We start from the raw sequence: 56,435 nt of genomic DNA, 5'->3' as shown, positions 1-56,435 counted from the left end.
GCATGCGAACTACCCATATACTTCGCATGCAAACTAAATTTCAGGAGAGCACCATGAGCGCGGAAATTCACGTCGATCGAGCCGCCGGGATTTTGACGATTACGCTTGCCCGACCGGACAAGAAGAATGCATTGACGAACGAGATGTATGGCACGCTGGCTGACATCATCGAGAACGCGGAGCACAACAGCGATGTTCGCGTATTGCTGGTGCAAGGGGACGGAGACATGTTCACCGCGGGCAACGATGTGGGCGAGTTCGCAGCCATTGCATCGGGTAAAGGGCCGAGTGAGCGACATGTGCATCGCTTTTTGCATGCCCTGGCGAAGTCGAGTGTGCCCATCATCGCGGCGGTTCAGGGCAAGGCGGTCGGTATTGGCACCACGCTTCTACTGCACTGCGACTACGTTCTGCTGGCGCCAGACGCAGAACTGATCACTCCGTTTGTCAATCTCGCGCTTGTCCCTGAAGCGGCGTCCAGCTACCTGCTTCCGCTGCGCGTCGGCCACGTGCGGGCCTTCGAGATGTTTGCGCTGGGCGAGCCGCTCGACGCGCAAACCGCTGTCGCGTGGGGCCTTGCCAACAAGGTGTGCGCAAAGGATCAACTACGCGACGATGCACGCAGGACGGCCGAACGAATCGCCGCCAAGCCGGCCGGTTCACTGAGCGCGATGAAAAAGCTGATGCGCGAAGCCGAGACGCTGGTTGCGCAAATGGACAGCGAGAGCGCCAAGTTTCAGGAGCGGCTGACGAGCGCCGAGGCGAGGGAGGCATTCGCGGCCTTTGCCGAGAAGCGCAAGCCGGACTTCGCGAGGGTTGCCCAACACTAGCCAGTGCCTTGGTGACCGGCCTCGGTCGAGCTTACGCGTCGCCGTCTTCGGCGAGCGGAAACCTGGTCTGCAGGCTGGTCAGCCACCGCGCCACGACGTCGATCTCCGCTTGCGTAAATCCTTCGGTCAGTCTGGCGTTCAAGTCCTTCATGCGAAGCTTCGATTTTTGGCGCGCGATACGCCCTGCCTCGGTCAACCACAGGCGCGACACCCGACCATCGGTCTCGTCAGCCCGACGTTCGATCAACCCCGCCTTTTCTGTCCGGTCAGCGAGACCGCTCATGCCTGGTGCGCCCAGATCCAGCGCAGCAGCGGCTTCGCTCATGAGTGCGCCGTTGCGATCACCCAAAAAAAAGAGCAGCCCCGCCTGGGCCGCAGTGACGCCGCCGCCGGCTGCGCGTGTTTGCGACCACCGTTGTAGCCGGCGCTGTCCGACATTCAATAGATAGACGAGGCGATGTTTCATTTCCGCGCAGAAAAAAATGTGCGATTTAGTTCGCGTGCGAATTATATCATGCGGTGATCCGCGCTTTCGAAAGAGCGCATTGATGTTCAGGCGCTTCCGGTTAAAGGAACGGCGAAATGTTGTCGATCGCGCGGGTCAAGTAGGTCTCCTTCTCTCCCACTGGCGCTACATGGTGAATCACGCTGCGCGCAGCCTCTGCGCCGGCGAGGCGCGCGATCATCCAGGCCGCGAGATAGTGCGATGCGAGACACCCGCCCGCCGTCGCGACATTCCCACTAGCCACGAATGGCTGATTGAGAGCGGGTACACCCGCCTCTTCGACCCATGGCGTGGTGGTCAGGTCCGTGCATGCAGGAACGCCCTGCAGCAGGCCCAGCTTCGCGAGTATCAGCGTACCGGAGCACTGCGCGCCAAGCAGCTGGCGCGTTGGGTCGAGCGTGAGTTGCGACATCAGCGCGGCATCGGCGGCGACGTCGCGCGTGCGTACTCCACTGCCGATCAATACCGCGTCGGCTTCGCATGCTTCGTTTAGCGAAACTTGCGCCTCCAGGACGAGGCCATTCATTGAACGCACCGTGGACGCCGGACTGGCAATCGAAACCCGCCAGTCGGGTTGGCGGACCCGGTTGAGGAGGTTGAATGCGATCAGCGAGTCGAGTTCGTTGAAGCCTTCGAAGGTCAGAATGGCGATGTGCATGGCGCCCTCATACGGTGGAAGAGGTTGTGTCGAGCCATGGTAGGGCCGATAATCAATACAATCAAATTATTGTCATGGATACATTGGGCCATGCCGGAACCCCGCTACAAACCGCTGGTCGATCGGCTCGCCGCCGAAATCCGTGCGGGACGTCTGCGTCCGGGCACGCGTCTGCCCACGCACCGCGAGCTGGCTGCGCGCGAGGGCCTGGCGCTGGTCACGGCAACGCGTGTCTATGCGGAGCTGCGGGCGATGGGGCTCGTCAGTGGCGAGACCGGGCGCGGCACATTCGTCAAGGAGCCTCTGCCCAGCGGACAAGGCGTCGATCTGCATGCGTGGAGCGCGGACGCCGTGGACCTGAGCTTCAACTATCCGTCGTCGCCCGATCAGACCGATTTGCTCAGGGCAGCGCTGCGCCAGCTCGCGGCGGCAGGTGAGCTGGAGTCGCTGCTCCGCTACCAACCCCACGGCGGGCGCGAACACGAGAGGGCGACGGCGGCGCGGCATCTGGCCCGTCGCGGTCTGGAAGCCAGCGCCGAAACCACGCTGTTCGTGAGCGGCGCGCAGCATGGACTGACGACGACGGCGATGGCGCTATTGGAACCCGGCGACGTGGTGGCGGTGGACGCGCTGACCTACCCGGGGTTCAAGCTGGCCGCCGAAGCCTGCCGACTGGAACTCGCGCCGGTTCCGGCCGCTGGACGCGGCCTGGATCTGGACGCATTGGCGGCCTTGTGCAAGCGACGAAAAGTGCGCGCCGTCTACACGATGCCGACCCTGCACAATCCGCTCGGCTGGGTGATGAGCGCGACGCGGCGCCGCGAGCTCGCCGCCATCGCACGACGACACGGGCTGATTCTGATCGAGGACGCCGCCTATGCGTTTCTGGCAGACGATGCGCCGCCGCCATTGGCATCGCTCGCGCCGGAGACAACGGTCTATGTGTCGAGCTTGTCGAAGAGTGTTGCGACGGGTCTGCGCATCGGTTTCGTCCACGTACCGCGCGATTGGGTGCCGAGGCTCGAGCGGGCAATCCGGGCGACGACGTGGAACACGCCGGCGACTATGACGGCCATCGCCTGCGGCTGGATGGAAGACGGCACCGCGGCGAGGCTCGAAGACGAGAAGCGGCGTGACGCCGCGATACGTCAGCGCCTCGCCGCAGAGGTTCTGGGTCCGCTCAAGAGAATAGGGCACCCAGCGTCGTACTTCATCTGGATGCCGCTCGAACCCGAAGTCCGCGCCGACGCGATCGCGATGGCGTTGATGCGCGAACGCATTTCCGTGACGACCGCGCTGCCGTTTTCGACTTCGCCTCACGTGCCTCACGCCATTCGCCTCGCCATCGGTTCCGTCGAACTGGCCACGCTCGAGCGGTCGCTGGAGACGGTGGCTCGTGTGGTTGCCGAACATACGTATTGAACGGGGCTGGGATGGCGGTATGTCGAGCGAATTTGGGCGAAAGGGCAGGCCGTGCGAACTTGCGGGGTCGTGTGAGTCACCGGCAGCGTAATCCGCCTTACATCGTCAGATCTGCTTCAGTCAGCTCGGTCGCGGTTGGCACCCTATCGCCGTCATCGAGCGTTTGCGCAATGAAGTCTTTCAGAAAATCGACCCAGCTTCTGATCTTCGCATCCAGATACTCGCGAGACACATAAAGAACGCGGATGTGTGTCTCGTTCATCCGATGTGTCGGTAATACACGTAGCAGCGTGCCGTTGCGCAGCCACGGCATCGCAGTCCATAGCGGCAGCGCGCCAATGCCCCGGCCATCGCGTAATGCGAGCGCCATGGCTTCCGCTACGTTGACCTGAAAGGGCGACGGAGAAAGCTCAAAGGTTTCCGTGCCATGAGGACCATCCAGATTCCATCGGCTTTGCGGGAATACCGGACTATTGGTGCGCATGCAGGTATGAGCGGCGAGGTCGGCCACCGTGGCAGGGGTGCCATGCCGGCTGAGATAGGAAGGCGACGCGCACAAGATGTTAAAGGTCCTCGCGACCGGGACCGACACGAGACCGGAGTCCGGCAACGCAATTGCGCCCAGTTGAACCGACACGTCGTAGCCTTCCTCGATCAGATCGGGAACGTGCTGTGAAAGCGTCAATTCGACGGAGACCTGCGGAAACAGCGCCTGGTAGCGCAGGACGGCGGGCATCACATAATGCTGACCGAAACTGGCGGTGGCATGCACGCGCAGGCGACCCGACGGCTGCAAGTGTGCATTCGATGCCTCCGCCTCGGCTTGATCCACAAAAGCCAGAATCCGGTAGCAATGCCCCAGGTAGCGCTGGCCTGCGTCCGTTACTCCAACGTGGCGAGTCGAACGGTTTAGCAGGCGCGTCTGCAAATGTGCCTCCAGTTCAGTGACGGCCCGCGAAACCTGACCGGTCGATTTATCCACGGAATTGGCTGCCGCGGTGAAGCTGCCAGCCTCAACTACGCGCACGAACATTCTCATGTTGCTTAGCGTGTCCATCGTATTTCCTTTATTGCGCCGCATGGCACAGTGCGGGATGGGTGGCGGCAACGCCACTCATACTGGATTGGCATGCCCGCTCGATGCGTCCATATACTCTTTTGCCGAAACAGCGATCGTTTGCAGAAGTGCCGCGCCAGCCAGAAGTTCGGGTGCTGCGCGATCGGCACGCATTGAGGCCTGCCGCAGCAATCGGACTGCGAGTGTGTCGCAAGCCGTTGCGAGGCGCGTGAAATCCAGCTTGCGTAGTCGTCCCCGAATGACCGTCATCGAGCGGCGCAAGCCGGGATGCGACGCGGCGCTCTTTTGCAGCGCGAGCACGCTGTCACCAATCGTCCACGCCGCGAGTAGTTCGCGCAGGCCGGTTTGTGCACCTGATGCCGGCTTCACGATGGCGGCTTCCGTGGCGAAACGGCGGCCGAGGCGATCGGCGGTGCAGCTAAGCCAGGCATCTCGCCGCCAACGTTGCGGGTTGCTGGCCAGGTCGGAGAGATCCCGCCGGACCGCGCGTTGCAGTCGCGCGATACTCGACGCACGGTCCGCCGGAAACAAAACCGAAAACGCGAGCGTGGCCCAGGCGATGGCCAGCAGGGTGGACAGAGCGTCGTTCAGGAACGCGGCATCGTTGATACGCATAACGTTGCTGGGTGAAGTGAAGTTCCAGAAAAACAGCGCAAATCCGCTGCCAATCGATGCCGTGCGGGGATTGCGCATGGCGAGACCGGCAGCCACCGTGAAGAAGCCAGCAATACACGCCAGCGCAATGAAGTCCGTCACTGCCGGTAGCAAAACAAAATTACAAAGGATACCTACCAGCGCCGCAAAGAATGCGCCCTTGAACCATCCCATCGCGGCGGCTATGGAATTGGGTCGCGTGGCGAAGAGTGCGCTCACCACCCCAACTGTGGCGACGAAACCCGCGCCCGACGGCCACGCGCTACACAGCCAGAACATCGACGCGGCGACCACGGCGAAGAATGCCCGCATGCCGTTGTGCCATGCAAGCACGTGGTCATGGTGGAAGGCAAATTTCACGAACGATCGCGAGGGATTTACCTGATCCAGACAGGATTTTTGTGCGATAACCTGCTCCCATGCTGTGAGAAGCAAGGTTAGCCGGTCAAGAATGACCAGCCTGCCACTCTGCGAACCGCGCTGGCCGGATACTTCTAAAGCAAGAGCGTGTCTGATTCTTGACTTCAGAGAGGCGATTCTGGACCTGGCAGTGCAGGAATCGGTGTGATCGCCTGCCAGCAGTGTTGCCGTTTCTTCGACGATGTCAATCTGAAGATCGGGGTAGCGAGTCAGTTGCGCTCGCAGGGCGTGTATTGCGCTCAACTGCGTCAGTACCGCGACGATTGCGGCGCGCAGATGCCCAATGGCGAGACGGACTTCCGCGGATGCAGCGGCAGCATATTCGGCCGCGGTGTCCAGTTCGAGGGCGCCCGCAAACAGCTTGTGTATGGCGATTTCATCCGCCTCGTGGCGAAGCGCGCGTGCGCCGAACCGCGAAGCCTTGTCCGCGTAGCCATGAAATTGCTCGCGCACCTCTCGTAACGGCGCGTCAGGGGCGAGGATCGCAGTGAGGGCTGCTTCGACCAGAATGCCGACGACAACGTAGACAAAGCGCGCGAGCGCGATATCGAACGCGTGAAGGGGCGCGGAAGCGGCATCCAGCCCAATGATCGCTGCCGTATAGCCTGCCAGTACCGCTGCGTATGCGCGAAAATTCCGCAGTGCCGTCGCCAACCCGGTGCATAGTCCAATCCAGCCAGCGAGTCCCAACAGGAACAATTCTGGCGTCTGCGCAAACAGGGCGACGAGCACGAGTGCGGCGACTGCACCCAGCGCAGTTCCGAGGATCCGGTACTGGCTCTTCGACACGCTCATGCCGCGACTATTCTGGGCGACGACCCACACGGTGATTGCGGCCCATTTCGGGTCGTCGAGGTTCATGCAAAACGCGATGTACAGCGCCATCAGCGACGCACCTGCGGTCCGGACGGCGTACGCCAGCCCCTCCCACGTAAAGCTCGGGATGGGCGGGGGAGAGGGTTTATTGAAGTCCACTAGATCCGGAATCCTAATTTATGGATGGCCGGTTTTTGTACGCCAGCAGGGCCGCACGTCATTCGGTCGGAGCGCGCCGTTCAGGCCAGTATTGCGCGATCGATCTCGCGAATCGCTACCGTGCCGAGCATCGCCATGTTTCGGTCGACTTCGTCCCTGAGAAGGCCGATCGCATGTCGTACGCCCGGCACGCCGCCAACCGCGGCGGCGTACATGAACGGGCGCCCGGCGAATACGAACTGCGCACCGAGCGCGAGCGCCTTCAGAACATCTCCCCCTCGCCGGATTCCGCTGTCCATCATTACGACGGTCTTGTCTCCAACCGCTTCGCAAATCTGCGGCAACACGGATAGCGGTTCGACTGCCCCGTCCAGCTGGCGCCCTCCGTGGTTCGACACGATGATCCCGTCCGCGCCAATCGCGACTGCACGGCGCGCGTCGTCCGCCTGAAGGATGCCTTTGATGACCAGATTGCCACTCCAACGTTGACGGATGCTTGCGATGTCCGACCATGACAGATGGTCGCGTCCGGTGGTGTCGCGTAGCGCCGAAGCGGACAGCATCGGCGCCCCTCGTGTCGCGAACGAGTTTTCGAAGTGGGGCATGCCGTGATTGATCAGCGTCCGGGCGAACGTGCCTAGCAGCCAGCGTGGGTGGGAAATGCCGTCAATCGCGAGACGCAGCGACGGACGCAACGGCAGCGAGAAACCCGTGCGTACGTTGTTTTCGCGGTTCGCCCAGACGGGAATGTCGACTGTGAGGACGAGCGTCGCAAAGCCAGCGGCCTTGACACGCTCGATCAGGGCGTCGCGGCGCAAGGCGTCGCCGGGCAGATAAGCCTGGAACCAGGTCCCTGGCGCTGCCGCCTGCACCGTCTCCATGGGAATGAGCGAAGAGCCGCTCATGATCGCAGGGATATTTTCATTCATCGCGGCCGTGACCAACGCAATGTCGCCGCGATATGCGGAGATGGCGCTGATTCCGACCGGAGCGATTCCGAACGCGGACGAGTACGTGTGGTTGAAGATCGTTGTTTGCTGCGATCGGTGAGACACGTCGACAAGCACTTTCGTGCGGAACTTCAAGCGTTCGAACGCAGCGCGATTCGCCGCGATCGACATGCCGTCCTCCGCTGCGCCGCAAATGTAGCCGAACAGCGGGCGCGGCAGAACGCGCCTTGCCGCTTCCTCGAAGTCCGCCAGCGAGAGGATCTTGCGCAGCCGCCGGGGGAGATGTCGCTTGACCCCGTAAGCCGCTTGTTCAATTCGCCCAACGGGCGTTGTCCCCTGCACAGTCACGTGCTCTGCGTAGTCGTTCATTTCACCGTCCCACTGGGTTACATCGAAAGCGCTGCGTCGGCCCTTGGCGGTCGGTGTGCCCGACAGTGCCAGAAAGCCGGTGATATCAATACGCAAACGAGCCGCGTTGGCGCATCAGCTCGCGGAACAGCGATTCGTTCGGCTGGAATGGCGCCCGGCCGTGGAGGTAGAAATAGTTGTTCAACACCACCAGCCCGCCGACCGGCAACGACACTTCCTTCGTGCCGGCCGATGCTTCCATCGACCGGGACAGTGCGCGCAGAAATGCCGCCTCCTCGCGGTTGGACGGCTGAACGAACTGGTCGATGAACGAGATGGACAGACCGAATTCGCTTTGAAAGAACAGCGGCCGCTCGATCTGCTCGTTGACGTTCTTGGACCCGGATCCCCTGTAGAAGAACGGCTTGGTTCCGAGCTTGTGATTGACGAAGCGATCGCGCTCTTCCCAGTCGTCGAGGTGCAGAAACCGCGATTCGCCGCCGACTGCGTTTTGTTCCGCGAATTTCATCATCAACAGCCAGTCCGTTGCGTCGCTCACGTACGTACCGTCGGTGTGCATCGTGAACAGCCGGTATGCCTGACGAAGATACGAGTCGCTGTTATCGGTGTGCTTCACTACGAAGCGGGCGTAATACGATCCCGACATTGCATCGTGATTGCTCGGGCCGAGAATATGGCCGATGGCCGTACCGAATTTCACGAAGTCGGAAGGGTCTTGCGAAAGGTCCTGGAGACCGATGGTGAAACCGCCGTGCCGACGGTCCGTGACCAGTTCGGCGAGCATGTCGGCAAAGTCGTCGCCGAGACGCTCGACCAGCAGATCGGCAAGGTGATGGCGCATGAATGGGACATATTCGAGATTCTGGACGTCGATATCCCGTACGTCCGCCAGGAATCCGGCCAGCGCGTTGGGGTCAACCGTCACGTTCATGATGCGGTGATGGGTGGAATGCGCCGACAAGCAAAAAAGCGGCTGCCGGCGTGTGATGGAACCAGGGTTGGTGAGCAGTGCGTCCATGTTGTCCTCCTGTTGTTTCAGGGCTCTATTTGATGCCTCTTCTTTGATATCATCCAGACGCAATACGCGAATGTTTGTTCGCACCTGGAGATTAAATGATCGATGCCCGTCAACTGCGATACTTCGTTGCCGTGGTGGAGGATCTGCACTTTGCCAAGGCAGCGGATCGCCTGAATGTCGCGCAATCGGCGCTCAGCGCCCAGATTCAACGCCTTGAACAGGAGATCGGCGTTCGTCTCCTGAACCGCAACAAGCGACAGCCCGTTACGCTGACCGATGCGGGTCGTTTGTTCCATGCCGAAGCGGTTGCAGCACTACGTCATATCGAGCGCGCGGATCAGGTCGGCCGGTTGGCGGCCAGAGGTCTCGCCGGTGTGGTGCGGATCGGATCGGTGGCATCCGGCGTGAGCAGCGGCGTGCTCTCCAGGACGCTGCATCAGTTTCGGATAACGCACGGCGACGTGCGCATCGAGGTCGTGGCCATGGAGACCCCGCGTCAGTTCGAGGCGCTCGTCAGTGGCGAGATCGATGTGGGCATCGTGAGACCATGGCGGCAGCATCCGGCGGGGATCGTGGCCACGATTGTGCAGACTGAATGCCTTTTGGTCGCGATGGCCGAGGACCATTCATTGGCGGCGCGCGGCCACGTGTCGGTCAGCGATCTGAAAGATCAGCGTTTTATTTCCCCTCACTTCGACGACGACGGGGGATTCAGCGAGGTGCTTACGGCGCTGGGCGCAGCGGGAGGCTTCGTTCCTTTTCTGGAACATCGTGTTCATGACTTCATCGCCGCGATCAGTCTCGCATCGGCCGGTTACGGCGTGGTCGTCGTCCCGGAATCGATGCGCAACTTCACACAGCCAGGCATTTGCTATCGGCCGATCGCGGATTTCGAGTATCCGTGTCATCTCGCAATGGCCAGCAGGCGGCGGGAGCTTTCTCCCGCCGTTCGCGCATTCGTTAAGGAATCCCTCGAGCTCTTCACCGGCCGCGCCCCATCAGCCTCAGCTTGAATTGAACTCGCAGGGCTGTCTGTGACTGTCCACAGATAGTCAATCAGGATGACTCTGTAATTATTTAGTCGAGCTTGACCTCGAAGCCGCGTCGTACCGCGGGGCGCTCGAACATTGCCTCATACCATCGCTTGACGTTTGGGTAGACCGCAAGATCGACCTTGTGCCGCTCGTGCCGCCACGCCCAGCCAACGATGGCAAAGTCGGCGATCGAAAGTTCGCCGGCCACGTATTCATGGGCGGCGAGCCTTTTGGTCAGCACTGAATAAAGCCGCCTTGTTTCGTCTGAGAAGCGCTTGAGACCGTAGCGTCTATCGTCTTCTGAAGCGAGGGCGGCGAAGTGATGTACCTGTCCGGGCATAGGCCCGAACCCGCCCATCTGCCACATCAGCCATTCGAGCACGGGCACCCGCTCGCGTAGATCGCGTGGCAGAAATCGGCCAGTCTTTTCTCCAAGATAGAGGAGGATCGCGCCCGACTCGAACACGCTGATGGGCTGTCCGTCGGGGCCGTCTGGATCGACGATGGCTGGAATCTTGTTGTTCGGGCTGACGGAAAGAAACGACGCCTCGAACTGCTCGCGGTTGCCAATATTCACTGGCTGAACGATATACGGCAACGCCATTTCCTCGAGCGCGACGCTGGCCTTGCGGCCATTTGGCGTGTTCCACGCATAGAGCGTGATCGGTTCGGTCTTCATGGATTCAGCTCAATTGGACATCGACATGCTTCCTGAAACCCGGACGCGTGGTGAGCGATGCGTACCAGCGTTGGAGACTGGGCATTCGAGCACGTTCTATGCCCGGTATTCCAAACCAGCGCTTCGCGAACGCACCGAGCACGATATCAGCGATCGTGAACGACGCGCCTTCGATGAAGTCACGACCCTTCAAGTGTGCGTCGAGCACGCTCCAGACTTTCGCGACCTTGACGACATCGGCGCTGATTTTCTCGAGGTCCCGCTCGGCCTCGGGTGTACGCACGATTCCCCAGAACACGGGCCGTTCGGCCGGTTGCAAAGTCGACAGCGACCAGTCGAGCCAGCGGTCGATGCTGGCCCGCGCCTTTGCATCGGCAGGATACAGTGCGCTGGGTCCACCATACTGCATCACGATATAGCGCAGGATCGAATTCGATTCCCAAAGCACGAAATCGCCGTCGACAAGGGTGGGGACCTTGCCCGTCGGATTCATCGCGAGGTATTCAGATTCGGTGTTGTGTCCGAACTGCAGGCCGGCGTCTATCCGGTTATAGCTTAGAGATATCTCCTCACAAAGCCACAGGACCTTCTGGACGTTGACTGAATTGGCACGTCCCCAGATGGTAATCATGCGTGAGTCCTTTAGGGGTTGTTGTTTGTGGATTGATCGCATGGGTCCGACATCGTCGGCATAACGCTTACGCCGGCAGTGCTGTCAGCAATTCGGCCGTCGTGACGATCGAATGAGCAAACGTGGGTCCGTTTAGTTCGTGAGCGGCTCGCATCATTTCCGGCGAGAAGGCTGCGGTCGCGTCGCGCACGAGCGTCACGTGATAGCCGAGTTCCATCGCGAATCGCGCGGTCGATTCGATGCAGGTGTTCGCGAGCAGGCCAACGGCAATGACGTGCGAAATTTTGTGCTGCTTGAGCTGGAAATCGAGGTCCGTGTTGGCGAAGCCGCTTTGCGCCCAATGCTCGTGTATGACGATGTCGTTTTGCTGGGGAACAAAATCGGGATGCCATTCGCCGCCCCACGTCCCCTTTGCGAAGGACTGACGCTTTTGCACGATCAGTTGTGTCGGATTCGGATGGTCCCAGTCTTCGTAGTCGCCAGGCTGCCAGCGACGATGCGGAACGTAGAACAGCTGGATGCCAGCTTTGCGTGCGGCGCCCACCGCTGCGCGCAAATTGTCGAGAAGCCGAACGTCGTTGGCGACTGCCTCGATCATCGGAAAGATCTTGCCGCCATGTGACAGGAAGTCGTTGTACGGGTCGACCAGCAAAAGACCGGTGTGTTCGGTGTGATACACGGGGTCCGACATGATGTTCTCCGGAAAGCGATACGGGATGGGGCACGGCACAACAGACACCCGTCGCGCGGATCTTCTGCGCCACGTCGAGCACTTCGATGCCTCACCAACAGAGTATATATATGAAATTCATAGTGTAAACTGGAACATAAATACCATAATCCTATTGAGGGTATCCAATGCACGGTTCGCTCAGACACGGATGCCATCGCGGCGTCGAAATCCGTGCTACTATGAAAATAGTAGTTACTAGGGAGGCAAAATGAAGCGCAGAGAGAAGCGGATGGCTACGGTGTGCCCGGTGGCGCGATCGACGGAAGTTGTCGGTGACAAGTGGACGACGCTTGTGCTGCGCGAGCTGTACATGGGCGCGACCCGATTTGAGGAAATCCAGATTCAGACGGAAGCGACGCCCCAAATGCTGGCGACGCGGCTGAAGTCACTCGAAGCGGACGGCATGGTCGAGCGCCATCCGTATCAGGAAAGGCCGTTGCGCTACGAGTACCGTCTCACGGAGAAAGGCCGGGCGTACTATCCGGTGATCCAGGCGCTGCGCACTTGGGGCGAGACCTGGTGCAAGAGCAAAGGCGAGGAAGTCGCTGTGCATTTCACGCATCGTGTGTGCGGGCACGAAGTTGGCCTCGACTATATTTGCCCGTCGTGCGGAGAATACGTGGAGCGTCGCGACCTCGATGCAACCTTGAGTGCTTCGTTTGCCAAAGAGCGCGAGAAGAGGCGCGAGACATATCGGGCAGCGAGGGCATGATCCGGGTAGTTCAGTCAGCGCGCGGCGGGCTATCGCCCGGTCTGCTCCATGCGCCGCACGTGCAACAGCAAGTACGCGACGAAGGCTAGCGCGAGTGCGCCCGCGCCGCAAAGGAATGCGAGCGCGTAGTCGTGAACTGACGAGCACCCTGATCGCGCGACCGGAAAAGCCCGACAGCAAACGCCAGAAAAAATACATCTACGCGTTGACGTCTACGACTGTGCGACCCTGAATCTTGCCTTCCAGAATCTGGCCGGCGACAGCAGGAATGTCGGCGAGTCCGATGACCTTCGTCGCGCGGCCGAGTTTGCTCAAATCGAGGTCGCGCGCAAGCCGCGCCCAGGCTTCGATGCGCACCGACTGCGGAGCATTGACAGAATCGATGCCCGCGAGAGTCACGTTGCGCCGGATGAAAGGCATCACCGAACCGGGGAGATCCGATCCCTGTGCGAGGCCGCAGGCGGCGACCACGCCCCGGTACTGCGTCTGGGCCAACACGTTAGCCAGCGTGTGATGTCCGACGCAATCCACGGCGCCCGCCCAACGTTCGCGGGCGAGCGGCAGACCTGGTTCCGAGAGCGTTCGCCGGTCGATCACTTCCGCGGCGCCGAGGCTGTGCAGATAGTCGGCTTGCGCGGGGCGTCCGGTTGATGCGACGACGCGATACCCGAGGCCAGACAGGATTGCAATGGCGATCGAGCCAACGCCTCCATTGGCGCCTGTGACGAGGACGTCGCCGCTTTGTGGCGAGAGGCCGCCATGTTCGAGCGCCAACACGGCAAGCATGGCCGTATATCCGGCTGTGCCGATAGCCATCGCGTCGTGCGTGGAAAAGACCTCTGGAAGCTTGACGAGCCACTCGCCCCTCACGCGTGCCTTTTGCGCGAATCCGCCGTGATGGTTCTGACTGAGCTCCCAACCGTTGAGGACGACACGGTCGCCGGCGGCGATGCCGGAATACGTGGATGCCTCGACGGTCCCTGCCAGATCGATGCCCGCCACCAACGGAAATTCACGGATGATCTCCGCGCGTCCGGAGATGGCGAGTGCGTCCTTGAAGTTCACAGTCGAATATTCGACCGCAACGTTCACGTCTCCGGGCATGAGGTCTTGCTCGCGCATATTGACGTTGCGAGTCGAGATCACGTCGCGCGGTTTCGTCGCGAGCAGTGCTTTGAAGGTCATGCGATTCTCCTGAGCAAATGGTCTCCCAACGGCTCGCGCTATCGATCGGTTGCCAAGCTGAGAGTGGTTTTTCGGGTGTTTGGGTCATGCACGCCCGTCAGCAACGGCTGAACGGGATCGTCCGTATGCGAGCGTATTGACGACAACGGCCGCGAGCGAGAGCAAGGCGCCGATCGCGGCGAGGCCGAGCCAGGCAGCGTGCAGCGCCCCCGCACCGCCGAGTGCCGCACCGAATGCGCCACCAAGAAAGTACGAAACCATGAAAACCGTATTCAGACGGCTGCGGGCTTCGGGCCGCAACGCATAGATCCGCGCCTGGTTGGCAATGAAGCTGGCGCGATTGCCGAGATCCAGCAATACCATCCCGACGATCAACCACGCCAGGCTGCGTCCGCCCGCTGCGACAAACGCGAACGCGACGGCGACTGTGAGTGCGCCCGCGGTCGCAACATGGCGCGCGCCGACGCGGTCGACGATCGCGCCAACTTGTGGTGATACCGAAAGTCCCACAAGGCCGATCAGTCCAAATGCCCCGATAGTGGCAGGGCCGTAATGGTAGGGCGATCGAGCGAGTAGTACCGCGAGTGTTGCCCAGAGTGCGCTGAAGGCGGCGAACACAAGAAACCCCATCGTTGCCGAGAGGCGTAATAGCTGTTCCCTGCGGACGAGGCCAGCGAGCGAATGCATCAACTCGCGATAGCGGATCGCCGTAAGTGAACTCGACACGGGCAGTTCTCTGATGACAAACAGAAGGCCAATGTCGATGGCGGAAGCGATCACGAATATCGAACGCCAGCCCCAAAGCGCTCCGACGATGCCACTCAACGTGCGTGCGAGCAGGACGCCGGAGGAAAGTCCACCCAGCAGGGAACCGACTACGCGTCCGCGCGTCTCGGGCGTAGCCATGCCCGAGATCGCCGGGATGATGATTTGCGCGGAGATCGATGTCATCCCGACGAGGAAGCTGCATAGCGCCAGCGCGAAGAAGGAGGGCGCCGCTGCGCAGGCCAGCAGCGCCACCGCGTTCGCGATGATCGCTCGCGAAGCCAGTTTGCGTGGTTGGACACCGTCGGCGAGCGGGACAAAGAGCAGCAGTCCCATCGCGTAGCCAAGCTGCGTGAGGGTAGCGATCAGGCTCCCATGCGCCGAAGGCACAACAAACGTCGATGCGATTTGCGGCAACAGCGGCTGGTGGTAGTAGATGGGCGAGACCGCTAGTGCGCAGCAAAGTGCCATCAGAAAGACCTGGCGCGGGGAGATCATGGGTGCCTTCGCTAAGGTAGGGGCAGAATTGCACGGAATTCGCGGTCCCGCCGGAGTTCAGACGGGCTAGCTGGCATGGAGGAGGGCGATACCCACCACGCGGACGGACGCCTTACAGGGCAAGGCGTGACCGGGCTTTGGGCAATGCGTCGAGGAACTCGCGGGTGCCCACGATACTGTGCGCATACGTCGGCCCGTTCAACTCATGCGCTGCGTGCATCGATTCCCGCTTGAGAGCGGCCGTTGCGTCCTTCACAAGCGTCACGTGGTAACCAAGCTCCGTTGCATATCGCGCCGTAGCCTCTATGCAGGTGTTGGCCAGCAGGCCGACGATCACCACGTGCGTGATGCGATGCTGCTTAAGCTGGAAGTCGAGATCCGTATTGGCAAATCCACTGGAGCCCCAGTGTTCGAGCGCCACAATGTCACCTCGTTGCGGCGTGAAATCGGGGTGCCACGCGCCGCCCCACTCCCCTTTGGCGAAGTGATGGCCGTCCATGATCTTGCGCTGGCTCGGGCTCGGATGACACCAGCACTGATAATCGCCCGGCTGCCACCGGCGGTGCGGCACGTAGACGACCTGGATACCGGCATCGCGGACGGCTCCGTTGATGAGTCGCAGATTGTCGAGCAGTCCGACTTCCTCAGCGACGTCTTTGACGAAGGGCCAGACTTTCCCCCCTTCCGAAAGGAAGTCGTTATAGGGGTCGACAAACAGCAGCGCGGTTGATCTGATCTCGTAGACGAAGCGGTTCATTGCATTTCTCCGGAAGTGGCTCACACCATAACGCTGACTTAGACACGGCTCGCCCCTTGTCCGGCCACGCTTGCGACTCGCGACGGCGGTACTGCTAAGGTTCTCTCTGTACGGCATTGTAGATATGAAAAACATAGTGTCAAGTTAGGAATGAATCCAACAAAGCTAGTGTGGAAATGTTCGACTGGATTTTGTGGAATAAGACGGTTTACATCCACCACAAAATCTTGCTACTATGAAAAACATAGGTAATACAGCTTAGGCAATGAACCCGGTATTGTTCGTATTGTTCGGACGAAACCACCCATCTGATCGCGTGCCATATCCAGGAGAGCAACATGCAATACCTCGTTATGATTTCCCGTTCCGGGAACGCATCTTCAATGTCGCTTCATAAGGAAGAAGTCGAGGCGGAGGCTGAGTTTGTCCGCCGGCTCTACGCCTCCGGCATAGTGCGGCAGATCTGGCTGAGGGCAGAGGGAGGCGCCTGCATGATTTCGGAAGCAGATGACGAAGACGACCTGAGGCAACTGCTGGACGAACTCCCGCTAGTCAAGACTGGCTACCTTGCGCAACCCCAGATCAGTCAATTGCGTTCGTATCCGGGGTTTGGTCCGCGTAGTCTCTGAGCCACTGGAACCCTTACGCCGGTACGGGCCGGCCAATCGGGGAGATGGCGACTGTCACCTCATCTCGTCACGTCGACTAACCATGCCGGAACAAACAATATGACAGGCTGGAATCTTTTTGGTGTGCTAACCGTAATCGTCACGCTGTTTGCTCTGACGGCCTTTGCAATAGCCCCGAATGAGGTGGAATCGCTGCAATACGCGATTCGAGCAACGGCTCGCACGTCTTTTATCCTGTTTCTGACTGTGTTCCTTGCGACTTCCTTTGCGAGACTTGTTCCGTCGGCGCTAACTCGCGCCCTGGTCAGGGAGCGGCGCTACATCGGATTGTCGTTCGCCGCTTCGCAATTTCTGCACGCGGTAGCGCTCATCATTTACATCAGGACAGCGCCAGACTCGTTCTGGGTGGGGCGTACGCCCGCGACAAACATACCGGGCTCCATCGGCTATCTGATGATTCTGTTGCTTACGGTCACATCGTTCGCAATGCCGGCGCGCCTGGTCGGTCCGGCTAACTGGAGAAGGCTGCACCTCGCAGGCGTATGGATATTCGCCGTCATTTTCGCGGCTTCCTTCCTCACCCGCGTCCATCAACATGCCGGGTATCTCGTTCCCGGCATGATTATGGTTGTCGCTATGTTGCTACGCATGGCTGAGCGCTTCGAAGGGTGAGGTCAGAGATTCGCCACATATCGAGGACGCCCGCGCAATTCGGTTGCCGTGTCCCATCTCATGATGCGGCGCAGTTTTCGCAAGCCGCCGCTCCCTGGCGAGCACAGCGATGCCAGGATTCAAGTTCCGGATGAGCACGATATCAGTCCGCTGACGCCATCGTTTTGAACTGTGGGGCGCGAGGCCGCCCGCATCAATGCGGGCCGAAGTACCACCGCTCCAATCAGCGTAGACACAAGCGACAGCGCGAGCAACGCACTCAGAGTAGACGTGCCGGGACGATGTGAGAACCACACGCTACCGAACGCGGCACCGCAACGGCACAACCGTTCCAAGTCGACCCGGCGGTTCCACTTATCGTGCGCGAGTCTTGCGGCAGCGCAATCAGGCAGGCGTAGCCGCTGACGTGGATTTTACTCGCGACACCTGGACTGGGATTCAGACGACCTATCGATCTTGAAATGGAAAGTAATGTTTCTCACTGCCTCGCGCAAACTAATTCGACACCCAATGTTGTATTCGTCGTCCGATGTGGCATAGTGGAAAAAATTAACTTATCAAAGGGAATCCACGAATGGCTACGCTCCAATCGATTCAGGCCAGAATCGCAAAGCTGCAGGCTCAAGCAGAATCGTTGGCGACAACGAAATCGTCGGCGGTACTCGAGAAGATTCGCGGTCTGATGGACAAGCATGCCGTGACGGTAGCTGACATTGAGGCATTTGTCGGGAAGCGCCGCGGCCGCAAGCCGGGAAAGACCGTTGCAGCGAAGCAGGGTTCGTCGGCAGCAAAGTATCGCGATCCCAAAACCGGCGCGACCTGGACCGGCCATGGTCGCGCTCCCGCGTGGATTGCAGATGCAAAGGACCGCAGCAAATTCCTGAGTGCAGGCGCGGCGCCGAAGTCGGCCGCTACTGTGAAAGCGCCTAAGGTGGGTAACTACGTGCGCGGACCGCAGCCGCCGAAATATCGTGACCCGAAAACCGGCGCGACGTGGTCTGGTCGTGGCATCGCACCTGCATGGCTTGCCGGCGCGAGGGACCGGTCGAAGTTTTTGATTGAAAAGGCTGAGCCGGCAGCGAAGACGGCCAAGGCGCCCGCAGCGAAGAAGGCCGCTGGAAAGAAGAATGCTGCAACGAAAAAGGCTGCTGCAACGAAAAAGGCTGCTGCAACGAAAAAGGCTGCTGTCAAGAAGGTAGCTGTGAAGGCGGTAGCATCGCCGGCGCGCAAAGCTGCACCGAAGAACGGCGCGGCGGCGAACTCGCCTGTTGTCCGAAAAGCCCGTGCGCCGAAGCTTGCGGTGAAATCACCGGCGCCCGTCGAAGTTGCCGCGCCTGTGGCTGCCACTGAAGCTGTGAGCACGGCCGCTGCGGCTTGAGTGGCCCACACCGGGCTCCGGAAGCCTGCTTCGAGCCCGGTTCAGCGCTTGAAAATCGTGGCGCAGACCGCTGCTTGTACTCACGGACGGTTGCTGGCATCGACGTGGGCGGTGACAAGAGGGCTACCATCTTGTCATTCTGGAAGGCAGTCGAGCTTTCCGGCCTGTTCGAAAACCCCGCAGGAGATGCAAGCGTGCCTCGAGTACGGCTTCCGCGCCGTTGGGATCGACGCCTTGCAATGGGGTGTGGAAGGCGAAGGGCGGCGTGCGCAACGGGAGCTTGCTCGGCAACGCATCTCTTCCTTCGCCACACCCACCCGAAAGCGGACCGATGCGAATCCGGGTCGCTTTGAAGCCATTACCACGTCTTTTCTTCCGGCTATCCGCTGCTGTCATCTCGCGGTTTCAGGGGTGAGCGTATTTGCTTCAAACGTTTCCCCATGCCGTGACCTGATTCAGCCCGAAGCGAGACGAAGCTTCGGGCTTACTTGTCGACTTGACTGCTTGCGACGACGTTTGACAGTGAATTGATATTGGGTCGGGCAGGCCACTGCACGCCGATACTGGTAGCCGGCTGTATTAAGGTTGCATTCAGTGGGACTTTAGATATTCTTAAATATCGACTGAATTCTGCGTCCTCATCCCTTTCCGAGCGGCGGCCGATGTGAGAATCCCGCCATATTGCTCAACTGGGCCAGTTCGTTGGCCGCCTCGCGTAGCAGTCCAGAGTACTCGTGAATCTTCTCGGTCGTTAGCCGTACCCGTGGACCGGCCAGGCTGATGACGCCGACGCAGCGTGAGCCGCTCACCACGGGCGTCGCCACTGCCGACATGCGCGGGGCAAACACCTCGTCGATCATCGCGTAGCCCCGCACGCGCGCCGCATGCACGAAACCCAGCAGCGCTTTTAGCGTCGTCGGCGCATTGGGTCCGAACTCATTCGGCTGTCCGAAGCCTTGCTTCAAGACTAGCGAGGCCGCCTGTTCATCGGACATCGTCATGAGCCATGCGTGTCCGGTCGACGTGCAGGAAAGTCGTGCTGCTTGACCCATATCGGGATCGTAACGGAAGCCGGTGCGCTGTCCGTCCGCCTTTCCGACCCAGATGATCGCTTCGCCATCCACCAGCGAAAGGCGCGCGAGTTCGCCAGTCTGGGCAGCGACGCGTTCGATGATCGGCTGGGCGATATCTGCAATGCCCGTGAGGCTCAGGAATTCGAGTCCGTTCGACGTCATGCGCATCGTCAGGATGTAGCGGCTGTGATCGAGCAGTTGCCGGACATACCCGCTTTCAATGAGTTCGGCGAGCAGGCGGTGACACGTGCTGCGCGGCAGCGACAAGGCGTCGGCAATGGCCACGAGGCCTGCACCTTCCCCTTGCGACGCCAGCAGATCGAGAATTCTCAGGCCGTTTCGAAGCGACATCTTGCACCAGGTTCCATATTATGAGATGCAGTTCCGGTGCGGAACTCACCACCTGTACAGCGCAAACAATAGCACCTGTTCGTCGCTAGAAACGAACGGTTCGATATATCGAGAATCCAGGAGACAACATGTCATTTTTTGCTGATTCGGACCTCGCCGCGGACAGACGGTCTGCGCAGGCTCACTTGATGGCGCGACGGGCGGTAGCAGGGGCAACTGTCGGCACAGCGCTCGAGTGGTTTGACTTCGCGCTCTATGGCGTCGTCGCGGCGACGATCTTTCCCAAGCTGTTTTTCCCGTCGCTCGACCCGACCGCTTCGCTGCTCGCGTCGCTGGCAAGTTTCTGGGCAGGGTTGGCCGCACGCCCGCTCGGCGCGGTGATCTGCGGAATGCTCGGTGACCGTTGGGGACGCCGCAAACTGATGCTGGTCACCGTGTCGGTGATGGGCGCGTCGTCGTTCCTGATGGGCTTGCTGCCAACTTACCACCAGGTCGGCATCCTGGCGCCGACGTTGCTGGTGTCGCTTCGCATCATTCAGGGTTTCGCGCTTGGCGGCGAATCGACGGGCGCGCAACTCATGGCGGTGGAGCATGCATCGGCTAACCGCCGTGGCTGGTATTCAGGTCTGCTTGGCATTTGTTCGCCGCTCAGCCAGATCCTCGCCAATTTTTCGCTCTTTACGCTGGCCGCGTTGCTTTCGTCGGACGACTTCGATAGCTGGGGCTGGCGAATCCCGTTTCTCGCGAGCTTTGTTCTGGTGCTGCTGGGCATTTATATCCGCAGGAAGGTGAACGAGACGCCGGCGTTCGAGGCGCTCAAGAGGACTGGCGCATCCACACGCGCCGCCAATCCGCTCAGCACCGTCTTCAAATATCACTGGCGCACCGCGCTGCGCCTGACGCTCTTTTTCTGCGGCCCGGCCGCGCTGTTTTATCTGATCGTGGTCTTTTCGCTCAGCTACCTGACGAAACACCTCGGCGTACCTAAGCAGACCGGTTTCATGCTGCTGATGGTGGCGAATGTGTGCGCCATCTTCGGCGCGCTGGCGGGCGGCTATCTGAGCGATCGGATCGGACGCAGACGTGCGCTGATGATCGGTTCGGCCTGCACGCTGATCTGCTGCCTGATTTATTTTCCGATCCTCAACCACAACTCGATCGCCATGACGATGGCAGTCATGGGCGCCTTCCTCGGCTTCACACAGTTCCAGAGCGGCATCCAGCCGGTCTGGTTCGCCGAGTCATTCCCGACCGAGGCGCGCTACACGGGGTCCGCGCTGTCGTATTCGGGAGCCAACCTGCTCACCGGCGGCCCGATGCCCATCGTCGCCGTGGCTCTGCTCAATGCCTTTCACGGCTCCCCGTGGGCCATCGTAGCGGTTTGCGGCTCGCTGAACCTGATCTCCTTCGTGATGGTCGCAATATCCCGCGAAACCAGAGACACGGCCCTGGAACGCTCTTTTACACATTGACACCATGACTCGCAAACTCTACATCCTCAATGGTTCCAACCTGAACATGCTGGGCGCGAGGGAGCCCCATCTTTATGGCAGCACTACACTGAAGGACATCGAACAGAATTGCCTCACGCTGGCCGACGCGCTCAAGTTCGACTGCGTATTTCGTCAAACGAACAGCGAAAGCGCGTTGATCGACTGGATTCAGGAAGCGTTCCTGCAGGACGCTGCACTGATCATCAATCCGGCCGGCTTTTCGTTTGGCCGGATTCCGGTCCTCGACGCAGTCAAGCTCATCCGCCGGCCGGTGGTGGAATTGCATATCACCAATATCCATCAACGCTCGGAGGAATATCGTCACTCGACGATTTCGGTGGCGGCCACTGCGGTCATTTGCGGAGCGGGGGCGCACGGATACTTGTTGGCCATCCGTGCAATCGACGATCTGTGGGGCAAGCAGAGTTGAGTTGGCTGCTCGATTTATGAAGCACGCGGGCTCCTCGATAGAGCCCGCGTCGATCGGTCTGCGCTAGATCATCTGTCCCGACTTGCAACATCCGGCAACGCCAGTGGTAACATTTGTTGTCATCCACTGCCCGAGCGACGCATGCCAGACAGTTTCGACCAGCTCGCCGCGTTGATCCGCGCGCGTTTCTCCGACTTGAGCCCGCAATTCCAGACCGGCGCTGCTTTCCTGCTCGACCATCCCGACGAAGTGGCCGTCTCGTCCATGCGCAAAGTGGCAGAGCGCGCCCGCGTGCAGCCGGCTTCGCTCGTGCGGCTTTCCCAGCAACTGGGCTTCCCGGGCTGGAACGAGTTGCGGGACCTTTTCGTCGCGCGCGTGCGCACACGACCGGAGCCGCTTTCCTCGCGGGCCCGCTCACTCGTGGCGGGCAATGCGAAGGACGGCCTTGCGCGCGACCTGCTCGTGGCGCAACAGCACAATCTGGAGGCGAGCGCGGCGCACAACACCCGCTCGATGGTCGAGGCGGCGCGCGTATTGCGCCGCGCGAAGCATGTGCACGTGGCGGGCTTTCGCTCGTGCTATGCGGTGGCGTTCGGGCTCGTCTACGGTTACCGGCTGTTCCGGCCTTCGGTGTCCTTGCTGGGCGGCGAGGCGGGCACGCTTGAGATGCAATTGCTCGGCATCGAGCGCGACAGCGCAACGATTGTTGTCAGCTTCGCACCGTATTCGGTCGAGGCGGTGCGCGTTGCCGAGGCCGCGCTCGCCAAAGGCAGCCGCCTGATCGCGATTACCGACAGCGCCGTCTCGCCCATTGCGCTGAACGCCGACAAGGCGCTGATCTTCACGCACGAAAGCCCGTCGTTTTTCCCTTCACTCGTCGCTGCGACGGCCTTGGCCGAGTCGCTCGTCGCCCATCTGCTGGCGCTCGAAGGCTCGGGCGCAATCGCGCAACTCGAACAGGCCGAACGTTCCCTGAACGCACGCGGCGCTTACGTGCCCTGAGCGCCGCCCCGGCATTTCCACGCCATTTCACGCCTGTTTTCCCGCAGCCGGATGCCGTTGTCAAACGGCGTCCGGTTTTTGCATCATCCATATTCTTTTCATTTGTTGCAATCGATATAAAAATTGACAACAGATGTTGTTGTGGCGTATAAAGCGCATTACAGGAAGAGGTAGACCCATACCGGTAGTGAAGCGAGAAAACTGATGCAGGAACTCAAAACTATCCGCGCAGCCGGCTCGCCGGAGGCGATCGGCCGGCAGCTAGGCGCACACGTGAAGCCGATCTTTGCCGATTACATGGCGCAAAGCAGCGCCTGGCAGGCGGTGAGCCGCTGGCGCGGCAGTGCGTTCGCGCAGCAGTTACGCGCCGCAGCCGCACACCGTTTCCCGGCTTATGTTGCGGAAATCGACGCAATGGCGCAGGCGCTCGACTGGCCAGCAGACGACCTGTTCCTCTGGAATTGCCGTGGCGAACTGATCCACAACGCGCCGGACGGCTGCACGACGCTTGCGGTGCGCACCCCGAGCGTGGGCCTCATCGCGCACAACGAAGACGGCGACCCCTGGCTCCATGGCCGCTGCAGCGTGGTCGAGGTCGATCCCGAAGGAAAGCCCGGTTTCGTGAGCTTCTACTACCCGGGCTCGCTGCCGGGGCATACCTTCGCGGCCACGCGCGCGGGACTTGCCCAAGCGATCAACAACGTGCGTATTCGCGAGCCGCGGGTGGGTGTGCCTCGCATGATTCTGGCGCGCGCCATGCTCGATTGCGCGACGTTGGAAGAAGCGCTCGCGCTGCTGCGCGACACGCCGCGCGCGAGCGGCTTTCACCACACGATCGGCGGCACCGACGAGGCGGCCGAGGTGCGTGTGGTTAGCGTCGAAGCGACGGCGCAGCGTTCTTCGGTCCGGGAGGTGAGCACGCCATCGGGACACGCGAATCACCTCATCCACGCGGGCTGCGAGCGTGAGGCGCAGATCGTCACCGATTCGTCGCGCGATCGCCAAACCCGTCTTGCTCAACTGTTGCCCGCGCTCGGCACGCAGCCCGACGGCGCGGCCTTCGTGCAGGTGCTGCAGGATCGCGCGGGCGCCGGCTTGCCAATCTACCGCGAAGACCCGCACGACCCCGACGACGAGAACACGCTCGCCACCGCCTGCATGCGCGTCGAGCTGCGCGGCGTGGCGTTCGACGTCTGGCAGGGCGGCGAGCGTGTGCTCGGCCGCTTTATCGATTCGAAAGCGCGCCACGTGGACGGCGCAACCCGTTAATCATTCACGGACTTCATCGAGGACACATATGACCAAGGTGTTTCACCGGATGCCGAAGCAAACCTTGCCCGTCGCGGTGGCGGGCGAAGGCATCGAAATCATCGATTCCACCGGCAAGCGCTACATCGACGCGAGCGGCGGCGCCGCGGTTTCATGCCTCGGACACAGCAATCAGCGCGTGATCGACGCGATCAAGCGTCAGGCGCAACAGTTGCCGTACGCGCACACCTCGTTTTTCACGACCGAGGCTTCGGAGCAACTGGCCGATCACCTCATCGCCGCGGCGCCCAAGGGGCTCGACCACGTGTACTTCGTGTCGGGTGGTTCGGAGGCAATCGAGGCCGCACTCAAGCTCGCGCGTCAGTACTTCGTGGAGAAGGGCGAGCTTGCGCGCCGCCACTTCATCGCGCGCCGCCAGAGCTATCACGGCAACACGCTGGGGGCGCTTGCGATCGGCGGCAATGCGTGGCGCCGCGAGCCGTTCCTGCCCATCCTGATCGAATCGCATCACGTGAGCCCTTGCTTTGCATACCGCGAGCGCAACGAGCGCGAAACCGACGAGGCCTACGCGCAGCGCCTCGCCGATGAACTCGAGCAGAAGATCCTCGAACTCGGTCCCGATACGGTTGCGGCTTTTGTCGCCGAGACCGTGGTGGGTGCAACGGCCGGCGCGGTGCCGCCCGTGCGCGACTACTTTCGCAAGATCCGCGCGGTGTGCGATCGCTACGGCGTGCTGCTGATCCTCGACGAGATCATGTCGGGCATGGGCCGCACGGGGTATCTGTTCGCCTGCGAGGAGGACGGCGTTACGCCGGATCTGCTGACGATCGCGAAAGGCCTGGGCGCAGGCTACCAGCCGATCGGCGCGACGCTCGTGAGCCAGCGCATCTACGAGACGATCGTGGGCGGCAGCGGCTACTTCCAGCACGGCCACACCTATATCGGCCACGCCACGGCCTGTGCGGCGGCGCTCGAAGTGCAGCGCGTGATCGCCGAAGAGAAACTGCTCGACAACGTGCTCGCGCGCGGCGAACAACTGCGCGCGCGACTGCGCGAGCGTTATGCGGACCATCCGTACGTGGGCGATGTGCGCGGCCGCGGCCTGTTCGTGGGCGTCGAACTGGTGAAGGACCGCGCCGCCAAAGCGACTTTCGACCCGGCGCTCAAGCTGCACGCGGCGATCAAGCGCGAGGCGTTCGCGCGTGGCCTGATGGTCTATCCGATGGGCGGCACCGTGGACGGCCGCAACGGCGATCATGTGCTGCTCGCGCCGCCTTTCATCTGCACGGAGCAGAACATCGACAGGATCGTCGAGCGGCTTGCCGCGGCCGTCGACGGTGCGCTCGACGCAACGGGTGTGGCGCGTCCGGCGTAAGCTTCGCTGTACAGGATTGAAGTGCAACTAACTGTCCGCCACTAGCGCCGGCCGGAATCGCGGCGACCGTGAACGGTCGCGCGACCGGCCATGACCTCCAACGGAGTCCATCGATGAACCAAAACCCGGCCTCGCGGCTTCCCGCATTCGACGCTGCCCAGGCTTCGCCGGAACAGAAGGCGGTGCTGGACGAGATTCTTTCCGGTCCGCGCGGCAACCTCAACGGCCCGTTCCTCGGCTGGATCCACAGCCCGGAACTGGCGCAGCATGCGCAGCGCCTTGGGGTGTTCTGCCGTTACCACACAGGCTTGTCGCTGCGCCTCTCAGAACTGGCGATTCTCGTCACGGCCGCGCGCTGGCAGGCGCAGGCCGAGTGGTATATCCACTATCCCATCGCGCTGAAGGCGGGCGTGCCGGAGGCGCTGGCCGAGCAGATCCGCACGGGCGCCATGCCCCAGTTCGACGAGCCCGACGACGCGCTGATCTACGCGTTCGCGACCGAGTTGTACGACACGAAACGAGTATCCGACACGACCTACGCACGCGCCGTCGAGCGCTTTGGCCACGAAACCACGATCAACCTGGTCGGACTGCTCGGCTACTACGCGCTAGTCGCGATGACGCTCAACGTCTTCGCCATGCGCGCGGAAGGCCAGACGACCTTGCCGTTTACCGAATAAGGGTAGACTGACCGCGCCTTGCGCGCGCAGCCCCATCCGGTTTTGCCGGATGGGCCTTTTTTGCACCGCACTGCGATTCCATTTAAGTGACAGCCGTATTTCAACCGGAAAATTTTTTGGAGCCGCCGCTAAAATATGAGGGTTCGCACTCCGCTTATGCGGTTCGAGTACGACTGGGGTGAATTTATCGAACGTGGGGTTTAGCCGCGCAGAAAACGTTTCCACGCGCGTCGTTCGGGCTTTCATATTCCGGAAGAAGTGATCGTCACCTCACTGGCTTTGCCATATTTATTGAGGCTGCAACGCGTCATTTTCTGGCATTAGGCGGGAAATAATATGACTGTTTGACCGGGAAACCTTGCCCGGTAGCTTTTTCCAGCCCTGTACGGCTTTCCGCGTAAATTGTGCAGGAGGGCATTAACCGGTTTTTGGGCGTGTGTCGAATAACAGGGTTTTCAGCAGGTTTAATGGAAACCGCTTGCGCGCATTAATTCGAGTTGTTAGTCTTGCCAAACTTATTAATGGCCGCCCCATTCGCATTATCGAAAGGGCGGGAGGGAGCCGGGGGTGCTAACCCGCCCGGGTTTTTCTCTGTGCGACTTTTTTAACGGGGAACATCATGCTTGATACGACCATCGACGTAGCCGAAAAGCCGCTCGCTGCCATGGCCGGAATTGGCGACGTTGTCACCCTGAAATCGGGCGGTCCGCGCATGACCGTCATGTATGCCGGCCCGGTTGGCTTTGCCAGCGGCCACTGGCTGATCTGCCAGTGGTTCGACGAACACGGCGAACTGCGCCAGGACATGTTCGCTCAGGACATGGTGCAGATCGAACCGCGCTCGATTCCCGCGGCGTTCGTCAAGATGCGCAGCCCGACTGGCGGAAGGGCCATCGGCGGGTTCTGACGCGCAGACCTGCCCACGCGGGTCGCGGGCGCGCCAGACAAGGACGAAGACGTACGAACAACGGCCGGGCCAGATGCGCCCGGCCGTTTGCTTTAGCGCTGACCTTCGGCGGCGATACGCACGGCGAGTCCGGCCAGCACCGTACCCATGAGCCAGCGCTGAAGCTTGAGCCAGCCCGGCCGGTCGCCGAGAAACGTGGCAATCGTACCCGCTGTCATCGCAACGGCGGCATTCACGCTGATAGAAAGCGCGATCTGCACGCTGCCGAGCACGATGGACTGCGCGAGCACGCTGCCGTGATGCGGGTCGATGAACTGCGGCAGTAGCGACAAATACAGAATGGCGATTTTCGGATTCAGCAGGTTCGTGACGAAGCCCATCAGAAAGAGCTTGCGCGGGCGGTCGGCGGGCAGCTCGCGCACCTGGAACGGCGAGCGGCCGCCGGGCTTGAGCGCCTGCCACGCGAGCCAGAACAGGTAGAGCGCGCCGCCCAGGCGCAGCGCGTCGTAGGCGAACGGCACGGCCATGAGCAACGCGGTAATGCCGAGGGCGGCGCACAGCATGTAGAACACGAAGCCGAGTGCGACCCCGCCCAGCGAAATCAGTCCCGCCTTGCGACCCTGGCAGATCGAGCGCGAGATCAGATAGATCATGTTGGGTCCGGGCGTGAGCGCCATGCCCAGTGCGACGGCGGCAAAGGCGAGCAGCGGGGCGGCATGTGGCATGACGAGCTCCGTGTTGAGGTTTGTTGTTAGGTCTGAGGGTGACTTGAGCAGTGGGCACAAGGCTGTGCGCTTCAGCCTGATAAAACGCGCGGGCCACCTTGCGGACTCCTGGTGATTATTTCATGCGACGGCGGCGCTTGCGCGCCAGGGCCTGCAACATTGGCCAAACGGATAAGCCGCGAGGGCCTCAATGCGGCGAGCGCTTGCTCTCGGCGGCGCGGGTTTCACGCGCCTGGACCCGGTCGTCGAGCCGGCGCGAGAAAAGCAGCATGCCTAGCCGGCGGCTGCGAGCCTTGGTCTGGCCGCCGAGATCCTTCGGCGGATTCGGCTGCAGCGCCCAGAAGAGCGCCAACAGCCAGCCGAGCAGCGTCCAGCCGAGCACGGCATTGAAGACCGCGATGACGAGCAGATCGTGACGCTGACGCCTGTCGGCGATCAGCGCTGGGAGAAAGTAGAGCGCGACCACCGCCGCGAGAACGACGATCTCGAAGACGGAACGGCTCACCATATTTCCATTCTCCAGAAAAAAATCGCGGAATATGCACGAGTCATCATTGTCGCGCGGATTGGCCCTGAGCGCACGCCATGCCCTGGCCGAACGGCCGGCACCGGGCGCAACGGGTGTCGGCCGGTGGGGGTTCGGGTCTATCATCGGGTTTTTCATCGCTGGGAACCCACACCATGATCTCCGACCCGTCCGAGGCCACCCGTCAACTCGACCACGACGAATTGCGCGCCTTCGTCGAACGCAAATGGCACGACGAGATCGTGCCCGCGTTGACCGACTACATCGCGGTGCCCGCCAAGAGTCCGGCATTCGACCCGCAGTGGGCGCAGCACGGCTATCTCGAACGCGTCGTGCAGGAGGCCGCGAAGTGGGCGGAACAGCAGCCGGTGCGCGGCCTGAAGCTGGAGATCGTGCGGCTGCCCAATCGCACGCCGGTGATCTTCTTCGAGGCGCCCGCCACGCGTTCGGGAAGCAGCGAGACGGTCGTGCTCTACGGCCATCTCGACAAGCAGCCGGAATTCGCGGGCTGGCGCAACGACCTCGGCCCCTGGACGCCGAAGCTCGAAGACGGCCGCCTCTACGGTCGTGGCGGCGCTGACGACGGCTACGCGATCTACGCGAGCGTCACGGCGCTCGCCGCGCTCGACGCGCAAGGCATCGAGCGTCCGCGCTGCGTGGGTCTCATCGAAACCTGCGAGGAGTCGGGAAGCTACGACCTGCTGCCTTATGTCGACGCGCTGCGCGAGCGGCTCGGCAACGTCGGTCTCGTCGTGTGTCTCGATTCGGGCGCGGGCAACTATGACCAGCTTTGGCTCACCACGTCGCTGCGCGGTCTCGTGGCGGGCGACCTCGAAGTCGAAGTGCTCGAGGAGGGCATTCACTCGGGCTCTTACGGCGGCATTGCGCCGTCCAGCTTCCGCGTAATGCGGCAACTCTTCGAGCGTCTCGAAGACGCCGCGAGCGGCACGCTCCTGCCTAAGGGTTTCCATTGCGCGATTCCCTCGCAGCGCTTGAGCGAGGCGGAGGCCACGGCGAAGATCCTTGGCGAAAGCGTCTGGAAGACCATGCCTTGGGCGTGCGGCCAGGACGGCCGGCGCGTGCTGCCCACCACCACGGACCCGCAGCAGGCGCTGCTCGACTCCACGTGGCGGCCTTCGCTTTCGGTCACGGGCGCGGCGGGCCTGCCCGCACTCGCCGATGCCGGCAACGTGCTGCGGCCGCGCACGGCGTTCAAGCTCTCGCTGCGTTTGCCGCCGCTAGTCGAGGCTTCGAAGGCCGTAGCCGAACTGAAGGCGCTGCTCGAGTTCGATCCGCCGTACAACGCCAAAGTCACCTTCAGGCCGGACGCGGGCGCGGCCAACGGCTGGAGCGCGCCGGCACTCGCTCCGTGGCTCACGCAAGCGCTCAACGCCGCCTCGCGCACGCATTTCGGCGCGGATTGCGCTTACCTCGGCCAGGGCGGCACGATCCCACTCATGAACGTGCTTCAGGCAGGGTTTCCCAAGTCGCAGTTCATGGTGTGCGGCGTGCTCGGCCCGAAGTCCAACGCGCACGGGCCGAACGAGTTCCTGCATGTCCCCTATGCGAAGAAGCTCACGGCCACGGTGGCCGAAGTGATCGCCGCCGCGCCTTGAGTCGCGCTTGAGTGGCTAGCGGCTAGTGGCGTTGAGGGGCGGGCGCGCCGTCTGTAGGTGGCGCGTCCTGCGCAGCATGCCCGTCGCCATGGCATGAGCAGTTTTCGTCGTCGATGGGCTGCTCGAGACTCTTCATGATCCCGCACTCCGCGCTGCTGCTCTGGTGGGCATGGCAGCTCTCGCGCAGCGTGCGTAATTGCTGCTCGAGTACGCGCATCGCTTCGATCTGCTGATGAATGCGCTCGATCTGGCTGTCGATCAACTCGTTGACTTCGTCGCAGGGCTGGCTCGGGTCGGCCTGGAATCGGCGCAGCATGCGGATGTCCGAAAGACCGATGCCGAGCGACCGGCAATGGCGGATGAAATTCAGTTGCGCTCCGTGGACGGCCGTGTAGCTGCGGTAACCGTTCGTTTCGCGCGCGGGCTCGTCCAGCAAGCCTTCGCGTTCGTAAAAGCGCACCGTTTCGACATCGCAGTTCGCGCAGCGCGCCAATTCACCAATTCGCATGGTCGCGGCTCTCCCAAATGACTTGACCCTGTAGTGGCTACAGGCTGTTCAATGATTGTGTCACTTTTGGGAGAAACCGGCTATGAACCAGAGCTACGTGTCGCGGCTCGGCATTGCGCAGCGCCTGCGCGCGCGTGATGAGGAACGGACGGTGGGCGGCGCTCACGGGTCTGGCGGCGTGGGCGGCGCGTGCGGCGGCCACGGGCATAAGCACGACCAGGATCAGGGGCACGAGCATGATCAAGCCCATGGTCATGAGCACGCCCACGACCAAGGCCATGCGCACGGCCACGACAACGAGCACGACCGCGGTCACGGCCACAACCATGACCACGACCACGACCACCACGACCACGGACAAACCGAGCCGAACGGCCACGCGCCCGCTCACAGCTGCTGTCACGGCGACACTGCGCACAGCACGCCGCCGCAAAGCCAGCGCAACGCGTCCCCGGCGCCCGAAGGCACGCGCCGCGCGCGATGGCGCATCGAAAACATGGATTGTCCGACCGAAGAGCGCCTGATCCGCAACCGGCTCGAGCCGATGCCGGGTATCGTGCGCCTCGGCTTCGACCTGCTCGCGCGCGAGCTGACCGTCCATCATCGACTCGACGATACGCAGCCTGTCGTTCGCGCGCTGCGCGCGCTCGACATGGCGCCGCGTGCGCTGGACGATAGCGCGTCCGCGCAAGCCGCTCCGCCTGCCTCTGTCGGTCTCGCGCTGGGCCAGAAGCTGCTGCTGGCCGTGAGCGGCGTGGCAGCCGCGGGCGCCGAGGTGCTCGCCTGGAGCACCGGCCGGGAAACCAGCCTGCCTGTACTCGCCTGCGCAGTCGTCTCGATCGTCTGCGCGGGTCTGCCCACGCTGCGCAAGGGCTGGATCGCCCTGCGCAATTTCACGATCAACATCTATTTCCTGATGTCGCTTGCGTTGATCGGCGCCGTTGCAATCGGCAAGTGGCCCGAAGCGGCGATGGTCGTCTTCCTGTTCGCCCTCGCGGAGGAAATCGAAGCACTGTCGCTCGAGCGCGCCCGTCAGGCCATCCGCGCGCTCACCGCGCTCGCGCCTGAAACCGCCGAGGTCTGGCAAGCCGGCGACGGCGCACCCGGGCAAGGCGAATGGCGCGAGTCCGCGGTGGACGAAGTGGCGGTTGGCAGCCGGATTCGCGTGCGCACCGGCCAGCGCGTACCGCTCGATGCGCGTGCGATCGCCGGCCGTGCCGCGCTCGATCAGGCGCCGATCACGGGCGAAAGCCTGCCCGTCGACAAGGAGGCCGGCGCGGTGCTTTACGCGGGCAGCATCGTCGTCGATGGCGTGGTCGAAGCGCTCGTCACCGCGGCTGCGAAGGACAGCACGCTCGCGCGCATCGCCGCGGCGGTGCAGCAGGCGCAGGCTCAGCGTGCGCCCACGCAGCGCTTCGTCGACCAGTTCGCGCGCTACTACACGCCGGCCGTGGTCGTGCTCGCCGTGGTGCTGGCGCTCGCTGGGCCGCTCGTGTTCGGCGGCGCGTGGAGTGCGTGGCTCTACAAGGCGCTCGTGCTGCTCGTGATCTCCTGTCCGTGCGCGCTCGTCGTCTCGACGCCGGTGACGGTCGTGAGCGGCCTCGCCGCCGCCGCGCGCCACGGCATGCTCGTGAAGGGCGGCGTGTGGCTCGAGCGGGGCCGGCTGCTCAAGGCCGTCGCGCTCGACAAGACCGGCACGCTCACGCGCGGCGAGCCTGTCTTGACCGATGCGCTCGCGGCGCCGGTTCGGGCGCTGGTCAGCGCAGGGGAGTCCAGCGAAGCGCCGCTTTCGGCGCACGAAGCACTGCGCATCGCCGCGAGCCTGGATGACGCCAGCACGCACCCGGTCGCCCGTGCGGTGGTCGAAGGCTGGCGGGCGCGACAGCCGGAGGCACGCCTGCTCGCGGTCGATCAGTTCGCGGTGCTGAACGGTCGCGGTGTGCAAGGCCGCATCGACGGCACGCTCTGGAGCCTCGGCAATCACCGTCTGGTTGAGGAGCTTGGTTTGTGTTCGCCCGAACTGGAAGCGCAACTGGCAGCGCTGGAACTGGCGGGCAAGACGGCGATCGTGCTGTGCGCGGCGCAGGAGGCCGTCGCCGTGTTCGCCGTGGCCGACGCGCTGCGCCCGGAAAGCGCACCGGCCGTGCGCGCCTTGCGCGCGCTCGGCGTGACGCCCGTCATGCTGACCGGCGACAACGCCTCGACCGCGCGTGCTATTGCCGATCAACTCGGCATCGCCGACGCGCGCGGCAATCTGCTGCCGCAGGACAAGCAGGACGCGATCGCCGCGCTCTCGAAGCAGTACGGCATGGCGGCAATGGTCGGCGACGGCGTGAACGACGCGCCCGCGCTCGCGCGCGCCGACATTGGCTTCGCGATGGGCGCGGCGGGCACCGCGACCGCGCTCGAAACCGCCGACGTCGCCATCATGGATGACGATCCGCGCAAGATCGCCGCGTTCATCGGCCTTTCGCGCAAGACCGCGGGCGTGCTCAAGCAGAACATCGCGCTTGCGCTCGGCATCAAGGCCGTCTTTCTCGTGCTCGCGATGGCGGGTGAGGCAACGCTCTGGATGGCCGTCTTTGCCGACGTAGGCGCTAGCCTGCTCGTCGTGGCGAACGGTCTGCGCGTGCGCCGGCATTTCGACGGCACGCGCACCTAACGAAGCCTTCCGGGCAAGCCGTACAACGCAACTAACAGCCATCCCCGCCCGCGCGCGCCCAGCGCGCCTCACCAGGGCTTGGCGAGCCGCGCGCGGAGTTCGGCGCGCGTCCTCTCGTCGAACTCGCCGAGAAAGCCGAAGCGGCCAGCAATGAGGGTGGCGGCCGGCACGCCGTCGCGGAACACGATGCGGTTGCCGGCGAGCGCGGGCACTTTCTCGCCTGGCAGCAGCGTGCCGAGGAGATTGAGCGGATCGGCGGCGCTCACGCAAACGAGCGCCCCGCCTTCGCCTTGCGCCGGAGCACGCCGCCGCACATCGCGCAGCAGCGCCACGGCTTCGGGCAGCGCGAACTGTTCGCCCGAAATCCCGGTGACGAAGCGCCCGCCGCGCAGCTCGCCGCGCGCCTCCATGCGATGCAGCACGCGCAGCAGGTCGCGCCACGGCGGCAGCCACGTCGCCTCGCGTCCGAGCAGGTGCCAGCCGATCACGCCGTAACGGCGCAGCAACACATTGGCGACGTGCTCCAGCAGCTCCGGGTCGGCGGGCGGGCGGCGCGCGGCGCTGGCGGTCGTTTGCCGTGCACGCGCAAGCGCTAGCGTGCGCACCCCCGCTGCCGCGCCCGCATTCGATACAGCCGGTTCGGCCGCGACGAGCGCCGCTTCATCGTCCGGATCCGCAAGCGGAGCGCTGGACGCATCGGCCAACGCAACGCGCCGCAGCGTCGCCCAGCGCCCCGCGTCGGCCATGCCGCCGGCGAGCGGCCCGAAGCCGCGCGGACGGCGTCTGCCGTGATGCGCGCTGCGCTGAGCGGCCGGCTTCACGAGCGCACGCAGCCCGGCAAAGCTGTCTGCGTTGACGAGGCCTGCCGCCACCAGTTCGCCGAGCGCGTTCTCCAGCTCGACGCCGAGCAGGTGCGCATCGGCGGCCAGTTCGTCGAAGAACATCGCGCCGTGCCGCAGCAGCGCCTCGTAGACGCGCTGCGCGCGCGCCGATAGACCGGCCGTGTCGGTCGTTTCGACGAGCGCCATCCAGCGCGCCAACTCGCGGCGCGCGAGCAGCACGACCGGCGTGCTGCGTACCGTCGAAGCGGCGACCGCGCGCGCGGGCAGCCGCGCCCAGGCGAGGCGCCCCGAGCGGCACAGCTCGTCGAGCAGCATGGGCGTGTAATCGTCGATGCGCGCCGGCAGGATGTCGTCCTCCCACGCGAGCGCCGAGGCTTCCCAGCCTTCGAGCTGGTCGAGTACGGCGGCCAGCGCGTCGCGGCCCGAGCCGCGCGCGCCGGGCGCCACGCGTTGCCATTCGAACAGGAAGCGCATGAAGTCATGGCGCTCGACGGGCTCGATTTCGCGCCGCAGCTTGCGCACGGTGTAGCGGTGGATGCGCGCGAGCAGGTGGCGTTCGCACCATTCCTCCTGGCCGCCGCCCATCGCTTGCGGCGTGAAGCGTCCGCGCATCACCGTGCCTTCGGTTTCGAGGCGCGTAAGGGCGAGCGCCGCGACGCTCGCCTCCAGCGCGAGCGGCCGCGCCACCTGCGCGACCGTTAGCGGTCCGAAGCCCGACAGGCGTGCGCGCACGATCTCGACGAGCGCCGCTTCCTCGGTCCATGTATCCGCGTATTCAGGCGGCGGCGTGAGCGGCGGCTCGCACCGCGCCTGGGGGTAGATGGCCTGCACGCACGCAAGCCGCTCGATGCCCACCCACAGCGCGTCGTGGTCCGCAATCGGCAGCCGCGTTGCGCGGCCCGCCGCCGCCAGACCGGCGAGCCATGCGAGCCACTGCGGCGCCTGCTGGGCCTCGCTTTCGGCGAGCGCGCCAAGGCTCGTGAGCGCGTCATGCATTTCGTCGGCGTCGCGCACTTGCGGCCAGGCTTCTTCACGCACGCTCGCAATCGCTTCGGGGTCCAGTGCGCCGAGATCGTCGGTGGATTCGGGGTCGCTCCAGCGGCGTGACAGGACGGCCTGGGTGCGGCGTTCTTCGATCGGGGCGTCGTCGAGGAACGCATAGGGGCGCGCGGTGAGGATCTCGGCCGCGAGCGCAGAGGGCGCGGGCAGTTCGCGCACTACGAGCTTCAGGTCGCCTGCCTCGATGCGCCGCAGCAGCGCGATCCATGCTTCGGTATCCATAGCATCGTGCAGACAGTCGTCGAGCGTCTGGTCGACGAGCGGATGGCGCGGCACCTCGCGCTCGCCCGCGATGTTTTCGACGCACGCGGCCTGGTCGGGAAACACAGCCGCGAGCAGGTCTTCGCTGCGCATGCGCTGGATCTGCGGCGGCGTCTTGCGCCCGCCGGTCTGACGCGGCAGCGCGAGCGAAGTCGTCGCATTCCAGCGCCAGCGCACGCCGAAGAGGGGCGCGTCGAGCAGCGCCTGCACGAGCAGATGCTCTGCGGAATTCGAATGGAGATAGCGCCATACCTCGTCCAGCGCGAAGCTGTGCGCACCGGTGAGCGAGAGGATGATGGCGTCCTCGGTAGCCGCGGCCTGCAGCTCGAAGTTGAACTGGCGGCAAAAACGCTTGCGCAGCGCGAGACCCCACGCGCGGTTCAGGCGGCTGCCGAACGGCGTGTGGATCACGAGCTGTGTGCCGCCCGCCTCGTCGAAAAAGCGCTCCATGACGAGCGTGTCCTGGGTGGGCAACACCGTGAGCGCGGCGCGGGCGCGCGCCAGATATTCGACGATCTGGCGCGCGGCGGCATCGTCGATCTCGAGCGATGCGGCGAGCGCCGCCGTGGCGCGATCGACCACAGCGGGCGACGCGGCGTCATCCGTCGCCCCAGCGTTCGCGCTCGCGTCGATCAGCGCGGCTTCCACCTGCTTGCGCAGCCGCGAAATCGCGAACGAAAGCTCGTCGGTGCGACCCGGCGCCTCGCCCAGCCAGAACGGAATGCTGGGCGGCTGCCCCTGGGCGTCTTCCACGCGCACGCGGCCCGCTTCGATGCGCAGGATCCGGTACGAGGCGTTGCCGAGCTGGAACACGTCGCCGGCGAGGCTTTCGACGGCGAAGTCTTCATTGACGGTGCCGATCTTCACGCCTTGGGGTTCGAGCAGCACTGAATAGTCGGCGTTGTCGGGAATCGTGCCGCCCGACGTGAGCGCGACGAGCCGTGCACCGCGCCGCGCACGCAGCGTGTGGCTCACGACGTCGCGATGGAGGTAGGCGGCGCGCGGCCCGTGGCGGCTCGTGTAGCCCTCGGCGAGCATGCGCAGCACGGCGTCGAACTGCGCGCGCTCGAGCGCCGCCCATGGTGTGGCGCGCCGCACGAGCGCGTAGAGCGCGTCTTCTTCCCAAGCCTCGCAGGCCACTTCCGCGACGATCTGCTGCGCGAGCACATCGAGCGGCGCCTGCGGCAGCGCGAGGCGGTCGAGTTCGCCGCGCCGCACGCTATCCAGCAGCGCCGCGCATTCGATCAGGTCGTCGCGCGACGTGGGGAAGAGCCGTCCCTTCGGCACGCCGCCGACCTGGTGACCCGAGCGCCCGACGCGCTGCAGGAAGCCCGCGATCGAGCGCGGCGAGCCGATCTGGCACACGAGATCGACGTCGCCGATATCGATGCCCAGTTCGAGCGACGCCGTCGCCACGAGCACGCGCAGATCGCCGCTCTTGAGCCGCTGCTCGGCGAGAAACCGATGCTCGCGCGCGAGGCTGCCATGGTGCGCCGCCACGGCTTCGGCGCCCAGACGGTCGGTGAGATGGCGCGCCACGCGCTCGGCCATGCGGCGCGTGTTGACGAACACGAGCGTCGTGCGGTGCATGGCGACGAGCTCGGCCATGCGGTCGTACACGCGCTCCCACACGTCGTTGGCCATCACGGCTTCGAGCGGCACTGGCGGCATTTCTATCGCAAGGTCGCGCGTGCGCGTGTGGCCTACATCGACGATCTCGCACGCGGGCGGGTCTGCGTTCGGCTCCTGCGCCGCGTCGCCCATGCCCACCAGAAAGCGCGCGACGGTTTCGATCGGCTTTTGCGTGGCCGACAGCCCGATGCGCAGCAGGCGCGAGCCGCACAACGCGTCGAGCCGCTCGAGGCTCAACGCGAGATGGCCGCCGCGCTTGTTGCCCGCGAGCGCGTGAATCTCGTCGACGATCACGCTGCGCGCGCTCGCCAGCATGCGGCGGCCCGATTCGGAGCCGAGCAGCACGTAGAGCGATTCGGGCGTCGTGACGAGGATGTGCGGGGCGCGTTTTCTGAGCGCCGCGCGCTCGGGCTGCGGCGTGTCGCCGGTGCGCACCGCGGTACGGATTTCGACCGGCGGCAAGCCAAGCTGCGCGAGTTCCTCGCCGATGCCTTCGAGCGGCCGTTCGAGATTGAGCCGGATGTCGTTGGAGAGCGCCTTCAGCGGCGACACGTAGACGACCAGTGTCGTGTCGGGCAGCGCGCCGCCGTTCGCGAGGCCTTCGCGCACCAGTTCGTCGAGCGCGGCGAGAAAGGCGGTGAGCGTCTTGCCCGAGCCGGTCGGGGCGGCCACCAGCGTCGCGCGCCGGCTGGCGATGAGCGGCCATGCGGCGCGCTGCGCGGCAGTGGGCGCGTCGAAGCTGCGCCGGAACCAGCCGGCCACGGCCGGATGAAAGCGCGCGAGTACGTCGCTTTGCTCGCCGCCGGGATTGGCGGCGGCTTGCGGGGCGTGCGGATCGGATAAGGGCGAAGGCGTTGTCATGCGGGCGGTGTGCGGCAGAAAAAGCGGCAGAGGCGGCGGCATTGCACGTCTGCCAGTCTCGCAGCTTTCGTGCGCGTCTGCCTGGCGCGGGGCGGTCCGGGTGCGGGCGTTGCAGCGCGTCAGCACAGATGTACGGCCGTCTTGCGGCGTTTCAAGCCGTGGCGGCCGTCCGGCAGGCGCGTCGCGAACGCAGTATCCTCGCCGCGTTGGACTTTCCCTCGAACCCACGACGGAGTCACACCATGCGTTACAACCCACTGGGCCGCACCGGCCTGTTCGTTTCCGAACTTTGCCTCGGGACGATGACCTTCGGCGGCGGCGCCGGCATCTGGAACCAGATCGGCGATCTCCAGCAGTCCGACGCCGAACGCCTCGTTGGCCGCGCGCTGGATGCAGGCGTCAATTTCATTGATACCGCCGACGTCTACTCGCAAGGCGTTTCCGAGCAGATCACCGGCCAGGCGCTCAAGAACCTCAAGATCCCGCGCGAGCAGGTGGTGATCGCGACCAAGGTGTTCGGCGAAATGGGCTCGTCGCCGAACGAGCGCGGCGCCACGCGCTATCACATCATGGACGGCGTGAAGGCGAGCCTGAAGCGCCTGCAGCTCGACCACATCGACCTCTATCAGATTCACGCGTTCGATCCCGTCACGCCGATCGAGGAAACGGTACGCGCGCTCGATACGCTCGTGCAGCAGGGGCACGTGCGCTACGCGGGCGTTTCGAACTGGGCCGCGTGGCAGATCGTGAAGGCGCTCGGCATTGCACAGCGCGAAGGGCTCGCGCGCTTCGAGTCGCTGCAGGCCTACTACACGATCGCAGGGCGCGATCTCGAACGCGAGCTCGTGCCGATGCTGGAGAGCGAGGGGCTCGGACTGATGGTCTGGAGTCCGCTCGCGGGCGGGCTCCTGAGCGGCAAGTACGGGCGCGACCTGCAAGGCGAGGCGGGCAGCCGCCGGGTGACCTTCGATTTTCCCCCGGTCGACCGCGAGCGCGCATGGGACTGCGTGGACGCGATGCGGCCGATCGCGCAGGCCAAAGGGGTGTCAGTCGCGCAGATCGCGCTCGCCTGGCTGCTGCATCAGAAGGCCGTGACATCGGTGATCATCGGCGCGAAACGCGTGGACCAGCTCGACGACAACATCGCGGCGACGAAAGTGAAGCTCAGTGTCGAAGAGTTGGGCGTGCTGGACGAGGCGAGCGGATTGCCGGCGGAGTATCCGGGCTGGATGCTCGCGCGTCAGGGCGAGCAGCGGCGCGCGCAGCTCAGACAAGCGCGGCAGGAAGAGGAGTGAAGCGGGAATGAGGCAGGGATGAAGCGTGAATGAAAAGCGCCGGCGGTGTAATCCGCCGGCGCGGTCCGGCCTGAAACTGGCTCGGTCTGGTTACCCGGCGGATCGATCAGCTCGCCGCCGAGACCTTCAGATGGTTCTTTACCGAGGTCACGCCCGAGACGCCTTCCACGACCTGCTTGGCGTTGTCGCGGTCCTCGGCGCTGGGCACGGTGCCGGTGAGGGAGACTACGCCCTTACGGGTTTTCACATGGATGTGCTCGGACTTCACGTTCTTCGCGCCGAGCAGCTCGGCCTTGACTTTGGTCGTGATGGTCGCGTCGTCTACGTGCTGGCCCATGGATTCCGAACTGGCCGCGGGCGCGGAACTGTTCGTCGTGGTCTGCGCACCGGCGATCAGTGCGAACGTCATGCAAGCGGCGCCAGCCGCAGTCTTGAGGATCAGGATACGCTTCATGGCTACTCCCTTTCTGGTTGTGGTCGCAGCTTCCCACCGCAAGGAGCGTGCCTCGCCGCGTCCGGGCTCGCTGCGCGCGTCGTTGAAAGGCTGCTGGAAGCTGCCCGTGCAGCCCCACTATGCGGGATCGCCGCCGGATCTGCGGCCAGGGTTTCCCGACCGGCACGCGCAAAAATTCTTCCTCACCGTTGTAAAAATCTCCACGGCGGGGTCGGAAAAGAAGCTCGCACAGTATCCGCTGCAAGTGCCGATCCCGTTTCAAAACAGTGCGTTGTAAAAACTGGCATGGCTGTTGCATGAGGGGTGCTACCACTCAATTCAACAAAACGGGATTGCCATGCCTTCCATCGCGTTACACGCGCGCCAGCATCTGGCGCTCACGCCGCGTCTTCAGCAGGCGGTGAGGCTGCTGCAACTGTCGTCGCTCGAATTCCAGCAGGAGCTGCGCGAGGCGCTCGACACCAATCCGTTCCTCGAATATGTTCCGCCCGCCTCGGAGACCGGCGAGGCCGCCGAAGCGGCCGACGGCGCGGCGGGCATCGGCTCCGCGGCGGCCCCCGCGGCCGAAGTGCCAGCCATGGCGACCGAAGGCGCGGGTGAGTCCGGCCTCGATGCCGGCCTGGCGCAGGAAGCGTCCCCTTACGCCGAGACCTCGTACGCCGAGGCCAGCTACAGCGACGAAGGCTCTGGCTATACCGCCGAGATGCCGGCGTCTGGCGCGTTGCGCACGTCGAGCTATCGCGGCGGCGAGGACGGCGATTCCGAGGCCTCCGACTGGGTGCGCGTGCCGCTCACGCTGCGCGAGCAACTGCATGAGGCGCTGCGCCTCTCGCCGCTCGACGACCTTGACCGGATCGCAACGCAGATCGTGATCGAGGCGCTCGACGACGACGGCTACCTGCGCCAGGACCTCGCCGAACTCGCCGACGTGGACGGTGCGGGCGACACGCTCGACGAAGACCGTCTGCGGGTGGCGTTGCGCGTGGTGCAGACGCTCGATCGCCCTGGCATCGGTGCCCGTTCGCTCTCCGAATGCCTCGTGCTGCAACTCGAGGCGATGCCTCACGACACGCCGCATCGCGAACTGGCCTTGCAGATCGTCTCGAAGCATCTGGAACGCCTCGCGCGCCGCGAGCATGGGGAGCTGCAGCGCCAGCTCGGCTGCGACGCCGCCTCGCTGCAGGCCGCGAGCGCGCTCGTGCGCCGCCTCGATCCGAAACCGGGCAACCACTATGGGCGTGCGGACGGCGGCTACGTCATTCCTGACGTGATCGTGCGCCAGGTGCGCGGCAAATGGGTGGTGAGCGTGAACCCGGCCATCGAGCCGCGCGCTCGCATCCACAAGCTCTATGCGGAGATGTTCGCGCGCTCGGATCAGACGAGCCGCTCGCCGCTCGCCCAGCAACTGCAGGAAGCGCGCTGGCTGATCCGCAACGCGCACAAGCGCTGCGAGACGATCCTGCGCGTGGGCGAGTGCATCGTCGCGCGTCAGAAGGCGTTTTTCCAGTATGGCGAAATCGCACTGCGGCCCATGCTGCTGCGCGACGTCGCAGACGAACTGGGCCTGCACGAATCGACCGTCTCGCGAGCCACGGGCAACAAGTACATGGCCACGCCGCGCGGCATCTTCGAGTTCAAGCGCTTCTTCCCGCGCGAGCTGGAGACGCGCACGGGCGGCACGTGTTCGGCGGCCGCAGTGCGCGCGCTCATCAAGGAAATGATCGACGCCGAAGATCCGCGCGACCCGCTTTCCGACGTCATCCTCACGCAGGAACTCGAAAAGCAAGGCGTGCAGGTGGCACGCCGCACGGTCACCAAGTATCGGCAGATGATGAAGCTGCCGGCCGCGGAAATGCGCCGGCAGATTTGAGGCACGCGGTTCCTCTGCGTGCCGGAAGACGGGGGGCCGGCGGCGCGTGACCGGCGTGACGAGACGTGTGGCCACGTGTGGATTGCACGCTACGTTACGCGCGCCGCTTCAATGCAACACTTCAAGGCGATTTGCAGCGGGCGCGCCGAGGGCGGATAAATTCCGAGCCATTGCTCACATTCGATGCCCGCTGCGCATTGCCCACCATGACCCAGACGCTCCACGGCCGCAGCCCCTCGGCGGCTAAACCACGAACGCCATCGCGGCACGCGCGGGCGTGAGCGTCGGCTTTCTCTATCAATATTTTCCGAACCGCGACGCGCTGACCGCGAGACGCCGCGCGTTAGCCGGAAGTATGCGGGGCGATGCCGAGCCATCGCGCCACACGCCCTAACGTGAGGCCGTTGCAGAGCAGATTCAGCAGCACGAAGGCAGCGGCCATCGCGGCCGCGAACGCGCGGGTGTCGGGCGAGAGCGCGTCGTTGCGCGCAAGGCAGATCGCGAGCGTGAGCGTGACGGGCCCGCGTACGCCGCCCCACGCGATCAGCCATTGATGCGCGCGCGGCAACGGCTTGCAGACACCAAGGCGGCTCAGCAGCGGCACGAAGATCGTGAGGACGCCGAATCGGCTCAGGGTGGCGGCAAGCAGCGCGAGCCCGAGCGGGAGGGCGTCGCGCAGATGCAGCTTGTGCACGAGCCCGGGCACGCGCGCCGACGCGAGCAGAAAGACAGCGGCGGAGGCGATGCCAGCCTGGTACGCCCATAGCTGGCGAAACAGCCCTTGGCTCGCGGCGGCCCGGCGTGTACGCATGAGCTGGCTGGCCGCGAGACCCGCGCACACCACTGCGGCCACCCCAGACACGTGAAGCCCGTGTTCCGCGGCCGGATAGAGCAGCGTGGGCAGCGCGAGCGAGAGCGCGTACTCGGAAAAAGGCAGGCTGCGCAGCGCGCTCGACGTCGCGACAAAAAGCGCTCCCGCGAGCGCCCCGAACGCGCAGCCGCCGACGAGCGACACGAGGAACGCGGCGAGCGGGTAGCTGTGCGTGTGCGCGGCGGGCGGCGTGAGCACCAGCGCGCTGGTGAGGAGCGTGGAGATGCTGATGGCGGCGGCATCGTTGAGCAGGCTTTCGCCCTCGACCAGCCGGATCAGGCGTTCCGGCGCGCCGCTGTTGCGAAAGAGCGCGATCACGGTGGAAGGATCTGTCGTGCTGACGATGGCGCCGAGCAGCAGGCACACGATCAGGCTCTCGCCGCTGCTGATCCACGTGGCGAGGCCGACGCCTGCCGCCGCGGCCACCACCGCGCCGATCGCGAGCAACAGGATGGGCGCGAGATCGGCGAGAAGACCGCGCGTATCGACCTGCAACGCCGCTTCGAAGAGGATGGGCGGCAGGAAGATCCAAAGATAAGCCTCGGGCGGAAGCGAAGACGTGAGCAAGGGCTCGATGCTCGAAGCGGTGAAGCCGGGCGCGAGGTTGAGCAAGGCGAGGTAGCCGGCGCCGAGCAGCACGCCGGCGCTGGTGAGACCGAACGAGTCGGAGAGGCGCAATCGCTGCGCAGCGGCATGGCAGAGCGCGATGAGGAGCAGCAGGACGCCGGTGCGGATGGTGAGTTCGATTGCGGTTTGCAAAGGCAGGACACTCCGTGTGCGGTTGGGCGGCGGGAGCGGCAGTGCCCGCGACGCATCGATTCAGTATGTCGCTGCGTTGCAAGTTTGCATGTTGACACATGTCAACTCGCAGCCGACCAGGTCATCACGGCGGCATTACGGTCTTTTACGTGTCGGATGAGATTCGCCGTGCGCGGCTAGCTCGCGCCGAGGCGCTCGATCAGTGCCATGGCTGCAGCCGGGTTGCGTTCCTTGAAGCCGCTGATGACGTAGAGATACACGTCCCGGCCGGCCTTCGCGGCGACCGGCTTCGCGTAGGTGGCGAGGTCGTCCGGTGTTTCGCCGCGCGCCCAGGCGAGCGCGCGCGACGCCCAGAGGTCGAGGTCGGCGGGAGCATAGCCCTGCGGGTGATCCTGCGCCGTTCCCATGATGCGGGCATAGACGAACGGCGCGCTCGTGTCGCCGATAAGCGGATAGCTGGAATCGCCGCTCATGACGATCGCCGCCTTGTGCTTGCGTGCGAGCGCGACGAATTCCGGTGTGCAAAAACTCTCGTCGCGCACTTCGAGCGCGTGGCGCAGCGGGCGGCCTTCGGCCTCGCCCGGCAGCAGTTCTAGAAATCGAGCGTAGTCCTCGGGATCGAAGCGCTTGCCCGGCGTCATCTGCCAGTTGATCGGCCCGAGCTTGTCGCGCAGGTTCAGCACGCCGCCGCTCAGGAAGCGCTCGATCGTGGCCCCGGCTTCGGCCAGCACACGGCGATTCATCGCAAAGCGCGGGGCCTTCAGCGAGAACACGAAGTCGTCGGGCGTTTCGTCGTGCCAGCGCGTGAAGCTTTCCGGGCGCTGCGCGCCGTAATAGGTACTGTTGATTTCCAGCGTCGAGAGGTGACGGCTCGCATATTCCAGTTCGCGGCGCTGCGCAAGGCCATCGGGATAGAACGCGCCGCGCCACGGCGCATAGATCCAGCCGCCCACGCCGACACGAATCCGGCCGTGGCGGGCTTTTGAAGGGGATGAGGGCGCCATTGGAAATCCGTCATCGAAGCCGGGATGGAGCAGTGTAGCGCAGCAACGGCCACGGCCGCCGGTTAGCGTGCCGCCCTGGAAGCGGCGAACTCATCTCGATTTTTAGGCATAGTCCGATATTTTCTTGTCCGCTATGAGGCTACTTTGGTCCTGTTGTGTCAGATAACTTTACAGGGCCCATCAGATGTCTTCCCGCATATCTCCGGAACTTACCGATGCACAGTGGCGCAGCATCGCACCCATGTTTCACGAAATCCGCGTTGACAGTCGTCGTCGCGGGCGCCCGGCGCACAATCCTCGTCACGTTTTCGCGGGCATCCTGTGGGTACTGGCCACCGGCTCGGTCTGGTCGAAGCTGCCCGAGCAGTATCCCGATTTCCGCACTTGCCATCGCCGCTTCAAGCTGTGGTTCGACGCTGGTCTCGTGCATCACGCCATGGAGCGTCTGCATGGCGAGGAAGGCCTCGCCCTTTGCGCGGCCATGGCCGCACGCATGCAGCCGTGGCGTGCGCCGGCCGGCCGCAAGCCGCGCTTTCCGGTGGCGTCCTCGCTGCGGTGGCCGCTCGCGCGGCCTTTCGTGGAACGCTGAGCCAGCAGGGCTGCGTCGGCGGATTATGAGTCCGCCGCAGCTTCAAATCTCCCCACTCTCCGCTCGCATGCGCGCGAACAGCGGCGCCCACCACGGCTCGCGCGCGAATGCCCCGATTTCCACGTCGGTGTCGAGATCAACCGTGCGCCGCCGCTCGCGCTCATCGAGTGGGTCCGCTTGCGCGACCTGCGCGGCGAGCACGTCGGCGCCCGCGTCGGAAGCGTCGCGCGGCCCGCGCGCGCGGGCGTTCACACGCTCGGCGAGCCGCGCTTGCGGAGCGTGGAAGTTCAGGATCAGCATTGGCCGGTGCAGCTCACGCGCGAGCGCTGCGAAGCGCGCGCGATGCGTCGCCTTGAGAAACGTCGCGTCGACAAGCGCCGTGTAGCCCGCGTTCAGCACGTCGCGCACATGGGCGACGAGGCGTTCGTAATGCGCGTCGAGCGCGGCTTGCGTGTAGGCGCTTGCCGGCAGCGCGTCGAGAGAGGGCGGCGCGAAGGGTTCTAGCCGCTTGCGTTCGAGATCGCTCGACACACGGATCGCGCCGCTCAATTCCGCCAGCGCGCGGCTCGCCACCGACTTTCCCGACCCCGAAAAGCCGTGGCAGAGCAGAAGCCAGGGTGCGGGCTCGCGCATGGCGCGCGCCTCGTCGGCCGCGAGGGCCAGGTAGCGCGAGGTGGCGCCTGCGCTCGCTTGCAGGTCGGACCGCGCGGGCGATCCCGCTTTGAGCATCGCGACCAACGCCCGCACGAGCGCGCGATAAACGATATACAGCCGCAACGCAGCGAGCCCCGCGAACTCGCCCGTCGCTTCGAGGTAGCGATTGAGCAGTCGGTGGGCATAGGCCGCGTGGCCGTGCGCGCGCAGATCCATCAGCAGGAACGCAAGATCGCAGGTCACGTCGATCCAGCGCAGTTCCTCGCTGAACTCGATGCAATCGAACATCAGCGCGTGGCGCCCGTGCCGCACGATGTTGTCGAGATGCAGGTCGCCGTGGCAGGCGCGCACGAATCCGTTCGCACGGCGGGCGGCGAGGTGCCGGGCGAGGCGTGCGAGTTCGCTTTCGCAACTCGCGCGCAATGCGGCGCTTGCCACTGCGTGCGCCGTGCGCGGGTCCGCTTCGAGGGGCGCGAGCGCGGCGAGCACCTGGTCGCGCAGCAGTGCTGCCGAGCCGAAGCGCGCCGCGGGCGCCGTCGGCCCGCGTCCGGCCCGGCGCGCATGCCGATGGCTCGCGGCGAGGCTGGTTGCGGCCGCATCGATATCGTCCGTGCACAGTTCGCCGTGCGCGAGCAGATTAGAAAACAGCAGACGCTGGTCGAAGCGGCGCATACGCACCGCATAGTCGACGACTTTTACATTGCCGCGCACGCCGCGCCTGGGCCTGAGCCTGCAACGCCGACCGTCAAAAAATATCTCCGCTGTGTCGCGATAAATCGGTCCCGCGAAGGGCGCATTCAGAAGAATCTCTGCTTCGCAGCAGCGGAGTCGGGCATCGAGCCGCACAAAATTGACGAAGCCGAAATCGACGGGCTTCATGGTCTTGTACGCGTACCGCCCGGCGAGATACACCACGGAAATATGCGTTTCGATGCGCACGATGCGCCCGGCCGGGTGCGCATACGTGCAAGCGCGCGAGAGCGCGGCGTCCACGAGGCGACTGTGGCGGCGCGCCGTGCGTTGACGGTTGAGGGCATGGCGTGAGATCGGCGTGTCGGACATCGGCGTGGCTATCCTGAGAATGGGGGGCTGCGGGGCGATCCGCGTCGGAACCAGCATACCGCTGAGGCCGTGGGGCGGCATCTCAGGGCCTTGATCGAAGCGGCCTGCATGGGCCCGGTGCATTGGACGTTTTGTGCAATCTGCCGAGGCTGCGCGATACTGTCATGCTCAACCCAACCGGAAGCTCGGAGACATGGCGCATTTCGACGTATTCAACGGCGACGCAGACGGCATCTGCGCGCTCCATCAACTGCGGCTCGCAAGGCCGCGCGAGGCGACGCTCATTACTGGCGCGAAGCGCGACATCGCACTCGTCGAGCGCGTGCCCGCTCAGCCAGGCGATTCGCTCACGGTGCTTGACATTTCGTTCGATGTGAATCGCAAGGCACTCACCGCGCTGCTCGCCAAGGACGTCGTGATCGAATATTTCGACCATCACCACGCGGGCGACCTGCCGGTGAACAGGAATCTCGTCGCGCACATCGACACGACGGCGCAGGTCTGCACGAGCGTGCTCGTGGACCGCCATCTCGCCGGCCGCTACCGGCCGTGGGCGATCGCGGCGGCCTGGGGTGACAACCTGGCCGCCACGGCGCAGGCGCTCGTCCAGCAGGCCGGGCTCGATGCCGCGCATGCCGAACAGCTGCGGGAGCTTGGCGAGTCGATCAACTACAACGCTTATGGCGACTGCGTCGAAGATCTCATGATCGCGCCGCTCGACCTGTACACGGCGATGAAGCCCTATGCCGATCCGTTCGATTTCATCGCCTCGGAGCCCATCGTCGGACAACTTGCCCGTTGCCGTCACGACGATCTCGAACTGGCCGAGGCCATCGCGCCGCTCGTCGCGCTCCAGTACGGCAGCGTCTGCGTGTTGCCCGACGAGCCGTGGGCGCGCCGCGTGCGCGGCGTGTTCGCCAACGTGCTCGCGAACGAGGAACCCTCGCGCGCGCACGCGGTGCTGAGCGTGCACGCGGACGGCAACTACGCGGTAAGCGTGCGCGCGCCGCTCACGGAACCGTGCGGCGCGGATGAACTCTGCCGCGCCTTCCCTGGCGGAAACGGCCGGGTGGGCGCCGCGGGCATCGACTGTCTCGAATCGAACCGGCTCGACGCGTTCGTCACTGCGTTCGCGCGCGTGTTCGGGCGCGCGAAGCCGGCTTCGGCTTGAGCTGCGCAAGGCGCAATCAGGCCGTTTCGCCTGAGCCGTGCGCGGCACGCGCCGCCGGCCAGCGCCAGTTGCGGATTTCGGGCATGTCGTCGCCGTACTCGTCCACGTAGCGGCGGTGCGCGGCCAGCTTGTCGTGCAGTGTCTGGCGCAGGTGCGCCGCGCGCTGTGCGAGTCCGTCCACGCGGTCGATCACGGCTTCGCACAGGTGGTAGCGGTCGAGCCGGTTGAGCACCGTCATGTCGAACGGCGTGGTCGTCGTGCCTTCCTCGATGAAGCCGTGCACGTGAATATTCGCGTGATTGGCTCGCCGGTACGTGAGCTTGTGGATCAGCGTCGGATAGCTGTGGTGCGCGAAGATCACCGGCTTGTCGGTGGTGAAGAGCGCGTTGAAATCGGCGTCGGGCAGGCCGTGCGGGTGACGGTCGGCAGGTTGGAGCGTCATCAGGTCCACCACGTTCACCACGCGGATCTTCAGCTCGGGCAGACAGGTGCGCAGCAGATCCACGGCGGCTAGCGTCTCCATGGTCGGCACGTCGCCGGCGCAGGCCATCACGACGTCGGGCTCGCCGTCGTCGTCGTTGCTTGCCCATTGCCAAATGCCGATGCCGTCCGCGCAGTGGCGAATGGCCGCGTCCATGTCGAGCCATTGCGCCTGCGGCTGCTTGCCCGCCACGATGATGTTGATGCGGTTCCAGGTACGCAGCACATGGTCCGTCACGGCGAGCAGCGTGTTGGCGTCAGGCGGCAGATACACGCGCACCGTGTCCGACTTCTTGTTCACCGCATAGTCGATGAAGCCCGGGTCCTGATGGCTGAAGCCGTTATGGTCCTGGCGCCACACGTGCGAGGTGAGCAGATAGTTGAGCGATGGCAGCGGCCGCCGCCACGGAATCTCGCGGATCACCTGCAGCCACTTCGCGTGCTGGTTGAACATCGAGTCGATGATGTGGATGAACGCCTCGTAGCACGACATGAAACCGTGGCGGCCCGTGAGCAGATACCCTTCCAGCCAGCCCTGACAGGTGTGCTCGGAGAGGATTTCCATCACGCGGCCGTTGGTGGCGAGCTGGACGTCGTCGGGCGTAACCTCCGCGAGCCAGGTGCGCGACGTTACGTCGAATACGTCGCCCCAGCGGTTCGAGGCAGTTTCGTCGGGCCCGAAGATGCGGAAGTTGCGCGTGGCGTCGTTCACGCGCATCACTTCGCGCAGGAACGCGCCCATCACGCGCGTGGCTTCGGCGTCCACCTGGCCCGGTGCGGGCACAGCCACGGCGTGGTGCTCGAAGGGCGGCACGCGCAGTTCGCGCACGCGGCCGCCGCCATTCGAACGCGGGTTCGCGCTCATGCGCTTTTCGCCTTGCGGCGCGAGCGCGGCGACGTCGGGCACGAGGCGGCCTTGCGCGTCGAACAGTTCCTCGGGCTTGTAGCTGCGCATCCAGCCCTCGAGCAGCGCGAGATGCCCCGTCTTCGAGATGTTGGCGAGCGGCACCTGGTGAGAGCGCCACGAGCCTTCGGTTTTCTGGCCGTCCACAGTCTTCGGGCCCGTCCAGCCCTTAGGCGTGCGCATGACGATCATCGGCCAGCGCGGGCGCACATAGCCGGGCGGCAGGTTGCCGTGTTCGTCCGCGAGTTCGCGCGCAGTCTTCTGGATGCGCGCAATGTCGTCGAACGCCGTGTCGAGCGCGGCGGCCATCAGGCGATGCGCCACGTCGGGTTCCTCGGCCTCCACGAAGATCGGCTCGTGGCCGTAGCCCTTCATCAGCGAGGCGAGCTCGTCGTCGCCTATGCGCGCGAGCACGGTCGGCCCCGCGATCTTGTAGCCGTTCAAATGGAGGATGGGCAGCACCGCGCCGTCGGTGGCGGGATTGAGGAACTTGTTCGAGTGCCAGGCGGTGGCGAGCGGGCCCGTTTCGGCTTCGCCGTCGCCCACCACGCAGGCGACGATCAGGTCCGGATTGTCGAACACCGCTCCGTAGGCGTGCGAGAGCGCGTAGCCGAGTTCGCCGCCTTCGTGGATCGATCCCGGCGTTTGCGGCGCGACGTGGCTCGGAATGCCGCCTGGAAAGCTGAACTGCTTAAAAAGCACGGCCATGCCCTCGACGTCCAGCGGCACGTTCGGCCACGTCTCGCTGTAAGTGCCTTCCAGCCAGGTGTTCGCGACGACGGCGGGGCCGCCGTGGCCCGGCCCCGCGAGAAACAGCACGTCGAGATCGCGCGCGTTGATGATGCGGTTCAGGTGCGTGTAGAGAAAGTTCAGGCCCGGCGTCGTGCCCCAGTGGCCGAGCAGACGCGGCTTCACGTGCGCGAGTTGCAGCGGCTCGCGCAACAGTGGATTGGCGAGCAAATAAATCTGGCCAACCGAGAGGTAGTTGGCCGCGCGCCACCAGGCGTCCATGCGGCGCAGCAGGTCGTCGGAGAGCGGCGGGTAGGCGGGGGTGTCGGTGGCGTTCATGCGGGGCTCCGGTTGCGCGGCGGCGGAAGGCGGACCGAGACGGACTGCGTGCGCGACGCGGCGGCGCCCGTGGCGCGAGCCAGCGGCCTGCACGGCGGACGGACTCCGCGCGCGAGGCTGGGCGGCGGCCCTCGTGGTCCTGTGGGATTCGTCTTATGGTGCCACGATCGCGCGGCGCGCCACGCGTGGATGTCCTGTGGCGGCGAGTCGCATCGGGGTAGCAGCGCCGCAGCGCGCAATGCACGACAGCCCGCGGCCCGATTGCATAACATGGTTTTATGGTGATCGATGCGGCGCGTGGGCCGCGTTCTGGCGAGGAGGATGGCGATGCGGGCAATGCTGTTCGACGGCAAGAATCCGCGGCTGCGCGAAGCCGATCTGCCCGACCCGGCGCCGGGTGCGGGCGAACTGCTGATCGACGTGCGCGCGTGCGGCGTGTGCCGCACCGATCTGCACGTCGTGGATGGCGATCTCGCGCACCCGAAAACGCCGCTCATTCCCGGCCACGAGATCGTCGGCATAATCGCGGCGCTCGGCGCGGGCGTGACGGGTTTCGCGCCCGGCGACCGCGTGGGCGTGCCGTGGCTCGGCCGTACCTGCGGCCATTGCCGGTTCTGCTCCGACGGGCGCGAGAACCTCTGCGACGCGCCCGGCTTCACCGGCTATACGATCGACGGCGGCTACGCGACGCGCAGTGTCGCCGACGCCCGTTATTGCTTTCATCTGCCGCGCCAGTACAGCGACGTCGAGGCCGCGCCGCTCCTTTGCGCGGGGCTCATCGGCTATCGCTCGCTCGCGATGGCGGGCGATGCACGGCGCATCGGCATCTACGGGTTCGGCGCGGCGGCGCATATCGTCGCGCAGGTTGCTTGCCGCCAGGGGCGCACGGTCTACGCGTTCACGCGTCCGGGCGATGCCGCGGCGCAGCAGTTCGCGCGGCGCCTCGGTGCGGCGTGGGCCGGCGGCAGCGACGAGCGCGCGCCCGAGGAACTCGACGCAGCGTTGCTGTTCGCGCCGGTCGGCGCGCTCGTGCCCGCCGCGCTGCGGGCGCTGGCGAAGGGCGGCACGGTCGTGTGCGGCGGCATCCACATGAGCGACATTCCGTCGTTTCCTTACGCATGGCTGTGGGAAGAGCGGCGCATCGTCTCGGTGGCGAATCTCACGCGCGAGGACGGTACGACCTTCATGGCGATTGCCGCGCGGCACAAGCTCGAAATCGAGACCACGCCGTACCCGCTCGCGCGCGCGAACGAGGCGCTGGCCGATTTGCGCGAGGGACGGCTCACGGGCGCGGCGGTGTTGACGATGCGCTGAGCCGCTCAGCTGGATCACGCTGCCGACGCAGTCGAGACAACGGGTCGCACTACCGGGGCGCGCATCCGTACCCAAATGCGCTACAACGATCTTTATCTGAATAGCGCGCGCCGGGAGCCGGTGCGCAACATGGGCAAGGCCCGGGAGGTCCATGATGTACAAGCAGATTCTGGTAGCGGTCGATGGCAGCCGCAGCGGCCGGCGCGCGCTCGATGAGGCCGTGAAGATCGCGAAGGCGACGGGCGGCGCCGTTCAGGCGCTGTGTGTCGTGCGGCATCCCGCGCGGCTCGTGGACGTGAGTTCGGGCTTCGCCGAAGAGCAGGCGCGCCACTCGGCGGAAAACGATGCGGCAACGGCGGCGCTCGAAGAAGCCAAACGGGTGTTCGCCGAGGCTCAGGTGCCGGGCTCCACGCGCGCAGCCGATGCGAGCGGCGAGGAGATCGCCGCGGTGATCTCGCGCATCGCCGCCGAGGACGGCGCGGACCTCGTCGTGATGGGCACGCGCGGCTTGTCGGGCATGAAGCGCATCTTGCTCGGCAGCGTGGCGGAATCGTTCCTGCGCATGGCGGACCGGCCGGTGATGCTGGTGCGGGACGAAGAGGCGCCGGCCGCCTGACTGGGGGGCGGTTCCACCGGCCGGTTCGCGTCGAGGGCGCGATCGGCCGGGCAGCGTTCCCGCCCCAGGATTTGTCGCGAAATACTGGCGATGACAAGCCTGGTTTCGACTCGCTGCGCATCAACCATCTCGAAATAGCACGTCGATCAAGCGACAAATCGCCCATTCGTCGCGCGGGAGCCCCTCTTACTGCCTATGATGTTGGCTTAAGCCGGCTGTCTTGCGAACACACGGCACTCCGAAGCATCCCGTTTCCCATCGTCGCGCGTGAAGCGCTTTCATTTCGCTCGCCGCAGCCCGCGTCCCGTCGCGGTCAACCGCGGTCCCTTTGGCAGCAAACGCATCCGGCCGCGCCGGGCGAAAGCTACATAAGGAGGAGATTGACCATGGCAACCGCTTCCCATCCCTCGTTCGACGCCCCCTCGCTCGGCAACGCGACGGGCGCCTCATTCGACACGTACCGTGCCAACACGTCGGCCGCGCTGCGCTTGCTCGTCGGGCAGCAGCAATGGCGCGAGCAGCTGTTGAAGCTGGAGCAGCGCCGCATCGCGCGCGATCGCGAGGCGGTCGAAGCGCTGCTCGAATCACTGCGCACCGCGCGCGACTGGACCGATTTCGCGGTCGCCACGCAATCGGTCTGGCGCGACTATCTCGGCGCGAGCACTACGCTCTGGCAAGAGGGCGTCGCGGCGGCGGTGCAGGGCGCGAGCACGTGGTCCGACAGTGCGCGCGACTTCACACAGCACTGGCAGGAGGCCTGCGCGGGTGCGCAAGCCAGCGCGTCCAAAGTGCCGGTCGCGCTGCCGATGCGCGAGTGGATGAACGCCTTCGAGCGTGCGATGAGCAGCGCCGCCAACGGCGCCGCAGATCCGGGCACGGCGGCGGCCACAGGCCGTGCGCAGGGCGCGAGCGCGGGCGGAGGCCAGCATGGCCACTAAGCGCGTTGCTTTTGTCACGGGCGGCATGGGCGGACTCGGCGAGGCGATCAGCCGGCGCCTGCACGACGCGGGCATGACCGTCGCCGTCTCGTGCTCGGCGGCGAACACGCGCGCCGATGCCTGGCTTGCCGCCGAACGCGCGGCGGGCCGCGACTTCGGCTGCCACCACATGAACGTTGCCGACTGCGAGGCCTGCGAGCGCGCGGCGCAGCAGGCGCTCGACGATCTCGGCCAGGTCGACGTGCTCATCAACAACGCGGGCATTACATGCGACCGCAGCTTCGTGAAGATGTCGAAAGCCGACTGGGATTCGGTGATGCGCACCGATCTCGACGCGCTCTTCAACGTGACGAAGCCGTTCCTGCCCGGCATGATCGAGCGCGGCTTCGGGCGCATCATCAATATCGGCTCGGTCAACGGCTCGCGCGGCGCTTTCGGCCAGACCAACTATTCGGCGGCGAAAGCGGGCATGCATGGCTTCACGAAGGCGCTCGCACTGGAAGTGGCGAAGAAAGGCGTGACGGTGAACACCGTGTCGCCGGGCTACCTCGCCACGAAAATGGTGGAAGGAGTGCCGAAAGACGTGCTGGACGCGCGCATCCTGCCGCAAATTCCGGTAGGCCGCCTCGGCCAGCCGAACGAGGTCGCGGCACTGGTGGCGTTCCTCTGTTCGGACGACGCGGCGTTCATCACCGGCGCCGACATCGCGATCAACGGCGGCATGCATATGCAATGACGCATCGCGCTGCGACACAAAAATTTCGCGCGCGGCAAAAAAAGGGTCTTGCAAACGCGCGAGGCGCCTTCATGTTGGAACGGTAAGCGGCAGCGACCGCGCCGCGCGAGCGGCGCGATTCGTTGCAGGCGATTCCCCGTCGTTGGCTGCTCACGCGTCATGCGCCTGCGCGAACTGGCGGGGTATTTAGGAATCCGACGCAATGTCGTCGTTGCGTGGACACCCAAACATTCAGCCCATGGAGGCATCGATGAGCACTATCTCGCGTTACGATCCGTTTTCGATGGAAGTCGTACCCGATTTGTTTCACGGGCTGTTCCGGCCGTTGCGTGCTACGAGCGGCGCGCAGGGGCAGCCGGCCAGTATCCGCATCGACGTGACGGAAGACGAGGCCGGTTTCACGGTGAAGGCCGAAATGGCCGGCGTCGATCGGAAAGACATCGACGTGAAGATCGATGGCAATCTCGTTTCGATTGCCGCGAAAGTCGAGCGGGGCAGCGAACTGAAGGAAGGTGAGCGCGTGGTGCGTCGCGAGCGTTATGCGGGCAGCGTGAGCCGCGCATTCACGCTCGCCGCGGAAATCGACGATGCAAAGGCGAGCGCGCAATACAAGGATGGCGTGCTGACGCTGACGCTACCGAAGCGGGCCGCAGGCGCCAGTAAGCGCCTCGAAATCAACTAAGGCGCAAGAGGCGTCGGGCGAGCGGCGCGCAGACTGCATATCGTGCAGCTGCGCGCCGCTTTCCCGCTTTGGACACTGGCGCGTAACACAGCGAAACACGACTGTAGCGAAACTGTACGATTGACTCGCTATGCTGGGGTGACTCAAGCACACGGCCCTTCGGTCGTTTGCTTTTCGGGCATGTGGCTGGAATCGGCGCGTACGCCTTGACTCCGGCCGACAACTGGAGAGACCTGATGCTCAGTCACCACGAACTAGCGACCCTGCTGCTGATCCGTGATGCGGACGCGCCGATTCAGATGATCGATTCCGATTTCCTTGCGCTGCAGCGCTATCGTCTCGTCGAAATGGACGAGGCGGGCGGCGACCCCACGCTGCGCCTCACCACCCGCGGTCGCGAACTGCTGCGACGCCTCACACACGACGAAGGTGGCGAGCCCACTATTTGAGCGGCCGGCGCGACTTGGTCTTGCACAGCAAGGCATGTCAAGTGTGTTTCATCGAGCGCTACGCCCGTTACATCCGTGTAATACGCCTCCGAACGCTGTGCGATACAGTGCTGGCTTTTGATTCCCACCCACGCTGTTTTCACACGCAAGAGCCGAGTCATGAACGCCGTTGCCAAGCCCGTTGTCCGCCTGTTCGCCCTGATTTCCTGCGCCGCGCTTTTCGCGCCGCTCGCCGCTGTCGCACAGCCGTATCACCACGAGGTGTGCCACATCGAGCACGTTCACCATCACGCTGAGCGCGTCTGCCATCACGTGCGCTGATATTCGTCGATTGCCAGGTTGAATGCAGGAAAACGCCGCATTTTATGCGGCGTTTCTTTTTTATTCACATAATTAGGATAGCGAAATAAATATGAGAGATTTGTGCTACATCACCTCCTGATTAATTGAAAGACTGGGTTTACACAAAAAATGCCATGGCGCGGTATGCTCCGCGTTCCGTTGCATACGTTTTCCTTGCAGCGAGTCACGTCATCTCAACCGCAAGGCCAACGCACGCAATGAAAAACATCACGTCGCTAGCCGCAGCCGGTGTTGTCGCCAGCGCGCTCGCCTTGGCCTCGGGGTCGGTTTGCGCGCAGGAATTCACGCTCTACACAGGGCCGCTCAAAAGCGGCGCCGACCATACCTATTCGTGGCAAATGGATTACACGGAGGGTTTCGGCCAGTATTTTGCCGGCAGTATTGCGTGGTTGAACGAAGGCCATATTCCGGATCATCACCGCGACGGCCAGGCCATCCAGGCGTGGGCGCGTTTGCCGCTCGCGCAGCGTCGTTTCGTGTTCGCGCTGGGTGTCGGGCCGTATCGCTACTTCGATACCGAAGCCGCGTCACAGGGCCAGGGCTGGTCCGATACGCACGGCTGGGGCGTGCTCTACAGTGCGCGCGCCACGTGGTACTCCACGCATCGCTGGACAGCGAACCTGCAACTCAACCGCGTGCAGGCGTCGCACGGGCCATCAACGACGTCGCTCATGCTGGGCGTGGGCTATCAGCTCGACGCGCCCGGCACGCCTGGCCCGCGAGATTTCGCGTTGCCCCGCACGCAGAAAGTGACGAACAACGAGATCACGCTGATGGCGGGCAAGACTATCCTCAACAGCCTCGAATCGCAGACATCGGTGGCTGAGGCAATCGAGTACCGGCGCGGCATCAATTCCTTTCTCGACGCCACCGTGGGGTATCTGCACGAGGGCAATGGCATCTCGGCGCGGCGCGATGGCGCGACGGCGCAACTCTGGCTCACGCGCGCGTTCTTCGACGAGCGCCTCACGCTGGGGTTCGGCGCGGGCCTCTACGCGGCGATCCATCACGGCGAGCATCCCGAAGAGCGCGATACCGGCGACGGGATTCTCTCGGGGCTCGTCTCCGTCTCGGCTTCCTATCGGTTGTCGCAGCACTGGGCTGCGCGCGTCACGTGGAACCGCGTGGTCACGCGCTATAGCCGCGATACGGACGTGATCCTGGGCGGTATCGGCTACCGGTTCTGAGCGAGGGTGATGTAGCCCGCGCGGGCATGCCGTGGTTTGGCATGACTTGTCCGCGCGCGAGTCGCAACGTTAGCTACCCTGAGGCGGACGGCCGCCGCCACCGCCACCGCCAGGCCCACCGCCGCCGCCTCAGGGTAGCTAACGT

General features: G+C 64.3%; 52 protein-coding genes and 1 pseudogene. 30 read left to right on the top strand and 23 right to left on the bottom strand.

What is annotated here, in order from left to right:
* The first annotated feature begins 53 nt into the window (after positions 1-53).
* Entirely contained in the window at positions 54-830 is a 777-nt protein-coding gene (locus M3I53_RS19510) for an enoyl-CoA hydratase-related protein (RefSeq protein ID WP_254317520.1), read from the top strand.
* 31 nt (positions 831-861) lie between these two features.
* Here the strand turns inward: M3I53_RS19510 and M3I53_RS19505 are convergent, their stop codons facing one another.
* Complete coding sequence (locus M3I53_RS19505) at positions 862-1,296, bottom strand: MarR family winged helix-turn-helix transcriptional regulator (RefSeq protein WP_254317519.1); 435 nt, start codon at positions 1,294-1,296, stop codon at positions 862-864.
* Positions 1,297-1,396: 100 nt separating this feature from the next.
* Positions 1,397-1,993, bottom strand: coding sequence for a DJ-1/PfpI family protein (locus M3I53_RS19500; RefSeq protein WP_254317518.1), 597 nt, complete (start codon positions 1,991-1,993; stop codon positions 1,397-1,399).
* Between the two features lie 90 nt (positions 1,994-2,083).
* Between M3I53_RS19500 and M3I53_RS19495 the strand changes: the two genes are divergently transcribed.
* Positions 2,084-3,415, top strand: coding sequence for a PLP-dependent aminotransferase family protein (locus M3I53_RS19495; RefSeq protein ID WP_254317517.1), 1,332 nt, complete (start codon positions 2,084-2,086; stop codon positions 3,413-3,415).
* Positions 3,416-3,512: 97 nt separating this feature from the next.
* On the opposite strand, the gene M3I53_RS19490 is transcribed toward M3I53_RS19495, so the two are convergent.
* From M3I53_RS19490 to glaH, 4 genes are all read right to left on the bottom strand, one after another.
* Positions 3,513-4,472: a LysR family transcriptional regulator gene (locus tag M3I53_RS19490; protein WP_254317516.1), complete on the bottom strand. Its 960-nt coding sequence runs from the start codon at positions 4,470-4,472 to the stop codon at positions 3,513-3,515.
* 57 nt (positions 4,473-4,529) lie between these two features.
* A complete protein-coding gene (locus M3I53_RS19485) occupies positions 4,530-6,542 on the bottom strand; it encodes an FUSC family protein (protein WP_309249534.1) in 2,013 nt (670 codons plus the stop codon).
* Positions 6,543-6,622: 80 nt separating this feature from the next.
* A complete protein-coding gene (locus M3I53_RS19480; RefSeq protein WP_254317514.1) occupies positions 6,623-7,861 on the bottom strand; it encodes an alpha-hydroxy acid oxidase in 1,239 nt (412 codons plus the stop codon).
* A gap of 85 nt (positions 7,862-7,946) precedes the next feature.
* Positions 7,947-8,879, bottom strand: coding sequence for a glutarate dioxygenase GlaH (gene glaH, locus M3I53_RS19475; protein ID WP_254317513.1), 933 nt, complete (start codon positions 8,877-8,879; stop codon positions 7,947-7,949).
* Positions 8,880-8,974: 95 nt separating this feature from the next.
* Between glaH and M3I53_RS19470 the strand changes: the two genes are divergently transcribed.
* Complete coding sequence (locus M3I53_RS19470) at positions 8,975-9,892, top strand: LysR family transcriptional regulator (protein ID WP_254317512.1); 918 nt, start codon at positions 8,975-8,977, stop codon at positions 9,890-9,892.
* Positions 9,893-9,956: 64 nt separating this feature from the next.
* On the opposite strand, the gene M3I53_RS19465 is transcribed toward M3I53_RS19470, so the two are convergent.
* The 3 genes from M3I53_RS19465 to M3I53_RS19455 form a co-directional block, all read right to left on the bottom strand.
* Positions 9,957-10,592 carry a glutathione binding-like protein gene (locus tag M3I53_RS19465; RefSeq protein WP_254317511.1) on the bottom strand — a complete coding sequence of 212 codons (636 nt, stop codon included), beginning with the start codon at positions 10,590-10,592 and terminating at the stop codon, positions 9,957-9,959.
* Positions 10,593-10,596: 4 nt separating this feature from the next.
* A complete protein-coding gene (locus M3I53_RS19460) occupies positions 10,597-11,223 on the bottom strand; it encodes a glutathione S-transferase family protein (RefSeq protein ID WP_254317510.1) in 627 nt (208 codons plus the stop codon).
* Between the two features lie 67 nt (positions 11,224-11,290).
* On the bottom strand, positions 11,291-11,914 hold the full coding sequence (locus M3I53_RS19455; RefSeq protein WP_254317509.1) for an isochorismatase family cysteine hydrolase: 624 nt from the start codon (positions 11,912-11,914) through the stop codon (positions 11,291-11,293).
* A gap of 250 nt (positions 11,915-12,164) precedes the next feature.
* Between M3I53_RS19455 and M3I53_RS19450 the strand changes: the two genes are divergently transcribed.
* The gene (locus M3I53_RS19450; protein WP_254317508.1) at positions 12,165-12,668 is read left to right on the top strand and encodes a helix-turn-helix domain-containing protein; all 504 of its coding nucleotides are present in this window, start codon (positions 12,165-12,167) and stop codon (positions 12,666-12,668) included.
* 198 nt (positions 12,669-12,866) lie between these two features.
* Here the strand turns inward: M3I53_RS19450 and M3I53_RS19445 are convergent, their stop codons facing one another.
* The 3 genes from M3I53_RS19445 to M3I53_RS19435 form a co-directional block, all read right to left on the bottom strand.
* Positions 12,867-13,853 (bottom strand): MDR family oxidoreductase, encoded by a 987-nt coding sequence (locus M3I53_RS19445; RefSeq protein WP_254317507.1) that lies wholly within the window; start codon positions 13,851-13,853, stop codon positions 12,867-12,869.
* Positions 13,854-13,937: 84 nt separating this feature from the next.
* Positions 13,938-15,089, bottom strand: coding sequence for an MFS transporter (locus M3I53_RS19440; RefSeq protein ID WP_254317613.1), 1,152 nt, complete (start codon positions 15,087-15,089; stop codon positions 13,938-13,940).
* Between the two features lie 139 nt (positions 15,090-15,228).
* Positions 15,229-15,873: an isochorismatase family cysteine hydrolase gene (locus M3I53_RS19435; RefSeq protein WP_254317506.1), complete on the bottom strand. Its 645-nt coding sequence runs from the start codon at positions 15,871-15,873 to the stop codon at positions 15,229-15,231.
* A 338-nt stretch (positions 15,874-16,211) separates the two neighbouring features.
* Here M3I53_RS19435 and M3I53_RS19430 point away from each other — a divergent pair, with 338 nt between their 5' ends.
* The 3 genes from M3I53_RS19430 to M3I53_RS19420 all read left to right on the top strand — a co-directional run bounded on the left by M3I53_RS19430 (position 16,212) and on the right by M3I53_RS19420 (position 18,552).
* Positions 16,212-16,502 (top strand): muconolactone Delta-isomerase family protein, encoded by a 291-nt coding sequence (locus M3I53_RS19430; RefSeq protein ID WP_254317505.1) that lies wholly within the window; start codon positions 16,212-16,214, stop codon positions 16,500-16,502.
* Positions 16,503-16,601: 99 nt separating this feature from the next.
* Positions 16,602-17,174 carry a hypothetical protein gene (locus M3I53_RS19425; RefSeq protein WP_254317504.1) on the top strand — a complete coding sequence of 191 codons (573 nt, stop codon included), beginning with the start codon at positions 16,602-16,604 and terminating at the stop codon, positions 17,172-17,174.
* A 574-nt stretch (positions 17,175-17,748) separates the two neighbouring features.
* The gene (locus tag M3I53_RS19420; protein WP_254317503.1) at positions 17,749-18,552 is read left to right on the top strand and encodes an H-NS family nucleoid-associated regulatory protein; all 804 of its coding nucleotides are present in this window, start codon (positions 17,749-17,751) and stop codon (positions 18,550-18,552) included.
* Between the two features lie 638 nt (positions 18,553-19,190).
* On the opposite strand, the gene M3I53_RS19415 is transcribed toward M3I53_RS19420, so the two are convergent.
* The gene (locus M3I53_RS19415; RefSeq protein WP_254317502.1) at positions 19,191-19,976 is read right to left on the bottom strand and encodes an IclR family transcriptional regulator; all 786 of its coding nucleotides are present in this window, start codon (positions 19,974-19,976) and stop codon (positions 19,191-19,193) included.
* Positions 19,977-20,104: 128 nt separating this feature from the next.
* Here M3I53_RS19415 and M3I53_RS19410 point away from each other — a divergent pair, with 128 nt between their 5' ends.
* The 7 genes from M3I53_RS19410 to M3I53_RS19380 all read left to right on the top strand — a co-directional run bounded on the left by M3I53_RS19410 (position 20,105) and on the right by M3I53_RS19380 (position 27,132).
* A complete protein-coding gene (locus tag M3I53_RS19410) occupies positions 20,105-21,448 on the top strand; it encodes an MFS transporter (protein ID WP_375542552.1) in 1,344 nt (447 codons plus the stop codon).
* A gap of 4 nt (positions 21,449-21,452) precedes the next feature.
* Positions 21,453-21,899, top strand: coding sequence for a type II 3-dehydroquinate dehydratase (locus M3I53_RS19405; protein WP_254317501.1), 447 nt, complete (start codon positions 21,453-21,455; stop codon positions 21,897-21,899).
* Positions 21,900-22,040: 141 nt separating this feature from the next.
* A complete protein-coding gene (locus tag M3I53_RS19400) occupies positions 22,041-22,901 on the top strand; it encodes a MurR/RpiR family transcriptional regulator (RefSeq protein WP_069261977.1) in 861 nt (286 codons plus the stop codon).
* A gap of 204 nt (positions 22,902-23,105) precedes the next feature.
* Entirely contained in the window at positions 23,106-24,170 is a 1,065-nt protein-coding gene (locus M3I53_RS19395; protein WP_254317500.1) for a C45 family peptidase, read from the top strand.
* 28 nt (positions 24,171-24,198) lie between these two features.
* Positions 24,199-25,545, top strand: coding sequence for an aspartate aminotransferase family protein (locus M3I53_RS19390; RefSeq protein WP_254317499.1), 1,347 nt, complete (start codon positions 24,199-24,201; stop codon positions 25,543-25,545).
* Positions 25,546-25,658: 113 nt separating this feature from the next.
* Positions 25,659-26,225: a carboxymuconolactone decarboxylase family protein gene (locus M3I53_RS19385; protein ID WP_254317498.1), complete on the top strand. Its 567-nt coding sequence runs from the start codon at positions 25,659-25,661 to the stop codon at positions 26,223-26,225.
* A 619-nt stretch (positions 26,226-26,844) separates the two neighbouring features.
* A complete protein-coding gene (locus M3I53_RS19380; RefSeq protein ID WP_254317497.1) occupies positions 26,845-27,132 on the top strand; it encodes a YodC family protein in 288 nt (95 codons plus the stop codon).
* A gap of 92 nt (positions 27,133-27,224) precedes the next feature.
* Here the strand turns inward: M3I53_RS19380 and M3I53_RS19375 are convergent, their stop codons facing one another.
* Both M3I53_RS19375 and M3I53_RS19370 read right to left on the bottom strand, forming a co-directional pair.
* Entirely contained in the window at positions 27,225-27,857 is a 633-nt protein-coding gene (locus tag M3I53_RS19375; protein WP_254317496.1) for a LysE family translocator, read from the bottom strand.
* Between the two features lie 187 nt (positions 27,858-28,044).
* Positions 28,045-28,521, bottom strand: coding sequence for a superinfection immunity protein (locus tag M3I53_RS19370; protein WP_309249533.1), 477 nt, complete (start codon positions 28,519-28,521; stop codon positions 28,045-28,047).
* A gap of 17 nt (positions 28,522-28,538) precedes the next feature.
* Between M3I53_RS19370 and M3I53_RS19365 the strand changes: the two genes are divergently transcribed.
* On the top strand, positions 28,539-29,999 hold the full coding sequence (locus tag M3I53_RS19365) for a M20 family metallopeptidase (RefSeq protein ID WP_254317495.1): 1,461 nt from the start codon (positions 28,539-28,541) through the stop codon (positions 29,997-29,999).
* Between the two features lie 22 nt (positions 30,000-30,021).
* On the opposite strand, the gene M3I53_RS19360 is transcribed toward M3I53_RS19365, so the two are convergent.
* Complete coding sequence (locus tag M3I53_RS19360; protein ID WP_254317494.1) at positions 30,022-30,507, bottom strand: Cd(II)/Pb(II)-responsive transcriptional regulator; 486 nt, start codon at positions 30,505-30,507, stop codon at positions 30,022-30,024.
* A 37-nt stretch (positions 30,508-30,544) separates the two neighbouring features.
* Positions 30,545-30,910 (bottom strand): hypothetical protein, encoded by a 366-nt coding sequence (locus M3I53_RS38225; RefSeq protein ID WP_302057755.1) that lies wholly within the window; start codon positions 30,908-30,910, stop codon positions 30,545-30,547.
* A 93-nt stretch (positions 30,911-31,003) separates the two neighbouring features.
* Between M3I53_RS38225 and M3I53_RS19355 the strand changes: the two genes are divergently transcribed.
* A complete protein-coding gene (locus tag M3I53_RS19355; protein ID WP_309249532.1) occupies positions 31,004-33,169 on the top strand; it encodes a heavy metal translocating P-type ATPase in 2,166 nt (721 codons plus the stop codon).
* A gap of 68 nt (positions 33,170-33,237) precedes the next feature.
* Here the strand turns inward: M3I53_RS19355 and M3I53_RS19350 are convergent, their stop codons facing one another.
* A complete protein-coding gene (locus tag M3I53_RS19350; RefSeq protein ID WP_254317493.1) occupies positions 33,238-37,824 on the bottom strand; it encodes a DEAD/DEAH box helicase in 4,587 nt (1,528 codons plus the stop codon).
* A 242-nt stretch (positions 37,825-38,066) separates the two neighbouring features.
* Between M3I53_RS19350 and M3I53_RS19345 the strand changes: the two genes are divergently transcribed.
* Entirely contained in the window at positions 38,067-39,119 is a 1,053-nt protein-coding gene (locus M3I53_RS19345; protein ID WP_254317492.1) for an aldo/keto reductase, read from the top strand.
* Positions 39,120-39,225: 106 nt separating this feature from the next.
* Here M3I53_RS19345 and M3I53_RS19340 read toward each other — a convergent pair whose 3' ends face one another.
* A complete protein-coding gene (locus tag M3I53_RS19340) occupies positions 39,226-39,573 on the bottom strand; it encodes a BON domain-containing protein (RefSeq protein ID WP_254317491.1) in 348 nt (115 codons plus the stop codon).
* On the opposite strand from M3I53_RS19340, the gene M3I53_RS19335 reads away from it, so the two are divergent.
* From M3I53_RS19335 to M3I53_RS19325, 3 genes and pseudogenes are all read left to right on the top strand, one after another.
* Entirely contained in the window at positions 39,455-39,850 is a 396-nt protein-coding gene (locus M3I53_RS19335; RefSeq protein ID WP_254317620.1) for a hypothetical protein, read from the top strand. The two genes, M3I53_RS19340 and M3I53_RS19335, sit on opposite strands and share 119 nt — an antisense overlap.
* 60 nt (positions 39,851-39,910) lie before the next feature.
* Positions 39,911-41,443 carry an RNA polymerase factor sigma-54 gene (locus tag M3I53_RS19330; protein WP_254317490.1) on the top strand — a complete coding sequence of 511 codons (1,533 nt, stop codon included), beginning with the start codon at positions 39,911-39,913 and terminating at the stop codon, positions 41,441-41,443.
* Between the two features lie 247 nt (positions 41,444-41,690).
* Positions 41,691-41,774 (top strand): annotated as a pseudogene (locus M3I53_RS19325) (TetR family transcriptional regulator); the annotation flags it as partial.
* A 12-nt stretch (positions 41,775-41,786) separates the two neighbouring features.
* Here M3I53_RS19325 and M3I53_RS19320 read toward each other — a convergent pair.
* Both M3I53_RS19320 and M3I53_RS19315 read right to left on the bottom strand, forming a co-directional pair.
* A complete protein-coding gene (locus M3I53_RS19320) occupies positions 41,787-43,073 on the bottom strand; it encodes a cation:proton antiporter (RefSeq protein ID WP_254317489.1) in 1,287 nt (428 codons plus the stop codon).
* 176 nt (positions 43,074-43,249) lie between these two features.
* Entirely contained in the window at positions 43,250-44,077 is an 828-nt protein-coding gene (locus tag M3I53_RS19315; protein WP_254317488.1) for a DUF72 domain-containing protein, read from the bottom strand.
* Between the two features lie 184 nt (positions 44,078-44,261).
* On the opposite strand from M3I53_RS19315, the gene M3I53_RS19310 reads away from it, so the two are divergent.
* On the top strand, positions 44,262-44,666 hold the full coding sequence (locus M3I53_RS19310) for a transposase (RefSeq protein ID WP_302057745.1): 405 nt from the start codon (positions 44,262-44,264) through the stop codon (positions 44,664-44,666).
* 42 nt (positions 44,667-44,708) lie between these two features.
* Here M3I53_RS19310 and M3I53_RS19305 read toward each other — a convergent pair whose 3' ends face one another.
* Complete coding sequence (locus M3I53_RS19305) at positions 44,709-46,382, bottom strand: bifunctional aminoglycoside phosphotransferase/ATP-binding protein (RefSeq protein ID WP_254317486.1); 1,674 nt, start codon at positions 46,380-46,382, stop codon at positions 44,709-44,711.
* 193 nt (positions 46,383-46,575) lie between these two features.
* On the opposite strand from M3I53_RS19305, the gene M3I53_RS19300 reads away from it, so the two are divergent.
* Positions 46,576-47,553 carry an acetyltransferase gene (locus M3I53_RS19300; protein ID WP_254317485.1) on the top strand — a complete coding sequence of 326 codons (978 nt, stop codon included), beginning with the start codon at positions 46,576-46,578 and terminating at the stop codon, positions 47,551-47,553.
* A gap of 16 nt (positions 47,554-47,569) precedes the next feature.
* Here M3I53_RS19300 and M3I53_RS19295 read toward each other — a convergent pair whose 3' ends face one another.
* The gene (locus M3I53_RS19295) at positions 47,570-50,005 is read right to left on the bottom strand and encodes a phosphoketolase (protein WP_254317484.1); all 2,436 of its coding nucleotides are present in this window, start codon (positions 50,003-50,005) and stop codon (positions 47,570-47,572) included.
* Between the two features lie 327 nt (positions 50,006-50,332).
* On the opposite strand from M3I53_RS19295, the gene M3I53_RS19290 reads away from it, so the two are divergent.
* The 8 genes from M3I53_RS19290 to M3I53_RS19255 all read left to right on the top strand — a co-directional run bounded on the left by M3I53_RS19290 (position 50,333) and on the right by M3I53_RS19255 (position 56,290).
* The gene (locus tag M3I53_RS19290; RefSeq protein ID WP_254317483.1) at positions 50,333-51,319 is read left to right on the top strand and encodes a zinc-dependent alcohol dehydrogenase family protein; all 987 of its coding nucleotides are present in this window, start codon (positions 50,333-50,335) and stop codon (positions 51,317-51,319) included.
* A 154-nt stretch (positions 51,320-51,473) separates the two neighbouring features.
* On the top strand, positions 51,474-51,935 hold the full coding sequence (locus M3I53_RS19285) for a universal stress protein (RefSeq protein WP_254317609.1): 462 nt from the start codon (positions 51,474-51,476) through the stop codon (positions 51,933-51,935).
* Between the two features lie 386 nt (positions 51,936-52,321).
* The gene (locus M3I53_RS19280; RefSeq protein ID WP_254317482.1) at positions 52,322-52,873 is read left to right on the top strand and encodes a hypothetical protein; all 552 of its coding nucleotides are present in this window, start codon (positions 52,322-52,324) and stop codon (positions 52,871-52,873) included.
* Entirely contained in the window at positions 52,863-53,609 is a 747-nt protein-coding gene (gene phbB / locus M3I53_RS19275; protein WP_254317481.1) for an acetoacetyl-CoA reductase, read from the top strand. Before M3I53_RS19280 ends, phbB begins: the two co-directional genes overlap by 11 nt.
* A 250-nt stretch (positions 53,610-53,859) precedes the next feature.
* On the top strand, positions 53,860-54,291 hold the full coding sequence (locus M3I53_RS19270; RefSeq protein WP_254317480.1) for an Hsp20/alpha crystallin family protein: 432 nt from the start codon (positions 53,860-53,862) through the stop codon (positions 54,289-54,291).
* 236 nt (positions 54,292-54,527) lie between these two features.
* Positions 54,528-54,740, top strand: coding sequence for a hypothetical protein (locus tag M3I53_RS19265; RefSeq protein ID WP_069261954.1), 213 nt, complete (start codon positions 54,528-54,530; stop codon positions 54,738-54,740).
* 159 nt (positions 54,741-54,899) lie between these two features.
* The gene (locus M3I53_RS19260) at positions 54,900-55,061 is read left to right on the top strand and encodes a hypothetical protein (RefSeq protein ID WP_254317479.1); all 162 of its coding nucleotides are present in this window, start codon (positions 54,900-54,902) and stop codon (positions 55,059-55,061) included.
* Between the two features lie 239 nt (positions 55,062-55,300).
* Entirely contained in the window at positions 55,301-56,290 is a 990-nt protein-coding gene (locus M3I53_RS19255; protein WP_254317478.1) for a hypothetical protein, read from the top strand.
* The last annotated feature ends 145 nt before the right edge of the window (positions 56,291-56,435 follow it).

Source organism: Paraburkholderia sp. CNPSo 3272 (assembly GCF_024206495.1).
In the GTDB taxonomy this organism is placed as follows: domain Bacteria; phylum Pseudomonadota; class Gammaproteobacteria; order Burkholderiales; family Burkholderiaceae; genus Paraburkholderia.
This window is presented reverse-complemented; position numbering and strand designations above follow the sequence as displayed.

Coding starts and splice junctions, on each gene's coding strand:
- M3I53_RS19285 (WP_254317609.1), top strand. CDS start 51,474: ATGTACAAGCAGATTCTGGTAGCGGTCGATGGCAGCCGCAGCGGCCGG.
- M3I53_RS19300 (WP_254317485.1), top strand. CDS start 46,576: ATGGCGCATTTCGACGTATTCAACGGCGACGCAGACGGCATCTGCGCG.
- M3I53_RS19405 (WP_254317501.1), top strand. CDS start 21,453: ATGACTCGCAAACTCTACATCCTCAATGGTTCCAACCTGAACATGCTG.
- M3I53_RS19415 (WP_254317502.1), bottom strand. CDS start 19,976: ATGTCGCTTCGAAACGGCCTGAGAATTCTCGATCTGCTGGCGTCGCAA.
- M3I53_RS19465 (WP_254317511.1), bottom strand. CDS start 10,592: ATGAAGACCGAACCGATCACGCTCTATGCGTGGAACACGCCAAATGGC.
- M3I53_RS19455 (WP_254317509.1), bottom strand. CDS start 11,914: ATGTCGGACCCCGTGTATCACACCGAACACACCGGTCTTTTGCTGGTC.
- M3I53_RS19310 (WP_302057745.1), top strand. CDS start 44,262: ATGTCTTCCCGCATATCTCCGGAACTTACCGATGCACAGTGGCGCAGC.
- M3I53_RS19330 (WP_254317490.1), top strand. CDS start 39,911: ATGCCTTCCATCGCGTTACACGCGCGCCAGCATCTGGCGCTCACGCCG.
- M3I53_RS19500 (WP_254317518.1), bottom strand. CDS start 1,993: ATGCACATCGCCATTCTGACCTTCGAAGGCTTCAACGAACTCGACTCG.
- M3I53_RS19370 (WP_309249533.1), bottom strand. CDS start 28,521: ATGAAAAACCCGATGATAGACCCGAACCCCCACCGGCCGACACCCGTT.
- M3I53_RS19265 (WP_069261954.1), top strand. CDS start 54,528: ATGCTCAGTCACCACGAACTAGCGACCCTGCTGCTGATCCGTGATGCG.
- M3I53_RS19460 (WP_254317510.1), bottom strand. CDS start 11,223: ATGATTACCATCTGGGGACGTGCCAATTCAGTCAACGTCCAGAAGGTC.
- M3I53_RS19420 (WP_254317503.1), top strand. CDS start 17,749: ATGGCTACGCTCCAATCGATTCAGGCCAGAATCGCAAAGCTGCAGGCT.
- M3I53_RS19510 (WP_254317520.1), top strand. CDS start 54: ATGAGCGCGGAAATTCACGTCGATCGAGCCGCCGGGATTTTGACGATT.
- M3I53_RS19450 (WP_254317508.1), top strand. CDS start 12,165: ATGAAGCGCAGAGAGAAGCGGATGGCTACGGTGTGCCCGGTGGCGCGA.
- M3I53_RS19495 (WP_254317517.1), top strand. CDS start 2,084: ATGCCGGAACCCCGCTACAAACCGCTGGTCGATCGGCTCGCCGCCGAA.
- M3I53_RS19395 (WP_254317500.1), top strand. CDS start 23,106: ATGCAGGAACTCAAAACTATCCGCGCAGCCGGCTCGCCGGAGGCGATC.
- M3I53_RS19385 (WP_254317498.1), top strand. CDS start 25,659: ATGAACCAAAACCCGGCCTCGCGGCTTCCCGCATTCGACGCTGCCCAG.
- M3I53_RS19445 (WP_254317507.1), bottom strand. CDS start 13,853: ATGACCTTCAAAGCACTGCTCGCGACGAAACCGCGCGACGTGATCTCG.
- M3I53_RS19305 (WP_254317486.1), bottom strand. CDS start 46,382: ATGTCCGACACGCCGATCTCACGCCATGCCCTCAACCGTCAACGCACG.
- M3I53_RS19335 (WP_254317620.1), top strand. CDS start 39,455: ATGGATTCCGAACTGGCCGCGGGCGCGGAACTGTTCGTCGTGGTCTGC.
- M3I53_RS19425 (WP_254317504.1), top strand. CDS start 16,602: ATGACAGGCTGGAATCTTTTTGGTGTGCTAACCGTAATCGTCACGCTG.
- M3I53_RS19430 (WP_254317505.1), top strand. CDS start 16,212: ATGCAATACCTCGTTATGATTTCCCGTTCCGGGAACGCATCTTCAATG.
- M3I53_RS19345 (WP_254317492.1), top strand. CDS start 38,067: ATGCGTTACAACCCACTGGGCCGCACCGGCCTGTTCGTTTCCGAACTT.
- M3I53_RS19505 (WP_254317519.1), bottom strand. CDS start 1,296: ATGAAACATCGCCTCGTCTATCTATTGAATGTCGGACAGCGCCGGCTA.
- M3I53_RS19470 (WP_254317512.1), top strand. CDS start 8,975: ATGATCGATGCCCGTCAACTGCGATACTTCGTTGCCGTGGTGGAGGAT.
- M3I53_RS19390 (WP_254317499.1), top strand. CDS start 24,199: ATGACCAAGGTGTTTCACCGGATGCCGAAGCAAACCTTGCCCGTCGCG.
- M3I53_RS19380 (WP_254317497.1), top strand. CDS start 26,845: ATGCTTGATACGACCATCGACGTAGCCGAAAAGCCGCTCGCTGCCATG.
- M3I53_RS19290 (WP_254317483.1), top strand. CDS start 50,333: ATGCGGGCAATGCTGTTCGACGGCAAGAATCCGCGGCTGCGCGAAGCC.
- M3I53_RS19440 (WP_254317613.1), bottom strand. CDS start 15,089: ATGGCACTTTGCTGCGCACTAGCGGTCTCGCCCATCTACTACCACCAG.
- M3I53_RS19255 (WP_254317478.1), top strand. CDS start 55,301: ATGAAAAACATCACGTCGCTAGCCGCAGCCGGTGTTGTCGCCAGCGCG.
- M3I53_RS19350 (WP_254317493.1), bottom strand. CDS start 37,824: ATGACAACGCCTTCGCCCTTATCCGATCCGCACGCCCCGCAAGCCGCC.
- M3I53_RS19400 (WP_069261977.1), top strand. CDS start 22,041: ATGCCAGACAGTTTCGACCAGCTCGCCGCGTTGATCCGCGCGCGTTTC.
- M3I53_RS19375 (WP_254317496.1), bottom strand. CDS start 27,857: ATGCCACATGCCGCCCCGCTGCTCGCCTTTGCCGCCGTCGCACTGGGC.
- M3I53_RS19365 (WP_254317495.1), top strand. CDS start 28,539: ATGATCTCCGACCCGTCCGAGGCCACCCGTCAACTCGACCACGACGAA.
- M3I53_RS19270 (WP_254317480.1), top strand. CDS start 53,860: ATGAGCACTATCTCGCGTTACGATCCGTTTTCGATGGAAGTCGTACCC.
- M3I53_RS19490 (WP_254317516.1), bottom strand. CDS start 4,472: ATGGACACGCTAAGCAACATGAGAATGTTCGTGCGCGTAGTTGAGGCT.
- M3I53_RS19480 (WP_254317514.1), bottom strand. CDS start 7,861: ATGAACGACTACGCAGAGCACGTGACTGTGCAGGGGACAACGCCCGTT.
- M3I53_RS19435 (WP_254317506.1), bottom strand. CDS start 15,873: ATGAACCGCTTCGTCTACGAGATCAGATCAACCGCGCTGCTGTTTGTC.
- M3I53_RS19295 (WP_254317484.1), bottom strand. CDS start 50,005: ATGAACGCCACCGACACCCCCGCCTACCCGCCGCTCTCCGACGACCTG.
- phbB (WP_254317481.1), top strand. CDS start 52,863: ATGGCCACTAAGCGCGTTGCTTTTGTCACGGGCGGCATGGGCGGACTC.
- M3I53_RS19355 (WP_309249532.1), top strand. CDS start 31,004: ATGGATTGTCCGACCGAAGAGCGCCTGATCCGCAACCGGCTCGAGCCG.
- M3I53_RS19260 (WP_254317479.1), top strand. CDS start 54,900: ATGAACGCCGTTGCCAAGCCCGTTGTCCGCCTGTTCGCCCTGATTTCC.
- M3I53_RS19340 (WP_254317491.1), bottom strand. CDS start 39,573: ATGAAGCGTATCCTGATCCTCAAGACTGCGGCTGGCGCCGCTTGCATG.
- M3I53_RS19360 (WP_254317494.1), bottom strand. CDS start 30,507: ATGCGAATTGGTGAATTGGCGCGCTGCGCGAACTGCGATGTCGAAACG.
- M3I53_RS19280 (WP_254317482.1), top strand. CDS start 52,322: ATGGCAACCGCTTCCCATCCCTCGTTCGACGCCCCCTCGCTCGGCAAC.
- M3I53_RS19315 (WP_254317488.1), bottom strand. CDS start 44,077: ATGGCGCCCTCATCCCCTTCAAAAGCCCGCCACGGCCGGATTCGTGTC.
- M3I53_RS19410 (WP_375542552.1), top strand. CDS start 20,105: ATGTCATTTTTTGCTGATTCGGACCTCGCCGCGGACAGACGGTCTGCG.
- glaH (WP_254317513.1), bottom strand. CDS start 8,879: ATGGACGCACTGCTCACCAACCCTGGTTCCATCACACGCCGGCAGCCG.